The organism is Solirhodobacter sp. (assembly GCF_964715405.1).
Window position 1 is genome coordinate 56,965 of record NZ_CBAICG010000007.1, and the last position, 55,384, is coordinate 112,348.

Here is a 55,384-nt window from a genome sequence, read left to right on the forward strand (position 1 = left end):
TGGACTTCACTGTTGTTCACCTTCGCGCTTGGGGCGGGTAACGTGATCATGACGCATTTCGGACCCTGGCGTTGGCCTGTCGGCATCGCGATGGCAGTCGCGTTCCTCGGCGCAAGCCAATACATCGCGCGCCGTCAGGCACGCCGCATCAGTGGCAAGGACAGCCCCAAATGACCCTGGCCGACCTTGATCCGCGCCTCCGCCTGCGCCGCTGGCTTGACAAAGACCGGCCGGGTGACGCGGCGTTTTCGGCCTTCGAACTGTGGCCCGCGCGGTTCTTCTACATCCCGATGGTGATCCAGTGGGCGGCGCTGGCGCTGCGCTACCGCAGTCTGACGCTGCCGACGCTGGCCAATCCGGGGATGCAGGCGGGCGGTCTGGTGGGCGAATCCAAGTTCGAAATCCTCTCGCAGCTTGGGCGCGAGGGCAACAAATGGGTCGCGCCCTATACGAGCTTCACGGTCGGGAACGCGTCGGGCGCGCCCTCGGCCGATCTGCCGCAGGCGCTGGCCGCACTGGAGACGGCGGGGATCGAGTTTCCCTTCGTCGCCAAGCCCGACATCGGCTGCCGTGGTGCCGGGGTGCGGATCATCCGCACTGTCGCCGATCTTGACCACTACCTGACCAACTTCCCGCGCCGCGAGCGGATCATCTTCCAGCGCCTGATCACCGCCAAAAGCGAGGCGGGCGTGTTCTACATCCGCGCCCCCGGCGAGGCGAAGGGCCGCATCGTCTCGGTCACGCTGAAGCTGTTCCCCGAGGTCGTGGGCGATGGCAGGATGACGCTGGAACAACTGATCCTTGCCGACCCGCGCGCCGGCAAGATCAAGGATATCTACCTCGCCCGCCACGGCGCCCAGAAGGACCGGGTGCTGGACAAGGGCGAGATCTTCCCGCTGGTCTTCACCGGCAACCATTGCCGCGGCGCGATCTTTCAGGACGGCCGGTCCCAGATCACGCCCGAGATGGAGGCGCGCTTCGACGCCATTTCGCAGGGGATGCCGGAATTCTACTTCGGCCGCTTCGACGTGCGCTATGACAGCCTCGACGACCTGCGGGCGGGCCGTAATTTCTGGCTGATCGAGGTCAATGGCGCGGGCAGCGAGGCGACCCATATCTGGGACAAGACCACCAAACTGCGCGACGCCTACGATTTCCTGTTCTTCCAGCAGCGCACGCTGTTTGAATTCGGCGCCGCGAACCGGGCGCGGGGCTTTTCGTCGGTCAATGCCTTCCGGCTGCTGGGGCTGGCGATGAAGCAGGCCCGGCTGGGCCGGGCCTACCTCGAGTCGAGTTGACTCTCAGACGCGCGGCCGCACCGGCGGCATCACATCGTTCGGCATCGGGCAGACGTAGGGCGTTGCCGCCATCCGTTTGGCATGTTCCGCCTGTGCCGCCGCCAGCAGGTCGGCGCGCTCGAACAGGGTCCGTGCCGTCGTCGCCATGATCTTGGCCGCGTGCTCCATGCCCTTCAGCGCCGCAGGGGCCTTGCCCTGCGCCGTCAACTGCCAGGTGTGAAATGGCGTGCCCACCGCGCAGGTCGCCACCCGCGCCTGCACCGTCGGCACCGCCCAACTGACATCGCCGACGTCGGTCGAGCCCTCGGCCCCCATATGCGGGCGGTCGAGCGGCGCCACGCTTTCGGCCAACGCCAGCCCCATATCGGTCGCCATCCCCATGCGGCGGAAGCTGGCCTCGATGTGCTGCGGGGTCAGCGTTGCCTGAATCGCGCGGGCAAAGTCGCGGTCGTCGTCATCGAAGGCCGGGCCGCCCAGCCGGTCGAACGCGGCCTGCATGGTTTCCTCCATTACCCGGTTGCCGGTGATGTTGGACACGCCCGACACCACGCGACGGTCGACCCGGGTTTCGGTCATCAGGCAGGCGCCCTCGGCGATCTTGTCGACCCGCGCCACCAGTTCGCGCAGGCCGGGCAGGTCGCGGGCACGGACCAGTTGCCGCACGGTCGCCCTGGCCTGCACCACGTTCGGCGCCACCCCGCCCGCGTCAAGGTAGGCGTAGTGGATGCGGGCATCGTCGGGCATGTGTTCGCGCATGTAGTTGACGCCGACGTTCATCAGCTCCACCGCATCGAGCGCCGAGCGCCCCAGTTCGGGTGCTGCGGCGGCGTGCGAGGCGCGGCCGTGGAAGGTGTAGTCGATCCGCGTATTGGCCAGCGAGAAGGGCGCATCGACCCCGTTCAGGCTCGCCGGATGCCAGGTGATCGCGGCGGCGACGTCATCGAACAACCCCGCGCGCACCATGAAGGTCTTTGCCGCGCCGCCCTCTTCCGCCGGGCAGCCGTAGTAGCGCACGCGGCCGGGCAGCCCGGTTTCCTTCAGCCAGTCCGCCAAAGCCGCCGCCGCCATCATCGCGGCCGATCCCAGCAGGTTGTGCCCGCAGCCGTGGCCGGGTCCGCCGGTGGGCCGCTCTTCTGCCACGCCGGGCTCCTGCCCCAGTTCCGGCAGCGCGTCGTATTCGCCCAGGATGGCGATCACCGGCCCGCCCTCGCCCCATTCGCCCATCACGGCGGTGGGGATGCCTGCGAGCGTCCGGGTGACCCGCGCACCTTCCGCGCGCAACTGGTCCTCATGCGCGTCGGCCGAGGCGTATTCGGTATAGGCAATCTCGGGCGTGTCGAAGACGCGGTTGGCAAGGTCGCGGTATGCGGCGCGCCGGTCTTCGACCAGATCCCAGATCCTGTCGCTGTTCTTCATGGCAGACTCCCCGGTTGATGGCGGAGAGTGGCGCGGAATGGCGGCAGGTTCCAGACCCCTCAGCCCGCGCCCAGCAGCACCGCGATCTGATAGGTGGCGAAGGCGGTCACATAGGCCAGCGCCAGCATGTAGAAGAAGGTGACCCACATCCACTTCGCGCCGCCCGTCTCGCGCTTGATGACGGCAAGGGTGGAGGCGCATTGCGGCGCGAAAATGTACCAGGCGAGCAGCGACAGCGCGGTGGCCAGGCTCCATTGCTGCGCCAGAACGTGGCCGATCGCCTCGTCGTTGCCGCCCTGGATGGCGTAGACGGTGCCAAGCGCCGCCACCGCCACCTCGCGCGCGGCCATGCCGGGCACCAGCGCGATGCTGATCTGCCAGTTGAAGCCGATCGGGGCCAGCAGCGGCTCGATCACTTTCCCGATCATCGCGGCGAAGCTGTAGAAGATGCCGGGCTCGGTCGCGTTTGCGGGCGGTCTCGGGAAGGTCGCCAGCACCCAGATCACCACCATCATCGAAAAGATCGTGGTGCCGGCCCGCTTCAGGAACACCCGCACCCGCGTCATCAACCCGATGGCGATGCTGTTGAAGCGCGGCATCTTGTAGTCGGGCAGATCGAGCATGAACGGCGGCGTGGGATCCTTGCGCCAGAACAGGAACTTGGCCACGAACGACACGCCCAGCGCCGCCGCGATGCCAGCCACATAAAGGCCGAACATCACGAGGCCCTGAAGGCTGAACACCCCGCCCACCGTCTTTTCCGGAATGAAGGCGCCGATGATCAGGGTGTAAACCGGGATGCGCGCCGAACAGGTCATCAGCGGGGCAACAAGGATCGTCGTCAACCGGTCGCGCCGGTTGTCGATCACGCGCGCCGCCATGATGCCGGGAATCGCGCAGGCAAAGCTGGACAGCAGCGGGATGAAGGCGCGGCCATGCAGCCCTGCGCCGCCCATGATGCGATCCATCAGGAAGGCCGCGCGGGCCATGTAGCCAAGGTCTTCCAACAGGAGGATGAACAGGAACAGGATCAGGATCTGTGGCAGGAACACGATTACGCTGCCCACGCCCGAGATCACGCCATCGACCAGGAAGCTTTGCAACAGCCCGGCTGGCACAATCTCGCGGGTCATCACGCCGACCCAGTCGAAGCCGGCCGAGATCAGGTCCATCACCGGTTGCGCCCAAGTGAAGACGGCCTGGAACATGATGAACAACAGCGCCAGCAGAACCACCAGCCCCGCCACCGGATGCAGCAGCACCGCGTCGATCCGCGTCGTCACGGTGTCGGGCTTGGCCGGATGGTGCACGGCCAGCGCCACCAGCCGGTCCGCCTCGCGCTGCGCCACACGCAGGTCGCCCGCGCTCGGCTCTTGCCAGACGCTTGGGGTGGAAAGCGCGATACCCGCGTCCAGCATCGTGTCGATGCGGGCCCAAAGCGCCTCCATCCCCGCCTTGCGCACTGCGGTCGCGACGACGACGGGCACGCCCAGACCCTGTTCCAGCACATCCGTGTCGATCTCGATCCCGCGCCAGCGGGCGATGTCGATCATGTTCAGCACCAGCAGGATCGGGCGGCCGACCGACTTCAGCTCAATCACCAGTCGCAGGGCGGACCGCATGTTGGTGGCATCGGCGACAGCGATCAGCAGGTCTGGCTTGGGCTCGCCCGCGCGGCGCCCCATCACCACATCGCGGGTGACTTCCTCATCCGGGCTGCGGGCGCGCAGCGAATAGGTGCCCGGCAGGTCGACCACATCGACCCGACGCCCGCCCGGCGTGCGGGCGGTGCCGGTCTTGCGCTCGACGGTGACGCCGGAATAGTTGCCGACCTTCTGGCGGCTGCCGGTCAGCGCGTTGAACAGCGCCGTCTTGCCACAGTTGGGCACCCCCACCAGCGCAAAGCGCGCGGTGGCCACGTCGACGAAATCTTCCATGTCCGTTCCCTAGAAAGCGTGAATTGCCATCGCTTCGCGTCGCCGCAGCGCGACGGTGGAGCCGTTCACCCGGACCGCGATCGGGTCGCGGCCAAAGAAGCCCTCATGCAGGATATGCACCGTGGCCCCTTCCACGAACCCCAGCTCGATCAAGCGGCGCTCGATTTCATGCGGCGACAGGCTCGATGGGGCATCACCCACCACGATGCGCTCGATGCAGCCGCGAAAGCCCTTCGCGCAGAGGCCAAGGGGGGTGGTCTGCCGCGTCACCGGCTCGTCCGTCAAATCCCGCATGATCTGCCCCTATTGGTTCGTCACCGCGTGAGGGCGGCCGACTCTTGGCCATTTCCCTGCGCTCCTGCCTCTTGATAGGAAAAGTCGACTATATTAGTCAAGCATTATCCGAGCCCGAGGATTTCGCGTCTTTTCCACCTCGCAACGGCAGCGGCATGGCAACGCTTGCCCGATCGCGGTCCGCCAGCAAGGCGCCCCGACAAGCCCCGGACCCCGGATCACGCGATCCCGAATCTCCGCCGGGCCGCCAACACACGTTGCACGGCTGTGACGAAGCAAAGCGCCCCGAACACCCAAGCGAGCGGCGCGAAGGCGCTTGGCCAGAGGCAGAGGAGGGCCAGGAACAGGATCGTCTCGGTCCCTTCCAGCAACCCGCCCGAAAAGTAGAGCGATTTCGCGCCGCGCGCCGCGGTGGTCAGGCCTCGCCGCTCGGCCAGGATCGCGTAGCCAAGGAAGGTCGCGCCGTTGACGTAAAAGCTGCACAGCAGGAAGGCGCCGGCCGCGCCATTTCTCGCAGGGTCGGCAAGCACGAAGGCCAGCGGAACCGCGCCGTAGAACAGGAAGTCGGCGCTGATGTCGAGGTAGCCGCCGAAATCCGACGGCCTGCCCGCCCGCGCCACCGCCCCGTCAAGCCCGTCGGCCAGGCGCGAGAGCAGAAGCGGCACCAGCGCCAGCCCCGGATGGCCCAGCGCGATCAGCGCCGCCGCCTGAAGGCCGACGCCCAGACCAGCCAGCGTGACCACATTGGCCTTGAACCCGCGCGCCGCCAGCCCGCGCCCCAGCACCGCCAGGGTCGGGTCGATCACGCGGCGCAGGCTGGCATCCAGCATCGCTCAGCGCAGATGCTTGAGCACGTCGAGCGAGGCGTAACCGTCCGGCACCATTCCGATGGAGCGTTGGTAGGCCCGCACCGCCGCGATGGTGTTCGGCCCGATCATCCCGTCGCTGCCATGTGTGTCGAACCCGGCCGCGGTCAGCTTGCCCTGCATCTCGATGCGCTCGGCGAAGTTGAGCGCCCGGTCATCGCGCGGCCAGTCGGCCACAAGGGCGGGGCCGCCCGCGATCCGATCGGCAAGGATGCCGACGCCAAGCACATAGGCATCGGCGGTGTTGTAGCGCCCGATCACATCAAAGTTGCGAAAGATCAGGAAGGCCGCCCCGCGCGCCCCCGCAGGCAGCAGCACCTCGGCGTTGCCTTGATCCGGCAGGCGGCCGCCCTGCGCGGGTTGCACCCCGAGCGCCGCCCATTGCGCGACCGTCCTCACCACCCGGTGCCCGGTCGCGGCATAGTCGAAACCGCGCGGCAGCGTCACCTCCAGGCCCCAGGGCGCACCCTTCTGCCAGCCCGCGTGCGCCAGATAGGCCGCGGTGGATGCCAGCGCATCGGTCGGGTCGTCCGACCAGATGTCGCGCTTGCCGTCGCCGCGGAAATCGACCGCGAAGGCCAGGTAGGACGACGGGATGAACTGCGTGTGCCCCATCGCCCCGGCCCAGGACCCGGTCATGTCGGCCGGGGCCACATCGCCGTGCTGGATGATCTTCAGCGCGTCGATCAGCTGCCCCTCGAAGAACCGGCCACGCCGCCCCTCGAACGCCAGCGTCGCCAGCGCCGAGATCAGCGGGGTATCGCCGCGATGGCTGCCGTAAGAACTCTCCATGCCCCAGATCGCCACCACGATCTTGCGGTCAACGCCATAGCGCGCCTCGATCTGCGACAAGAGCCCCGCATACTTCCGCAGCGCTTCCTTGCCGTTGGCGATGCGGGTGTCAGAGGTCGCACTGTCGAGGTAGTCCCAGATCGGCTTGGTGAATTCGCTCTGGTTGCGGTCCTTGTCCAGCACGTCCGGCAGCAGGTGGGCGTTCTGGAAGGCCGCGTCGAAGACCTGCGGCCGGATGCCCGCCGCCAGCGCGCGGTGGCGGAAGCCGTCGATCCAGATCTGGAAACTGCGGTTGGCGGGCATCGGCGCGGACTCGGTTGTGGCGGCTTGGGCGGCGCTTGGCACCAGCGCAGGCGATGTGACCAGAACGGCCCCGGCCATGCCGAGTGTCTTGAGGATATGTCGCATGGCCCGCTGCCTCATCTGTCTGCCCGGCCACTGCGGGCCGGTTTGCGTCTGGCCCGAGTGTAGCGCGAATGCCCCCGCGCCGAAAGCGCCGCAGCGGCGATCGGCAGACCCCCGCTAGCGGCGCGTGCGCTGGACCTTGCGCTGCACCTTGGCGGCACGCGCCTTGGCCGGGCCCGGCTTGCGGGCGAACCGCCGCCCCTTGGCCGAGGCCCCGCCCGGCATGGCGCGGTCTTCCACCGCTAGCAGTTCCAGCATCAGCCCGCCGGTGGTCGGCACCGCCTCGGCCAACCGCACGGTGACGCGCTGGCCAAGGCTGAGCGTCAGCCCGGTTTCCGACCCCATCAGGGTCTGTGTCACCGGATCGTAGTGAAAGAACTCGCGCCCCAGCGACCGGATCGGAATCAGCCCGTCCGCCCCGGTCTCTGCCAGCTTCACGAACAGCCCGAACCGGGTCACACCCGAGATGCGGCCGGCGAATTCCGCGCCGATCCGGTCCGACAGGTAGGCGGCAAGGTAACGGTCAGTGGTATCGCGTTCGGCCGCCATGCTGCGGCGTTCGGTGTCGCTGATCTGCTGGGCGGTTTCTTCCAGCATCTCGATGTCTTGCGGCGACAGGCCGTCCTTGCCCCAGCCATGCCCCAGGATCAAGGCGCGGTGCACGATCAGGTCGGCATAGCGGCGGATGGGCGAGGTGAAATGGGCGTAGCTTTTCAGCGCGAGGCCAAAATGGCCGAAGTTCTCGGGGTGGTAATAGGCCTGCGGCATCGAGCGCAGCGTGGTCACGTTCATCAACTCGTCGAAATCGCCACCCGCCGCCTGTGCCAGCAACCGGTTCAGATGCGCGGTCTTCAGCACCTGCCCCTTGGCGAGGGTGAACCCCGAGGCTTCCGCTACCTCGCGCAGCGCGTCGAGCTTTTCGGGGCTCGGCTCCTCATGCACGCGGAACAACAGCGGGCGGCGCAGGCGGGTCAGGTCCTCGGCGGCGGCGACGTTGGCCAGCACCATGAACTCCTCGATCAGCCGGTGCGCATCAAGCCGCTCGCGGAAGGCGACCGAAGCGACCTTGCCATCGTCCGACAGCACGATCCGCCGCTCGGGCAGGTCAAGCTCCAGTGGCTGACGTTCCACGCGCGCCAGTTTCAGCGCCTCGTAGGCGGCGTAAAGCGGCGCGATCACTTCGGGCAGCAGGTCGGCCGTGCGGTCGTTCGGGGTGCCATCCTGTGCCGCCTGTGCTTCCTCGTAGGTCAGCGAGGCGGCCGATTGCATCAGCCCGCGCGTGAAGCGGTGCGACAGCTTGTGGCCGGTCGCGTCGATCTTCATGCGCACCGCAAGGCAGGCCCGCGCCACGCCCTCATGCAGGCTGCACAGGTCGCCCGACAGCCGATCCGGCAGCATCGGCACCACGCGGTCGGGGAAATAGCTGGAGTTTCCACGCTTGCGGGCCTCACGGTCCAGTGCGGAGCCGGGGGTGACGTAATGCGCCACATCGGCGATCGCGACCCAAAGGATATGGCCGCCGGGGTTGCCCGCGTCGTCATCGGCATGGGCGAAAACCGCATCGTCATGGTCGCGTGCGTCCGAGGGGTCGATGGTGACCAGCGGCAGGTGGCGCAGGTCTTCGCGGTCGTCCAGGCCCGCGGGCGCCATCGCGTCGGCCTCGGCAATCACCGCGTCGGGGAAATCGTCGGGGATACCGTGCTGATGGATCGCGATCAGGCTGACCGCTTTCGGCGCCGAGGGGTCGCCCAGCACCTCGGTCACCCGCGCTTGCGGCAGGCCCATCCGCGCGCGGTTGCCGACCTGTTCGGCCTCCACCAGTTCGCCATCCTTGGCGCCATGCGTCGCGTCGGCGGCAACGCTCCAATCCTTGTCGGCGCCCTTGTCGATCGGTGCGATGCGGCCGCCCTCGGTTTCCTTGCGGAAGATGCCGATGATCTTGTGCGGCGCGATGCCGATCTTGCGGATCAGGCGCGCCTCATAGGCGTGATCCTGGCCGGTCACCGGGTTGAGGCGGGCAAGGATACGCTCACCCTCTGCCACCGGGGCGTCAGCCTTGCGCCCCAGGAACAGGATGCGCGGGGCGGGGCCGCGCCCCTCCCACTCCAGCGGTTTGGCGAACTGGTCGCCCTGCGCATCGGCGGGCAGGATCAGCAGCACCGAGACCGGCGGCAGGCTGTCAGGGTCGCGGTAGGTGCGGTGACGGCGTTCCACGGTGCCGTCCTGCTCCAGGTCCTTCAGCAGCCGCTTCAGTTCGATCCGCGCGGGGCTGCCCTTGATGCCGAACGCCCGCGCGATGTCGCGCTTGGCGGCGGCGCCGGGGTTGTCGGCGATCCAGGCAAGAAGGGCGGCTTTTGACGGGAGATGATCCATGTGTCGTCCCTAGCATGGGCCGGGGCAGGCGTCATCGGGAAAAGCCCCCTGTCAGAGCCGCATCACCATGTCGAGATGGGGAATTCCGGCGTCGTCATAGACCGCGCCGACCGGCGTGAAGCCGAGCTTTTCGTAGAAGCCCTGCGCATGGACCTGCGCGCCCAACTTCACCGTTTCGATGCCGCCGCGGGCCCGAAACGTCACTATCCCGGCCCGAATGAGCGCCGCACCAAGGCCGGTGCCCCGGCATTCGGCCAGCACGCAGACGCGGCCGACCTTGCCAATGGTGCCATAGGTCAGCAGCCGGGCGGTGCCGACCGGGCGGCCCGCGTCACTGGCCAGCAGGTGGAGCGCCAGATCGTCCAGATCGTCCACCTCGTCGGCCTCGCTGACGCCCTGTTCCTCGATGAATACGATCCGGCGCAGGGCGCGGCAGGCGGCGACGTCGCGCGTCTCGGCAATGGTCACGGTCATGCGAAATAATCCCGCAGGATCCGGCTGTAGATCGCCTTCAGTTGCACGATCTGTTCCACCGGCACCCGTTCATCGACCTGGTGCATGGTCTTGCCGACCAGCCCGAATTCCACCACCGGGCAATGATCCTTGATGAAGCGCGCATCCGAGGTGCCGCCCGAGGTCGAAAGCGCGGGCTTTACCCCGGTTTCAGCCTGCACAGAGCCTGCAACCAGCCGTGACAATTCGCCCGGCGGGGTCAGGAAGCTTTCACCCGAGATCTGGGCCGTCACCCCGATCGCCGCGCCGGTTTCGGCCTGCACCTTGTCCGCCTCGGCCTTCAGCCAGGCGGTCAGGCTGGCACCGGAATGGGTGTCGTTGAAGCGGATGTTGACGGTTCCCCGGCATTCGGCCGGGATCACGTTCGTGGCGGTATTGCCGGTGTCGATGGTGGTGATCGCCAGCGTCGATGCGTCGAAATGGTCGGTGCCGCTGTCCAGCTCGTGGCTCGCCAGGCGGTCCATCAGCCGCACCATCGCGGTGACCGGGTTCTTCGCCCGGTGCGGATAGGCCGAATGCCCCTGCACCCCTCGCACCGTGAAATGGGCTGTCATGGAGCCTCTTCGGCCGATCTTCATCATCTCGCCCATCAGGGTCGGGCAGGTCGGCTCCCCGACCAGGCAGGCCGTCATCCGCTCGCCCTGCGTGGCCATCCAGTCCAGCAGCGCCACGGTGCCGTCGCGCGCGTCACCCTCTTCGTCGCCGGTGATCGCCAGGATCACGGCGCCGTCAGGCGGCGTCTCGCGCACGAAGTCGATGGCGGCGGCGGCGAAGGCGGCCACACCGGTTTTCATGTCGGTCGCGCCGCGCCCCCAGAGCACGCCGCCCTCGATTTCGCCGCCAAAGGGGTCATGGGTCCAGGCCGCCGCGTCACCGACCGGCACCACGTCGGTGTGGCCGTTGAACCCAAAGCTGCGGTTGGCCCCGCGCTGGCCCCAGCGCGCGTAAAGGTTGGCGATGCCGCCGCGATCGACGCGCCAGGTCTGGAACCCCGCTGCGGTCAGCACACGGTCCAGCAGGGCGATCGCGCCGCCTTCCGCAGGGGTGACGGAGGGGCAGCGGATCAGGTCGGCGCTCAGCGCGACGGGGTCGACGGGGGGCATTCGAGGGCTCCTGCAAGGCTCCGCAAAGGGTTAGCGCCGCCGACCGGGCTTTGCAATTCGGCGCGGACCTGTGGCGGAAGCGTCACCCGGGCGAGGGCCTTGCGGCACCCGTCAGCAAATCCTGTCGCCTTTTGAAAACCTTATGGCTACACATTGGTGTTACCAATCGCCCCGACAGAGGGCAGAACCGGGACGAGGCCCCGGGTGAGCAGATGAAACCGAACGAACGCAATGGCATCGTTGGCCGATGCCTTTTCTTGGGCTGTCGCGAAGGGCGTGTCCCGGCGCTGTCGCACGCGCTTGCGCGGTGGCGGCCATGACCGACTGGATTGCCCTGACCGGCCCGGCCACGGGCGGGCGCGGCGTTGCGCCGGTCCTGCCGGGGCAGGGCCTGATCGACCGTGGCACGCTCTACTTCGACCTTGCGCTCGACCGAAAACAAACGGGCGAGCAGACGTTGATCGACTATGCCGAGCAGCGCGGATGGGCGCGCGGACTATCGCTGCACCTCGATGCCGAGCGGGGTGTGCGCCTGCGACAACGTCAGGGTGGCAGCCACTACGCGCTCGACCTTGCCTGCCGGGTTCCGGCGGACCGGCGGCGGCTGCGCCTGGCCTATGCCTGGGCCGCGCCCGACCGACGCTGCCGCCTGACGCTGGAAACCGCGGCGGGCGAGGCTCTGGCGATGGTGGACGGATTCGGCCCTTTGCCGCTGCCCTCCGAGGATGTTCCCGCGTTGTTTGGCGCTTCGGCTGCGGCCGGGCTGCATCCGTCGGTGCAATGGATGGGCCTTGCCTGCGGGCCGGTGCCGGGGGGCATGGGCGCGGCGCTTGGTGCGGGCAGTTTCGTGCTGACGCCCGCGGGCCCGGTGCGGGCCGACCGGCTCAAGGTGGGCGACAGGATCGTGACGGCCGATCATGGCGCGCTGCCTGTGCGCTGGCTGCGCGCGCAGACGATGCCGGGGTTCGGCAGTCTGACGCCGGTGCGCCTGCGAGCGCCCTACTTCGGGGCGCGCGCCGATCTGGTGGTGGCGCCGAACGCCCATGTGCTGATGCGTGGCGCCGAGGTGGAGTATCTTTTCGGCGAGGACGAGGTGCTGGTGCAGGCCCGCCTGCTGACCGGCGGCAGCCTTGCCATGCCCGAGACCCGGCGCCCGCTGGTCGGCTTTGTCGCGCTCGGGTTCGAGCGGCACGAGGTCATCTTCGTTGATGGCTGCGGGGTGGCCACCGTGCCGCTGGGACCGAAGATGCGGTTGGCGCGGCGGGTGTTGCAGGGCTACGAGGTGGTGCCGCTGCTGGCGATGCGCGACCGGGCCCGCAATCCCGCAGTGGCTTGATTTGCGGCGCGAACCGCCTCACCCTTCGCAGGAACTGCCCGGAGGGAACGATGCGCGTCGCCGAGATGAACTGGTCCATGGTCGAGTCGCGCGCAGCGGTTGATGACCGTCGCGTGCTGCCGATCGGCAGCGTCGAACAACATGCCCGTCTGAGCCTGTGCGCCGACATGATCCTGGCCGAGCGGGTGGCGCTGGAGGCCGCCGAACCGCTGGGGGTGCCGGTGTTTCCGGTGTTGCCCTATGGCCTCGTGGCGGGGTTCGCAGCCTATCCGGGCACCGTCACCTTGCGGCTGTCGACCTATGTCGGGCTGATCGAGGATATGCTCGACAGTCTCTATCGCAGCGGTTTCCGGCGGATTCTGGTGGTCAACAGGCATGGCGGCAACAGCCCGGCGCTGACCGTGATCGGCGAGTGGCTGAATGACCATGCCGGGGAATCGGCCAAGATGCACGACTGGTGGCGGGCGCCGAAGACCTGGGCAAGGGTGCAGGCGATTGATCCGGCCGCCAGTCATGCCTCTTGGATGGAGAATTCTCCCTAGACCCGGCTCGCCGGGGTGGCGCAGCCTGCAGACCCGGCGCCGCGCGTCGACTATGCGGCGCTCGCGCGGGTGGGGGCCAGTGCCAAGCGGGCGCTACAGGGCGAGGGGAACTATGACGGGCTTTACCAGCGCCCGGACTCCGACATGCATGCGATCTGGGCGGTCGCGGTCGAGGAGACGCGGGCCGAGATCGAGGGCGGCTGGTTCTAACCGTTACCGCGCGCCATAGTAGAGGCCGACGACATGTTCGGCCTCTGCGAAGAACAGCCAGCGCGCGGCGAAGGCACCGATCAGGTGCAGCATCACGGCGAAGGCGATGGTGGCGACACTGGCGGGCAGGATCAGCAGCGCCAGCGCGGGAAGGACCGCGGCAAACAGGACCGAGATCACCCGCAGGCGCCCGGCATGCTTGCGCCCGACAAGATGGATCATCTCGCGCATCAGGTAGTTGGTGCCGGTATGCGGCGGCTCGAACAGGCGGACCCTGCCGATCCGGCCAAGGCCGGTTGCGGTTTCCATCGTCGAGCCGCGGGCGGCAAAGCTGCCGTCGCCCAGCGCGTAGCCCGCGACCAGCAGCACGGCAAGGATCGCGCAGAGCGCCACGGCCAGATCGGTCATCCCCGACAGGATCGCCCCGCCAGTGAGCGCGAAGGCGAGGAACAGGGCGGGCGTGGTCCAGTGGTTCCAGCGCGGCACGGTCTTGAGCTGTGCATAGATCATCGAGGTGCAATAGACCGTAATCAGGGCCAGCAACGCGCCCGGAAAGCCGAGCGTGGCCGAGGGGAAGCCCGCGAAGATCGCGCCCAGCGCGACCGGCGCCATGATCAGCAGGGTGATGACCGAGGTCCAGGCCTCGCGCGAAAGCCAACTGGTGCGCCACTGGGTGAAGGCACGCAACGCCCGCTGCGGGTTGCCAAGGTGCAGGGTGGAGGCCATCAGGCCGATCACCGCGAACCCGTAGGCGACGCCGTAGATCAGGAAGGCGTTCAGGCCGGTCGGCGCGATGAAGCCGAAGCCGAGATAGGCGAGGAAGCCCAGCCCGAGGCCGGAAAACACCGAAAAGACAATGACGGAGGGGGCGGGATGCATCAGAACTTCTCCAGCAGGCGGTCAAGCCATCCGGCGATGCCGGTCGCTTCCACATCGGCGATGGCGGTCAATGGCTTCGCGGCGGGACGATCCTTGAGGCGCGGCGGCAGGTATTTGTTGACGGGCTTGGTGCCCAGTTCCGGCATCAGGTCCATCCCCCCGCGCGCGGCCACCATCTGGCTGACATCGCTGTCGGGGTCGCCCAGATCGCCGAAATGGCGGGCGTTGGAGGGGCAGGTGCGCACACAGGCGGGCACCCGGTCAACCTCGGGCAGGTTCTGGTTGTAGATGCGGTCGACACAGAGGGTGCATTTCTTCATCACCCCCGCCGCCTGATCCAGTTCGCGCGCGCCATAGGGGCAGGCCCAGGCGCAAAGACCGCAGCCGATGCAGGCGCTTTCGTTCACCAGCACGATGCCGTCTTCGGCGCGCTTGTAGCTGGCGCCGGTGGGGCAGACGGTGACGCAGGGCGCATCCTCGCAGTGCAGACAGGATTTCGGGAAGTGGATCGTCTGCGCCGGGCCCGCGGGGGGCTGCACCTCGAAGCTGTGGACCCGGTTCAGGAAGGTGCCCGAGGGGTCGGCCCCATAGGCATCCATGTCGGAAAGCGGCACGCCGTAGTTTTCGGTGTTCCAGCCTTTGCAGGACGTCACGCAGGCATGGCAGCCCACGCAGATATCAAGGTCGATGACGAGACCAAGCTTCTTCTTGCCCTTGGGTGGAAGTTCGGTCATTTCTCGCCTCCCCACAGGCGGTTCTTCGGCGCTTTGGGCACCGGCGACTTGATCGGCGGGAAATCCGGCAGGGTCTGTTCCAGCGCATCCACCCGCTCGATCTTCACCCGCAGGTCGAACCAGGCCGCCTGTCCGGTGACGGGGTCGGAGTTTGCCCAGCGCAGACCGTCGCCCTTCGGCGGCAGCAGTTCATGGATCAGGTGGTTCAGCAGGAACCCCTTGGTCGCCTCCGGCGCGTCGGTATCCAGCGCCCAGGCGCCCTTGCGTTTGCCGATCGCGTTCCAGGTCCAGATCGTGTGCTCGTTCAGCCCGGCCATCAGCGCAACTGGCACCGTGATGGCGCCATGCGGCGAGGTGACCCGCGCCCAGTCGCCGTCCTTGAAGCCGTGCTGTGTCCAGATCGCGGTCGGCAGGTAAAGCGGGTTGCGGCCGTGGATCTGGCGCAGCCAGGCGTTCTGCGTGCCCCACGAATGGTACATCGCCATCGGCCGCTGGGTCAGCGCGTGGATCGGGTACTCCGTCGCATCATGGTCACCGAAGGGCGCATACCAGATCGGCAACGGGTCCATCGCCTTCTTCAGTTGCGCGCGCAGGTGGTTCGGCGGCTGGCGGCTGCCGTGGCCCTCGGCAGCCAGCTGGAAGCGGCGCATGGGCTCGGAATAGACACTGAAAAGGTAGGGCAGCGGCTTGTCGTACAGGCCGATGCTGACGGCCCAATCCTGATACCCGGCGTTCCAGGGTTTGAAATATTGCGCCCCGTGCGGGACGTGCTCGACCGCAAAGCCGCCATTCTCGATGTAGCGCTTCATCTGGTCGGGGTTCACCGCGCCACGGCCGAAGGAATCGCCGGTGCCACGGAAACCGGCCAGGGGGCCGACGCCGGGGCGGCGTTCGTGGTTGACGATGTAGTCGCCGTAGTCCTTGTACTTCGGCGTGCCGTCGTCCTTCACCATCCCCGGCAGGTCCAGCCGCGCGCCAAGGTCGAGCATCACCGACTGGAAGCCCCGCACATCCCGATCCGGCTCGATCACCGGCCAGCGGATCGCGTCAGCGGCGGCGTCGGCCTCGCAGATCGGGCGATCCAGCAGGCTGATACAGTCGTGCCGTTCAAGGTAGGTCGTGTCGGGCAGGATCAGGTCGGCGTAGGCGACCATTTCCGAGCTATAGGCATCGGAATAGATGATGCGCGGGATCACATACTCGCCGTCCGGCCCCTTGTCGGTCAGCATCTCGATAACCTGTCGGGTGTTCATCGACGAGTTCCAGGCCATGTTGGCCATGTACAAGAGCAGCGTGTCGATCTTGTAGGGATCGCCCGCGTGGGCGTTCGAGATCACCATGTGCATCAGACCATGCGCGGACAGCGGGTTTTCCCACGAGAATGCCTTGTCGATCCGGGCCGGGCTGCCGTCGTCCTTCAATGCCAGATTCTCGGGCCCGCGCGGATAGCCCAGGTGCGGGCCGTCGAGCGGCGCGCCGGGGGTGACCTTGCAATGCGGCACCGGGTGGGCATCAAAGGGCTTGGGGTAGGGCGGCTTGAAGCGGAAGCCGCCGGGGGTTTCGACCGAACCGATCAGGATCTGCAGCACATGCAGGGCGCGGGCGGTCTGGAAGCCGTTGGAGTGCGCCGAAATGCCGCGCATCGCGTGGAAGCTGACCGGGCGGCCGACCATCGTTTCGTGCCGTTCGCCGCGGAAGTCGGTCCACGGCTGTTTCAGCTCGATCGCCTCGTCGAAGGCGACCCGGGCGATCTCGGCGGCCAGCCCCTTGATGCGCGCGGCAGTAATGCCGACGCGGGCCGCGACCGTTTCGGGTGCATATTCGGGCGACAGATAGCGTTCCGCCATGTGCTGGAACACGGTGCGGTGGCCCTGCCACGTTGCCCCCAGATCGGGGCGCACGCCCTTCTGGTCGAACGGCGCGGGTTGGCCGGTGGTGCGGTCGATGAGCAGCATCTTGCCGTCGGAATCCCGCAGGAGCAGACCCTTTTCCGGCCCCTCGGTGCTGTTCACCAGCCCCGCCGAATTGGTCCACATCGCGAGGTAGTCAAGGTCGACCTTGCCCGCCTTCAGCAGCTCGTGGATGATCGACAGGATCATCAGGCCATCGGCCCCGGGCGTGACGCCGTACCAGTCGTCGGCCACCGCGTTGTAGCCCGACCGGATCGGGTTGACCCCGATCACCTTGGCGCCGCGCGTCTTGATCCTGCCGATCCCCATCTTGATCGGGTTGCTGTCATGGTCCTCGGCGACGCCGAACAGGATGAAAAGCTTGGTGTGATCCCAGTCTGGCTGGCCGAATTCCCAGAAGGCGCCGCCCATCGTGTAGATGCCGCCCGCCGCCATGTTGACCGAGCAGAAGCCGCCATGGGCGGCATAGTTCGGCGTACCGTAGCTTTGCGCCCACCACGAGGTGAAGCTTTGCGACTGGTCGCGGCCGGTGAAGAAGGCGAGCTTTTCCGGCGCGGTTTCGCGCAGCGGTTTCAGCCAGCCGACGGCGGTCTGGAACGCCTCTTCCCACGAGATTTCCTCGAATTCACCTGACCCGCGCGGGCCGACGCGCTTCAGCGGTGACCGCAGGCGCGAGGGCGCGGTGACCTGCATGATGCCGGAAGACCCCTTGGCGCAGAGCACGCCCTTGTTCACCGGGTGGTCGCGGTTGCCCTCGATATAGGCGACCTTGCCGCCTTTCATGTGCACGTTGATTCCGCAACGGCAGGCACACATGTAACAGGTTGTCTTGCGGACCTCGTCGGAGACGTGCGGCGAGGTATCAAGGACGGGCTGGCGGTAGGTCATCGACGGCTCGCTTCTGGTCGCGGTTCAGGATGCTCAGAGGAATATCCTACTGAGCGAGGACATTCTGCGCTATGGTTTGTTCTTCATATGCCAAAACTTTCCAGATTGCGACGGGGCTTTTTTGGGCATGGAGTCGCGTCGCGTGCGCAGCATTCGCGACAGGATCGAGTTCGACCCCAAGCCAGCCCAGCCCCTGCACGATGGCGCCCCGGACCCGGGACGAATGTTCACCGATACCGCCCGTGAAGGCAATTGCATCCAGCCCCCCCATCGCGGCAATGGCCGATCCGGCGTGGCGGACAGCCCAGTAGCAGAAATGACGGATCGCCAAATCGGCCTCTGCCGTTCCCGCCGCCTCCAGCACGTGCATGTCGGAGGCGCCGCCCAGCGCCTTCAGCCCGCTGTCGCGGTTCAACAGGCTCTCCGCCGCCTCAATGCCGTAATCCCGCGCCAGTCGCAGGACGGCCATTCCGTCAATCTCGCCGGTCCGGGTGCCCATCGTCAGCCCGTCGAGCGGCGAATAGCCCATCGAGTTCGCGACCGATTGCCCGTTTCGGATCGCACAGAGCGAGGCACCGTTGCCAAGGTGCAGCGCCAACAGTCTCTGTGGCAGCGGATTTCCGGTCAGATCCGGCAGCCGCGCCACCAACCCGGCGTAGGAAATGCCGTGAAAGCCGTAGCGCCGGATGCCCTTCGCGTCTTCGGCGGCGGGAAGCGCGTAGCGCAACGCCTCTTCGGGGTTGGTGGCGTGAAAAGCGGTGTCGAAGCTGGCATATTGCGGCAGGCCAGGGGCCAGATCGTCGATCGCGCGGATGGCGGAAAGGTTGTGCGGGTTGTGCAGGGGGGCCAACGGGATGCAGGCCGCGATTTCCGCCTCGACCGCGGGCGTCACGCGGCAGGGCGCCAGCAGGTGGCGCCCGCCGTGCACCACCCGGTGCGCGGCGGCGTGCAGGTCTGTGACCGGGTGACCCGCTGCCGCCAGCGCGCCGAGCAGCGCCGCCAGCGCGGCGAGGTGGTCGGGGGCCGAGACCGGAACGGTCTTCGCGCCCACGCGCAGGGCGGAAACACCGCCGATTTCGGTGACGGCGGCGGAGAGGATCGCGACGAGATCCTCGCCGAACAGCACGACCTTGATCGAGGAGGAGCCGGCATTGACGACTAGGATCTTCTTCATCGCGCCCCTACCCCAGTGACCGCAGCAGCCCCAGCACCGATAGCACGGCCAGAAGCCCGATGGCCATCTTGCGAAACCCCTGCGGCGAGGCGGCGAGGAAGTGCCGCCCCCCGGCCCAGAGGCCAAGCGCGATCACCGGCAGTGCCAACACCGCGCTGAGCAGCGTGGCATGGGTGACCAGCCCGGCGCGGGCAAAGAGCGGCAGCGCCAGCAGGTCAATCAGCGTCAGGTAGGCCACCATCGTGGCGCGGAACACCGGCGCGGCGATCGGCTGTGCGGCAAGGAAGGCCGCCACCGGCAACCCGCCGACGGCCGCGCCGTTGCAGATACCCGACAAGAGCCCGACGCCGACCTGCCCGGCCGGGCCGACACGACTGCGGATCGTCCAGCCGGTCAGCAGGATCAGGCAGAACGACAGGATCACCACCGAAATCGCCAAACGGGCCCGATCGAGCCCGATTTCGGCAAGGATAGAGACTGAAAACGGCATGGTGACCGCTGCGCCGACCAGCATCGTGACCACCCGCCGCCAGTCGATCAGCCGCCAGACCCCGCGCGCCTGCACGATGGTCATCGACAGTTCGCACAGGAACATCACCGGGATGAAGGGACGCGGGTCGGTGATCAGACTGGCGCAAGCGATGCTGAGCGCGGAAAAGCCGAAGCCGGAATAGCCGCGCACGAAGGACGCGACCAGAACGGTCGCGGCCAGCGCTGCAAACTGCCACGGCTCCAGGCCCATGCCGTCAGGCGCCTGCCTGCGGCCGCATATCCTCGCGCCGGATGCCCGCAACGGCGACCGGCTTCTTCATCGCGTCACGGCGGAAAGGCTCGCCGAGTTCCTGATTGAGCAGCACTTCGATGAAGGTCGTCTTGCCCGCCATCTGCGCCTTGATCGCGGTGTCGAGCGCCTCTGTCAGTTCATCCATGCTGTGAACCTGCACACCCGCCAGCCCGCAAGACAGCGCGATGCCGGCATAACTGACGTTCGGGTTCAACTCTGTGCCAACGAAGTTGTCGTCGAACCACAGGGTGGTGTTCCGCTTTTCGGCGCCCCACTGGTAGTTGCGGAAGATCACCATCGTGATGGCGGGCCAGTCGCCGCGCCCCACGGTGACCATTTCGTTCATCGAGATGCCGAAGGCGCCATCGCCCGCGAAGCCCACCACCGGCACGTCCGGTTTGCCGATCTTGGCGCCGGTGATCGCCGGAAAGCCGTAGCCGCAGGGGCCAAAGAGACCCGGCGCCAGGTATTTCCGCCCGGCCTCGAAGGTCGGGTAGGCGTTGCCGATGGCGCAATTGTTGCCGATGTCGGACGAGATGATCGCGTCTTTCGGCAAGCTGCGCTGGATCGCCCGCCAAGCCATCCGCGGGCTCATCTTCTCCGGCTCACGGCCGCGCGCCCGCTCGTTCCAGCTGGTGCCGGGGTCGTCGTCCTCATGGTCCATCGAGGACAATTGCTGCGCCCAGGCGGATTTGGTCTGCGCGATCCTCGCCTTCCGCTCGGCCCGCCCGGCATCGCCCGCCGTGGCCGAAAGCTGCGCCAGAAGGCTCTGTGCCACCTTGTTTGCATCGCCGACGATGCCGACGCTGACCGGCTTGGTCAACCCGATCCGATCGGGGTTCAGGTCGACCTGAATGATCGCGGCGCCGTTCGGCCAGTAGTCGATGCCATAGCCCGGCAGGGTCGAGAACGGATTGAGCCGCGTGCCCAACGCCAGCACCACATCGGCCTGCGCGATCAATTCCATCGCCGCCTTGGACCCGTTGTATCCCAGCGGCCCGGCGAACAGCGGATGCGAGCCGGGGAAAGCGTCGTTGTGCTGATAGCCGCAGCAGACCGGCGCATCGAGCCGTTCCGCCAGCCGCATCGAGGCCGGAATCGCCCCCGCCAGCACGACGCCCGCGCCGTTCAGAATCACCGGGAACTTCGCCGCCGACAGCAGCGCCGCCGCCCGCGCGATGGCCTCGGCGCCCCCCTCGGGGCGCTCGAACTCCACCGCCCGGGGCAACTCGATGTCGATCTCCTGCGTCCAGTAATCGCGCGGCACGTTGATCTGCGCCGGGGCGCTCGCCCGCTTTGCCTTCAGGATCACGCGGTTCAGCACCTCGGCGATGCGGGAAGGATCGCGCACCTCTTCCTGATAGGCCACCATGTCCTTGAACAGCGCCATCTGTTCGACTTCCTGAAAGCCGCCCTGCCCGATGGTCTTGTTGGCGGCCTGCGGCGTGACCAGCAGCAGCGGCGTATGGTTCCAGTAGGCGGTCTTCACCGGGGTCACGAAATTGGTGATGCCGGGGCCGTTCTGCGCCACCATCATGCTCATCTTGCCGGTGGCGCGGGTGTAGCCATCGGCCATCATGCCGGCGTTGCACTCATGCGCGCAGTCCCAGAACGTGATGCCGGCGGCCGGAAAAAGGTCGGAGATCGGCATCATGGCCGAGCCGATGATACCGAAGGCATGTTCGATGCCGTGCATCTGAAGGACTTTGACAAAGGCCTCTTCGGTCGTCATGCGCATCGTGATCTCTCCCTGTCGAACGTCGGCCCCTACCCGGTCTAACCCCCGCGGGGCCGGGCCGGTTAGGGCCAGCCGCGATGCCTATCTAGGTCCAGTTGTCGCCAGCGCCTGCGCGATCAGCGCGATCCCCTCGCCGATCCGCCCGTGCGGGATCGAGGAATAGGCCAGCCGGTAGGTGTTGGCGGGCGCCGAAGCGGGGTCGAAAAACAGCCGCCCCGGCTCGATCAGCACGCCATCGCGGCGCAAATCCTGCGACAACAGGGTCGTATCCACCCCCTCCGGCGCGGCCATCCAGAAGCTGGAGCCACCAAAGCCGCCGGGGCCCGCCAACGTCAGCCCCTCGGCGCGGATCGCCTCGTCCATCGCCATCCGCCGCCGCTTGTAGGCCTGCGCCATCCGGTTCAGCAGCGCGTCGTAATGGCCAAGCGACAGGAAATAGGCGACGGTGCGCTGGATATGGCCCGGCGGATGCCGCAGCACGGCGGCGCGCAGCGCGCGGGCCTCGCGGATGAAGTCTTCCGAACCCACGAGGTAGCCAAGCCGCAACCCGGGAAACAGCGATTTGGAGAACGAACCGACGTAGATCACCCGCCCCTCCTCATCGAGCGACTTCAGCGCGGGGGAGGAGGCTTTCAGGAACGACATCTCGAATTCGTAATCGTCTTCGACGATCAGGAAATCCTCGCGCGCCGCCCGTTGCAACAGTTCGATCCGGCGGTTCATCGGCATGGTGGCGTTGGTCGGGCAGTGATGGCTGGCGGTGGTGAAGACCACGTCCACCCCCTCGGGCAGCGCCTCGGGCGGCAACCCGCCCGCGTCGACATCGACGGAAACCGTGTGGCAACTGGTTTGGCCCAGGATGGTGCGCAAGCCGGGGTAACAGGGATTCTCCATCGCCGCGGTGCGCTGAGGCGTCAGCAGCACCTGCGCCGCCAGCCAGAGCGCGTTCTGCGCGCCCAGCGTCAGCAGAATCTCCTGCGGCCGGGCACTGATGCCGCGCCGGGGCAGGATCGCGCGGGCGATGTATTCGATCAGCATCGGATCGTCCTGCTCGTAATAATCCGCTGTCAGCGCCTCGAAATCCCGCTTGCCCAGCGCCCGCAGCGCGCATTGGCGCCAGTTCTGGTGGTCGAACAGTGTCGCATCCGCCTGACCGTAGATGAACGGGAAGGGATAGCTGCGCCAGTCTGTGGGCCGGGTCAGGAACACCTGGGTGGAATGGCGGTTGCCCGTCACCCGTGCCCAGTCCACCGTTTCGCGCCGGGGGATAAGGACCGGCGGAAACGCCGGCTGCCGTGGCGCGCTGTCCGAGACGAAGTAGCCCGACCGCCCGCGCGAGGTCAGATAGTCGCCCGCCACCAGTTCGGTATAGGCCAGCGTCACGGTGATCCGGCTGACGCCCAGATGCGCGGCCAGTTTGCGGCTGGAGGGCAGCCTGTCGCCGGGCCGGAACCGGCCGGTCACGATGCCCTCGGCCACCATCTGCTGGATCTGCTGCTGCAGCGTGCCAAGCGCACCGGGCACCAGGAAGAAGGTCTCGGCCGAGATCGCCATGCTGGACCTATCGGGCTGGAAAACTGGACCGATCGCAGCCTGACCGATCGGCGCCGCGCGGTCAATCCTCGCCAGCGTCTCGCGTCCCCGACCCGCGCCCTGTCGGGGTTTCGGAACATCGGCATACCGAAACTGCACCGATTTCGCACCGATTTCGCACCGACGTGGACACCGAAAACTGCGCCGCTTCTTCTGTTCCCAAGTATCCCGGGGGGACCCGCAGGCGGGGGGCAGCGCCCCCTCTTCCTTACCCGAACACCCGGCCCAGCGCGCCGTCGATGGCATCGGTGATCTGGTCGATATCGTCCGGCGTCGCGATCAGTGCCGGGCTGAGGCAGAGGGTATTGTTGAATCCGGCGATCGACCGGTTGGTGACGCCGATGATCACGCCCTGCCCCATGCAGTCGGCTACCACGGCCTGCGCCAGCTTTTCGGCCACAGGCTCCTTCGTGGTCCGATCCGCCACCAGTTCGGCGCCGCAGAACAGGCCTTTGCCGCGCACGTCGCCGACCACGGCGTGCTTGTCCATCAGCGCGTGCAGGTTGCCCATCAGCCGCGCGCCCATCGCCAGCGTGTTGGCCAGCAGCCCCTCATCCTCGATGATGCGCATGTTTTCCAGCGCGGCGGCAGGGCCCGAGGTGCAGCCGCCGAAGGTGGAAATATCGCGGAAGTAGGATAGCGGGTCGGCGGCATCGTCCTTGAACATCTCGAACACCGCCTCGGTGGTGACGGTGCAGGAGATCGCGGCGTAGCCGGAGGCAACGCCCTTGGCCATCGTCACGAAGTCAGGCTGGATGCCATAGTGCTGATAGCCGAACCACTCGCCGGTGCGCCCGACGCCACAGACGACCTCGTCGATATGGATCAGGATGTTGTGCTTGCGACAGATGTCCTGCACGCGGTCCCAGTATCCTTCCGGCGGGGTGATGACGCCGCCGCCCGCCGTCACCGGCTCAAGGCAGATCGCGCCGATGGTGTCGGCGCCCTCGCGCAGGATGACCTCTTCGATGGCATCGGCGGCGCGTTGGCCGTAGTTCGACCCGTCCCATTGCGCGCGGTATTCGAGGCAGTGCGGCACTTGGATGAAGCCAGGCGTGAACGGGCCATAGAGCGCGTTGCGCTCTGGCTGACCGCCCGCCGAGAGGCAGGTGATGGTGGTGCCGTGGTAGTCACGCTCGCGATACAGGATTTTCGATTTGCGTCCGCCGTGATGGCGCGCCGAAATCTGGCGGACCATCTTGAACACCTTCTCGTTCGCCTCGGAGCCGGAGTTCGAGTAGTAGACCCGGCTCATCCCCGGCATCTTCTCGATCAGGCGCCGGGCAAAGCGGGCGCCGGGAATCGACCCTGCGCTGCCGGCAAAGTAGTTCAGCTTGATCAACTGGTCGCGCACCGCGTTGGCGATGCTTTCGCGACCATAGCCGACGTTGACCGTCCAGACCCCGCCCGACACGGCATCGAGGTGTTCCTTGCCGCGTGCATCCCAGACCCGCATCCCCTTGCCTTCCACCATGATGCGCGGGTCCACCGTTTCGAACGGTTTGTGCTGGATCAGGTGGTGCCAGACATGAGCGCGGTCGGCCGCGATGACGTCGGAAATGTCGTTCTGGTGGAGCGTGCTGTCCATGATGGTCTTCCGTCTGCGGGCGGGTTGCGGGATCGTTGCACATCATCACGCGCGCGCGCCGCCCTGTAGGGCCAGAGCGGTGCCCCCTGTAAGGCCAGAGCGGTGCCTCCCGTCCCGCCGGTCCGCCCGTTTTCGGGCCGGACCGCAACCGGACTGGACCGGTTCCATCATTTGCAACTGGACCTAAACCCATGCGGAACCAGGCTCCACAGTATCGGGACAAGAAATCGAAAAACCGATCCATCAGGGAGGCCGCGCATGAAACGATCCAAACCGACGGGCCTGCTTCCGGGAACCGCGCTGATCGCCGGGGCGCAGAGCGCGCTGGCCGAGGACCGGATCACCATCGCCTGTTTCCTCGAATGGGCGATGCCGTTCGAATATGCCAAGGCGACCGGAGACATGGAAAAGGCGATGGGGGTCAAGATCAACTGGCGCGCCTTCGACACCGGCACCGCGATAAGTGCCGCGATGGCCTCGGCGGGCCAGGATTTGCAGGTCGTCGATGTGGCGGTCAGCTATTCCGGCAACGACAACTGCGTGGTGTCGGACAAGCTGGAGATCACCAAGGACAAAGTGAAGGAACCGGCGGGCAAGAAGATCGCGGTGCCGATCGGGACGGCAGCGAAGGATGACTTCCTCAAGCAGATGGCGCGTTTCGGGGTCGATACCTCGGGGATGCAGATCGTCGACATGGCGTGCGGCTTTGGCGGCGGCTTGCAGCCGATGGAAGAGCACGGCCACGTGCTGATGACCGGGGCCGAGAAGGACGCGATCGGGCTCCGTGTCTACGACGTGATCTCGGCGCCTGCGAAATTCGTCGATGCCAAGCCGGAACTGGTGACGAAGTTCCTGAAGGTGATGCACGCGATGAACGACAAGTGGAACTCGGGTGACGCCGCGCAGGCCGAGATGCTGCCGGTGATCGCCAAGGACGCGGGGATGGACCTGGCCGCGGCGAAGTCGATGCTGGCAGGTTTCAGCTTTCCCAGCCTCGCCGACGATCTGGGCCCGGTCTGGATGGGCGGCGGCGTGGCGACCAATCTGAAGGACGTGGCCGACTTCTTCGTGAAAACCGGCAACGTGCCGAAAGCGCGCGACAGCTATACCGACGCCGTGAACCTCGGGCCGCTAAAGGCTGTTCAGGGCATGTGATCCTCCCGGCCGGGCGGCGCTTCGGTGCCGCCCGGTCCGTCGCGACCAAGGGGGAACCATGTCCGGCTTGTCCATCCAGAACATCTCGATGCGCTTCGACCTGCCCAACCGGGTGTCGGTGCAGGCGCTCAAGAACGTCTCGCTTGAGCTGAAACAGGGCGACTTGCTGTCGGTGCCGGGGCCTTCGGGCTGCGGCAAGACCACGCTCTTGAACATCCTCGCCGGGTTTCTGGCGCCGACCGAGGGCAAGGTGGTGCTCGACGGCAAGTCCGTGCACGGGCCGGGGCGCGACATCGGCCCGGCCTCGTTCAGCGACACGATGAAGGATGCCAGTGGCGCCAGCGCGGACGGCCGCGTCGATGTGACGGTCTACCCCGTGGGGCAGGAGCCGAAGCAGCCCGATGCCGCCCCCGCCACCGGCTTTGCGCCCAACATCGTGGCCGATGTGGCGGCCTGGCGGACGGTGCTGATCCGCAACAAGGGGCCCGAAGGCGCGCAGGTAGTGGCGATCGACGACCAGCCCGTGACGGTGGACACGCCGCTGCGGATGGCGCACGGCAACGTGACGCTGACCTCGCATGGCTCGTTCAACTTCTACCCCGATGCGGGCATGCAGATGGAGCCGATCCGGCTGCCCGCGCCCGAGGCCGTGGTGGCGCGGTTCTTTCAGGTCGCGGCGAACGGCTACCAGAACGTCTCGCTCTGGGATCACGTCTCGGCCTCGCTGATGCGGGTGCTGGCGGGGTTTGTGCCGGGGTCGCTGATCGGCATCCCGCTGGGTTATGCGATGGGGCTGTCGGGCTGGGTCCGGGGCTGGTTCGACCCGATCATGGAGTTCATGTGGCCGGTGCCTCCGCTGGCCCTGATCCCGCTGGTCATCATCCGGTTCGGCATCTGGGAGACCGGCAAGATCGTGCTGCTGTTCCTTGCCGCGCTCTGGATCATGGTGATCGCGGCGCGGGTGGCGATGGGGGTCTGCTGGGGCACCGTGGTGGCGGTGGAACTGGTCGCCGCGCAAAAGGGTGCGGGGATGATGATCATCGTCGCGTCGAAGTTCCAGCTGACCGACCTTGTGGTGATGGGGATCATCCTGATCGGGGTGATCGGCTACGGCATCGACATCCTGATGCGGGTGGCCGAGAAGTATCTGGTGCCGTGGAAAGGCCGCGGCTGAGGGGCTTGGCGGGCGCGGCGCGGGCGGCTAAGGTCAGCCTCCCCTGACCCGAGGCCGCCATGACCCAAGACCCCGCCCGCCGCATTGCGCAACAGATCGCCGCCGAGATCAACGCCCGGCCCGATCAGGTGACGGCGACGGTAGCGCTGCTGGACGGCGGCGCCACGGTGCCCTTCGTCGCGCGCTACCGCAAGGAGGCGACCGGCGGGCTGGACGATACCCAACTGCGCACCCTGGCCGAGCGGCTGGCCTATCTGCGCGAGCTTGAGGCGCGGCGGGGAACGATTCTGGGCTCGATCCGCGATCAGGGCAAGCTGACCCCGGCGCTGGAGGCGCAGGTGGCGGGTGCGGTGACCAAGGCCGAGCTTGAGGATATCTACCTGCCCTACAAGCCCAAGCGGCGGACGCGGGCGATGATCGCGCGGGAAAACGGCCTCGGGCCGCTGGCGGCGGCCATTCTGGCGGATCGGTCGGTGGAGCCTGCCGCTGTTGCGGCAGGGTATCTGAGCGAGGCGGTGCCGGACGTGAAAGCCGCGCTGGACGGCGCGCGCGACATCGTGGCCGAGGGGCTGGCGGAGGACGCCGCGCTGCTGGGACGGTTGCGCGGCCACATGCGCAAGGTGGCGCGGCTGGCGGCGCGCGGGATCGAGGGGAAAGAGGCCGAAGGGGCCAAGTTTCGAGACTATTTCATCCATTCCGAGCCTTGGGCAAGCGTGCCGAGCCACCGCGCGCTGGCCATGCTGCGTGGCCGCAACGATGGCATCCTGAGTGTCGATCTGGAGATCGAGCCCGAGGCCGCGCCGGGCCAGAGCGAGGCCGAACGACTGGTGCGTGGTGCGCTGATGGTGGCGGGCAAGGCGCCGGGCGACCGCTGGCTGGCCGAGGTGGCGGGCTGGACGTGGCGGGTGAAGCTGCGGCTTTCCCTGACGCTCGACCTGATGGGCGAGATGCGCGAAGCCGCCGAGGCCGAGGCGATCCGGGTGTTCGCGCGCAACCTGAAGGATCTGCTGCTGGCGGCCCCGGCAGGCGGCAAGGCGACGATGGGGCTGGACCCCGGCATCCGCACCGGGGTCAAGGTGGCGGTGGTCGATGGCACCGGCAAGCTGGTGGCGACGGCAACCGTTTATCCGTTCCAGCCCAAGAACGATCTGCGTGGCGCGATGGCCGGGATTGCCAGCCTGATCCGCCAGCACAGGGTCGAATTGATCGCCATCGGCAACGGCACGGCGAGCCGCGAAACCGAGAAGATGGTGGCCGACGTGCTGGTCCTGCTGCCCGAGCCGAAGCCTGCCAAGGTGGTGGTGTCGGAGGCGGGCGCCTCGGTCTATTCCGCCTCGGAACTTGGGGCGCAGGAGTTTCCCGACCTGGATGTGTCCTTGCGCGGTGCCGTGTCGATTGCGCGCCGGTTGCAGGATCCGCTGGCGGAACTGGTGAAGATCGAGCCGAAGTCGATCGGCGTCGGCCAGTATCAGCACGACGTCGACCAGCACCATCTGGGCCGCAGCCTGGAAGCAGTGGTGGAGGATGCGGTGAACGCGGTGGGGGTGGACCTGAACACCGCCTCGGCGCCGCTGCTGGCGCGGGTGTCGGGCGTGGGCCCGTCGCTGGCGGGCGCGATCGTGGCGCACCGCGATGCCAACGGGGCGTTCGCGACGCGCAAGGAGCTGCTGAAGGTCGCCCGCCTTGGACCGCGCGCGTTCGAGCAATGCGCGGGGTTTTTGCGGATTCGGGCGGGAACAGAGCCACTTGATGCCTCGGCGGTGCACCCCGAGGCCTACGACCTCGCCCGTCGCATCGTGAAGGCCTGCGGGCGCGATCTGCGTGAGGTGCAGGCGGAACCGGCGAAGCTGCGCGCGCTCGACCCCGCCGCGTTCGCGGATGCCCGCTTCGGCCTGCCCACGGTGAAGGACATCCTGACCGAGCTTGAGAAACCGGGCCGCGACCCGCGCCCGGGGTTTCGCACCGCGAGCTTTGCCGACGGGGTCGAACAGATCGGCGACCTGAAGCCGGGAATGTTGCTGGAAGGCACGGTGACCAACGTCGCAGCCTTCGGCGCCTTCGTGGATATCGGCGTGCATCAGGATGGGCTGGTGCATGTCAGCCAGCTGGCCGACCGCTTTGTGAAAGACCCGCATGAGGTGGTGAAGGCGGGCGACGTGGTGAAGGTGCGCGTGGTCGAGGTGGACGTGGCGCGCAAGCGGATCGGCCTGACGATGCGCAAGCAGGGCGGCGTGCCCGAACCGCGCGACCCGAAGGGGCCGCCGGGCCGGGCGGCGCCGCGTCAACCGGAACCGAAGGCCCCCGAGGCGGGTGGCTTCGGCACCGCGCTGCGCGATGCGATGAACCGGCGCTGAGCCCGGAAAACCCGGACAATTCGAGCAGTTAAACGCCCGTTCACCGCGCTCGGCTATGTCGGGAGGTGGGTAAGGGAATGGGTGGTGTGATGGCCGGGCAGAGCAATGCCGCGCCAGTCATCATCAAACGGAAGAAGATTGTCATCGAAGGCGGCCACCACGGTGGGGCGTGGAAGGTCGCTTATGCCGACTTCGTCACGGCGATGATGACGTTCTTCCTGCTGATGTGGCTGCTGAACGCGACGACAGAAAAGCAACGCAAAGGGATCGCGGACTATTTCAGCCCGAACATCCCGGTGAACCGCGTCTCGGGCGGGGGCGATGGTGCCTTTGGTGGCGACAGCGTGTTTTCCGAACACATGCTGGCGCAGAACGGCACCGGGGCCTCCAGCGTGCGCGCCACGGCGGACCGGCAGGCCGCCGGGCTGACCGGGGTCGACCCCGGTCCGGCGCAACGCAGCGTCGCTGACAGCGCCCAGACTGCGGACGCGCAGGCCAAGGATCCGATGAAGAAGATCGAGGCCACGCTGCTGGGTCGGGGCGGCGAGACCAACGAGATGCGCGACGCGATGCACCACATCGTGACGCGCATCACCGACGAAGGGCTGATCGTGGAAATCTTCGACCTCGACGGCTCGCCGCTTTTCGTGGGCGACACCTCCACGCCCACCGCGATCACGCAGGAGCTTGCCGGGGTGATGTCGGACGTGTTCCGTGTGGTCACCAACCCGGTCGCGGTGAACGGCCATGTGCGCAGCTATCCATTGGTGCTGCGCAACAATCCGGCGTGGGATCTGTCCACGGCGCGCGCGCAGGCGATGCGCGATCTGCTGCAATCGGTCGGGCTGGACCGGCTGCGGATGCAGCGCGTCAGCGGCTTCGCCGACCGTGTGCCCGCGGTCACCAACCCGACCGCGATCCGCAACAACCGTATCGAGGTGATCCTGCTGCGCGACGGGAAATAGGGTCGATTGTCGTTAGGCTGTTCTTAAAGGCGCACTGCCAAGGTGGCATCGACCGCGAGTCGTTGCATCAGAAGGGCGCAGCCAATGACCATTTCCTCCTCTCTCAATGCCGGTGTGGCCGGGCTGAACGTGAATGCGTCGCGACTGTCCTCGATCTCGGACAACATCGCGAATTCGGGCACCTATGGCTACAAGCGGTCGGTGACGGATTTCGAGTCGCTGGTGACCAATGGCACCTCCGGCAGCGGAATCTATTCCGCGGGCGGGGTGCGCGCGGTCACCAGCCGCCTGGTCGGGCAGACCGGATCGCTTGTCACGACCTCGAACGCGCTCGATATCGCGGTGAACGGCCGCGGAATGCTGCCGGTCACTACCGCCGCCGCCGTGGCGAGCGGGGCCGCCACGCTGCCGATGATGATGACCACCACGGGCTCGTTCCACCCCAACAGCTCCGGGGTGCTGGAAACCAGTTCCGGCCTGGCGTTGCTCGGCTGGCCGGCCAATTCCGACGGCAGCATTCCGGCGCTGCCGCGCGACACGATGATGGGGTTGCAGCCGGTCGTCATCAACGTCAACCAGACCGCGGGCGACCCGACCACGAAGGTCACGCTGGGCGCCAACCTGCCCGCGACCGAAACCGCGGCGGGGGCGGATGGCTCCGCGCAGCCGCTGTCGGTCGAATACTTCGGCAACCTCGGCGAATCCGAGACCCTCGGGGTGACCTTCACGCCGACGGTGCCCGCCAGTGGATCGTCGAATGCATGGACGATGACGGTCACCGACTCGGCGCAGGGTGGTGCCACGATCGGGCAATATGCCCTGACATTCGACGGCAGTCGCGGCAGCGGCGGCACGCTCGCCTCGGTCACCACACTGTCGGGTGGCCCCTATGACGCCACCACCGGGGTGATCGGGCTGACGGTCGCGGGCGGCCCGATTGCCATGACGGTCGGCAAGCCGGGCGACACCTCGGGGTTGACGCAACTGTCCAGCAGCTTCGCGCCGACCGCGATCACCAGGGACGGCGCGCCGGTCGGCAACCTGACCTCGACGACGATCGACAAGAACGGGCTCATCACCGCGACCTATGACACCGGCATCACGCGGGTGATCTATCAGGTGCCGCTGGTCGACGTGCCGAACCCCGACGGGCTGACTGCGCTGGACAATCAGGCCTACAAGGTGTCGCCCGACAGCGGGTCGTTCTTCCTCTGGGACGCCGGGAAGGGGCCCACGGGAACCGTGGCGGGTTATGCCCTCGAAGGTTCGACGACCGACATCGCGGGTGAGCTGACCAATCTGATCCAGACCCAGCGCGCCTATTCCTCGAACGCGAAGGTCATCCAGACGGTTGACCAGATGCTGCAGGAAACCACGAACATGAAGCAGTGACCTGAAAGGGACAAAGACCATGAGCCTTTCCGCGGCCATGTCGAACGCGCTTTCGGGCCTGACGGCCAACGCGCGCGCCGTCGACGTGATCTCCTCCAATATCGCCAACGTCCAGACCCCCGGCTACGGACCGCGCCAGATCGAGTTGGGGGCCAACGCGACCAGCGGCGGCGTATCGGTGCTTGGCGTCAGCCGGGCGTCCGATCTGGCGCTGCTCAACGACCAGCGCGCCGCGACGGCCGAGACCGCGGGCACCGCGCGGGTGTCGGATTTCTACAGCCAGCTTGAAACGACAATCGGGTTGCCCGGCGACTCGGGCTCGCTTGGCGACTCGGTGGCCGGGCTCGAGTCCGCGCTGATCCAGGCCGCGGCGGCGCCCGACCAGCAGGCCGGGCTTTCGGCGGCAGTGGACGCGGCAAAATCTCTGGCGGAGCAGATCAACACCATCTCCGACCAGATCGCCACGGCCCGGACGGGTGCCGATGCCGCCATTGCGACCGGCGTTTCGCAGGTCAACACGGCCCTCGCGCAGACCGCGGACCTGAACGCACGCATCCGCGCGCAGACCGTGGCGGGGCAGGATGCTTCGGCCCTGATCGACCAGCGTCAGGCCGTGCTCGACCAGGTGGCGGATGTCCTGCCCTTGCGCCAGGTGGCCCGTGCCGATGGCACCATTGCCGTCTTCACGACCGGCGGGGCCGCCCTGCTTGATGGCGGAACCCCGGCGAAACTCGGGTTCACGGCGGCGCGCCTGGTCACGGCGGGCATGACCACCGGGTCGGGCGCGCTGTCCGGGCTGACGCTGAACGGTCTTGCGGTGCCGCCCGGTGGCGGGCTGCTCGGCAACGGGTCGCTGGCCGCCAACATCCAGATCCGCGACAGTCTTGCCCCGGCGGCGCAAAGCCAGATCGACGCCGTCGCCCGCGACCTGGCCGCCCGTTTCGGCTCTTCCGCCGTGGACCCGACGCTGGCCAGCACCGCCGCAGGCCTTTTCACCGACGCGGGCGCCCCTGTCTCCGAGGCGAACGAGGTGGGCCTTGCCGGGCGGCTTGCCGTCAACCCCGCCGTTGACCCGGCGCAGGGCGGCGCACTATGGCACCTGCGCGACGGCCTCGGCGCCTCGGCGCCGGGCGAGGCCGGAAACGGCACCATCCTGACCGCGATGCAGGGCGCCCTCGGCGCGCTACGGGCACCGCCCGCGGGCGGGTTCGCGACAGGATCGGTCGATGCGGCCGGGCTTGCCACGCAGGTTCTCAGCTCCGTCAGTGCCGCGCGTCTTTCGGCGCAGAACGCGGCCACCTATGCCACGGCCCGATCCTCGGCGCTGACGGCCACAGGCTTGCAGGGGGGCGTCGATACCGACCAGCAGTTGCAACAACTGCTGGTGGTCGAAAAAGCCTATGCCGCAAATGCGAAGGTGATCCAGACCGCCGACACCATGCTGCAATCCCTTCTGGAGGTCTGAAGATGAGCAGCGTTTCCTTTGGCGATCTCGCACAGAGTTTTTTGCTTCAGCGCAGCAACATGGCGATCAAGACCACGCTTCAGACCCTGTCGACCGAAGTCACGACCGGTCTTGCCGCCGATCCGGGCAAGGCGCTCGGCGGCGACTTCACCCAGGTGGGCGGCATCGCTCATGCGCTGACCACGCTTCAGGCCTATGGCCGCGCGGCGATGCAGGCGGCGCTTGCCACCTCAGTCCTGCAGAGCGGACTTGCCACGATCGACGGGCAGGCAACCACGCTTGCCACGTCGCTGCTGACTGTGGGCAGTTCCGGTCAGCCGACAGGTCTGCGGACGGTTGCGACAGCGGCGCGCGGGGCGCTTGACACCGCGTTGTCGGCGCTGAACGTCCGCGTTGGCAGCCGCAGCCTGTTTTCCGGCGCGGCGACCGATCGCCCGGCCGTGGTCTCCACCGATGCCCTGCTCACAAGCCTCGCGCCCGTTGTCGCTGGTCAGACGACGGCCGCGGGCGTTGCCCAGGCGGTGCAGGACTGGTTCGCCTCGCCCTCCGGTTTCGCTGCCGCGGGCTATCTCGGGTCGGTCGACCCAGCGTCGACCACCCCGATCGCGCCCGGCGAAAGCGCCGCGATCTCGGTGACGGCGCTCGACCCGGCGATCACAGCCACGCTCGCGGGGCTAGCCACCGCAGCTCTGATCGGGACCGGTCCGCTTGTCGGCAATGCGCCCGAGCAGGCGGCGCTTGCCGCCCATGCCGGCCAGGCGTTGCTGTCGTCGGCCGATGCTCGGACCGGTCTCGCGGCGCAGGTCGGGGTGGTGCAGGCGCGCATTTCGCAGGCGCAGACCCGCAACGGCAGCGAGACGACCGCACTCCAACTGGCGCAGTCGAAGCTGTTGTCGGTCGATCCCTACGCGACGGCGACCGCCCTGCAATCGACGCAGACCCAGCTTGACACGCTCTACGCGCTCACGGCGCGAATCTCCGGGCTGTCGCTGACGAATTTCCTGAAATGATCCGCGCCCTCCTTCTCGGGGCCGCGCTGGCCCTGGCGGCGCCGGCGGTTCTGGCCGATGCGATCCGGCTCAAGGACCTGGTCGAGTTCGATGGCGTCCGCGGCAACGATCTGGTGGGCTATGGCCTCGTCGTCGGGCTCAACGGCACCGGCGACGGCATGCGGAATTCGCCCTTCACCGCCGAGATCATGACGACCCTCCTCGAACGGCTGGGGATCAACGTCTCGGGCGAGTCGTTTCAGCCCAAGAACGTCGCCGCCGTGTTCGTGACGGCCGCCCTGCCGCCCTTTGCCCGCGTCGGCGGCCAGATCGATATCACCGTTTCGGCGATCGGCGACGCCAAGAGCCTGCTGGGTGGCACGCTGGTGATGACGCCGCTGAATGGGGCCGACGGCAAGATCTACGCCGTCGCGCAGGGCACGATCATCGCCGGCGGCGTCACGGCACAGGGCGCCGCGGCCAGCGTGACGCAAGGCGTGCCCACCGCGGGCACGATTCCCGCCGGCGCGCGGGTCGAACGCGAGGTCGCCTTCGACTTCGCGGGGCTCACCACCGTGCGGCTTGCGCTGCGCACGCCCGATTTCACCACCGCAGGGCGCATCGAGAAGGCGATCAACGCCGACTTCGGTCGCCCGGTCGCCACGATGCTGGATGCCGGAACGGTCGCCGTCGACATTGGCGCGACGCGGATGTCATCGACCGCGCACGTTCTGGGCCGCATCGAGGATCTGACCGTCGATCCGGAACAGCGCGCGCGCGTCGTGGTGGATCAACGTTCGGGCACCATCGTGATCGGGGCCGATGTGCGCATCTCGCGAGTCGCGGTGGCGCAGGGCAACCTGACGCTGCGCATCGAGGAGTCGCCGCAGGTCGTGCAGCCCGACCCGTTCTCTTCCGGCTCGACGATCGTGGTGCCCCATACCAAGGCGACCATCGACCAGGCGCCGGGCAAGGGGCTGGCCGAGGTCGCCGGGGGGGCGACCTTGTCGCAGGTGGTGGCGGGGCTGAATGCGCTTGGCGTCGCCCCGCACGACATGATCGACATCCTGAAAAGCATCAATGCCGCCGGGGCCCTGCACGCGGAGTTCCTGGTGCGCTGACGCGGCGGGGAACGTGGTGTGGCCAGGATCGTCTAGAACCGGGTCGCCTCATCGGCGCCAACGGCGGCAGGACACGCCCCGCCGATCGCCGCGTGATTGTCGACCGGTAGCCGCCACGTCCTGCACGGATGCCTTGCCCAGGCCCCCCAACCCATTGCTCGCGCTTTACATGTAGCTTCTGACCAGCGCCCCCGAGACCAGTGTCCAGCCGTTCGTGACCACGAAGAATGCGAGCTTGAACGGCAGCGAGACCATCGAGGGCGGCACCATCATCATGCCCATGGACATCAGCACCGCGGCAACGACAAGGTCGATGATGAGGAACGGAAGGTAGATCAGGAAACCGATCTCGAAGGCGCGCTGCACCTCACTCAACAGGAAAGAGGGGATCAAGAGCGAGAGCGGCGCATCACGCGCGGCGCCGACCCCGGCGAAATCGGGCCGCAGAGCCCGCAGCATGTCGAAGGTGGCAGCGTCGACCCGGTGGGCCATGAAGTCGCGGAACGGCGCCATGCCCTCGGTGAAGGCGGTCTGCGCGTCCATGTGTCCATCGATCAGGGGCTGGATGGCATGGCTCCAGGAGGCGGTGAAGACCGGTTCCATCACGAAATAGGTCAGGAACAGGGCGAGGCTGATGATCAGCATGTTCGGCGGCGACTGCTGCAGGCCGAGCCCCTGGCGCAGGATCGCCAGCACCGTCACGATGAACGGAAAGCAGGTGATCATGATCGCGAGACCCGGCACCAGGCTGAGCACGGTCACGAGGGCGAAAAGCTCGACCGTGCGGGCGGTCAGCGTGCCGCCGTCGCCGACCGAGAGGGAAAGTTGCTGCGCCGCGGCCGGGTGCGCCAACACGACGAGCAGAACCGCGAGGGCGAAGCGCCGCACCGCTTAAAGCCCGTTGGTCAGATTGGCGACTTCGGTCAGCCGGACCGCGAGTTGGCCCGACTGATCGCCGTCAAGCTCCTGCAACTCGCCACGGGCGATGAGACGGTCGCCGACGTAAAGCTCGACCGGGTCGTCGACGCGCCGGTCGAGCGTGAGCACCGAGTCGCACTGCAGACGCAGCAGGTCGCGCACCAGCGGCCGTGCCTTTCCGACCGAGATCACGATCTCGATCGGAACCTGAGTGAAGGGGTTCATCGCGCCACCCTCCGGGTTGCCGGGTGCGCCGGGTCTGCGATCATCCATGCGTTTGCAACTCCTCTGCGGGATGGAAGAAGCCGAAGACCGCGGCGCGGATCGACTCGGTGATGTGGTCGAGATCGACATGATCCTCGCGATCGCCGAGCCGGAGGTAGACCTGCCCCTCACCCAGCGTCGGCTCTTCGACCAGCCGCACGGGCGGATCGGTATGCCGTCCCAGCAGCGCCTCGATGGCGGGCCGAGCGGCGGGGTTCAGTTCGATCGTCACCGGCGCACCCGCGGCGAGTTCGGCCAGGGGGCGGAGCGCCTCTGCCACCATCGGCGCCAGGTTGGCGCGCGCCGTCTCGGGCAGCACACGCGAAACGAGGGCGACCAGAAACGGCTGGAGCGCGGCCAAAACATGGGCGCGCGCCTCGTGATAGGTGAAGGACAGCGCCTGAAGGTTGCGCGCAAGGTCGGCGCCCACGGCCGAATGTTCATCCTTCTGGGCGGCCGTCGCGTCCTCCCAGCCGGCGGAATAGCCCGCCTCGAAGGAGGCGAGGCGGGCCTCCTCCATCGCGGCGGCCTCGATCACCACGGTTTCAGGGGCTCCGGTGTCCGGTCCGAAGACTTCGAGCCTGAGGCGCCCGCTCATGGTGCCGTCTCCTCGCGGTCTTCGACCCAGCTTCGCAGGATCTCCAGGGTCTCGCCCTGGCGCTCGGCGATCAGCCGACGCAGTCGCGCGACGGGATCGGAGGTTGCCTTTGCCTCGGCCTCGGCCTGCCGCCTCTCGGGCGAGACGATGCTCAGGTTCTCGGGAATGTAGCTGCCGTCGTCGATCTCGCCGGTCAGCACACGGGCGGCATTGTTGGCGCCGGTGGCCCCCGGCTGCGGCAGGGCGGGCAGTGACCGAGTTCCCGACGAGGCAAGGATCGGGCGCACCACGAAGAGTCCGAGGGCCAGCGCGACGAGGGCCAGCACGGCAAGCTGGATCGCCGACATGGGGTCGAGCCCGAGTTGGTTCAAAAGCGAGGGGGCCGCGGCCGTGCCGAGTGGTGCGACCGGCTCGAAGGCGAGCGAACGGATGGTGATCACGTCACCCCGCTTTTCGTCATAGCCGACGGCAGAGGAGACGAGATCATGCAGCGCCGTCAACTCGGCATCGGGGCGCGGCGCCCAGGTTTCCTTGCCCGCGGCATCGACAGTGCGGATCCCGTCGACCAGCACGGCGACCGTCAGCCGCCGGATGCTGCCCGGCCCGCGCTGAATCTCGCGCTGGGTCGAGGACACCTCGTAGTTCGTGCGCTCATGTGTGCTGCTGTCCTGGCTTTGCGCGGTCGATCCGGCCGCGTTTGCCTGCCCGGTGGGAAGGTTGCTGGCCACCGTGACCGCCCCGGCGCCCTTGTCGGTGGAATTGCTGGTGTGGTCTTCGGTGTCGGTGCTGATCGGCACACGACCGGCGGGGTCAAAGGTCTTCTCGACAATCGATTCGCGGTCCGTCACCGGCTCGATCGTGATGGCGACGACGGATTTGCCCGGCCCCACGCGGGCTTCCAGCATCGTCTCGACGTTCCGTTTCAGTATGCCTGCCCGGTCACCCGCCGCCTGGGTGCCGCCCGGATCATCGGTCGGCAGCACTAGACCGCTGACCGAGTCGATGATCGCCACATCGTCCGGCTGCAGCCCTGCAACCGCCGAGGAAACAAGGTATTTCAATGCCTTGGCCTGCTCTGGCGGAAGCCGCCCGCGGGTCGTGGTGACCATCACGCTGGCGGTGGGTTTCAGATCATGCTGAAACGGCTGCGACTGACCCGGCGAGATATAGACGCGGGCGGTGCGGATCAGGGGGCTGGTCACGATGGTGCGCGCCAGTTCGCCTTCCTTCGCGCGCCAGTAGGCGGCGTCGAACATCTGCGCCGTGGTGCCGAAGCCCGAGAGGCTGTCGAGCAGTTCGTACCCTGCGCCGCCGTTCGCGGGCAGACCCTCGGCCGCGAGCGTCATGCGCAGCTGATCGCGCTGCCCGTCGGCCACCCAGATCGAGTCGCCGCGGACCTGATAGGTGACCCCGTGGTGGTCCAGCGACTTGACCACATCGCCCGCCGCCGCGCTTTCCAGCCCGGCGTAGAGCAGCGACATCGACGGTGTGGCGGCCAATCGGGACAGACCGAGGATGGCCCCGAACATCGCCAGCGTCGCCAGCGCCACGATGACGCGGCGCCGGGGATCAAGGGCCGACCAGAGCGATCTCAACTGCTGCAATGTGATTCTCCAAGGCCGCGGACTTCTGCCCTCTGCCGGATCGAGACTTCACCGATTGCGCTTAACAATCGGTTAGTTCCCGCCGGTCTATATCTGGGTGCAGGAATTGGCGGAGGACGGCATGGCAGAGGATGAGGCCCCCGCAGGGGAGGCGCCGAAGAAACGGTCGAAACTGCCGATCCTGCTCGGGCTGGCGCTGATGGCGGTGCTGGGCGGCGTCGGTTTCTATGCGACCTTCAGCGGCCTTCTGGTCGGCCCGCACCATGAGGCGGCAGCCGGGGCCGATCCGGTGCCGGAGTCGACCGCCGGTGTTGCCTTCGTTCCGATCGACCCGCTGGTGATCTCGCTCGATCCGTCCGCGCGGTCGAGCCACCTGCGGTTCTCGGCGCAGCTCGAGGTGGACGAGGCGCACCGTGGCGAGGTCACGACCCTGATGCCGCGCGTACTCGACGTGTTGAACAGCTATCTGCGCGCCGTGGAAGTGTCTGATCTTGAAGATCCTTCGGCGCTGGTGCGGTTGCGGGCGCAGATGCTGCGCCGGGTGCAGATCGTCACCGGCGAAGGGCGCGTGCGCGACCTGCTCGTGACCGAATTCGTGTTGAACTAGGGGGCCGCGATGGCGTTGATTTCGGATTTCCTGATGGCTGCCGGGGCTTTTGGCGCGGCGATTTACTGTATCGTGCTGTCGCGCCGCCTGAGCCGGTTCAATACGCTGGAAAGTGGCATGGGCGGGGCGATCGCGGTGCTGTCGGCGCAGGTCGACGACATGACGCGGGCGCTCGACAAGGCGGGTGGCGCCGCGTCGGCCTCGACCGATTCGCTTGAAAGCCTGACGGCGCGGGCCGAAGAGGTGGCGGGGCGGCTGGAGTTGCTGCTTGCCTCGATGCACGACCTGCCGGACGCCCCCCCCGATGTTCCGCACGAGGATTCCGGGCGACGGCTCCGTTTCGTGCGCCGCCGCGCCAGTCGCCCGGAAGAGGCGGCGGCGGAATGACCCGTCCGCGCAAAGCCGCGTCGCCGTCGCGGCCGCGGACCGCCCGGCGCGGCGTGCTCATGCTCATCGCCATCCTGCTCGCCAGTTCGGGCTTGATCCGACTCGGGCTTGGCGTGCAGGAGGCGCGCGCGCTCGATGTGCCATCAGCCGCGTCGGCCGCGAAACCGGCGGCCTGCCCGACGTCCGGTGCCCCGGTGATGCCGCTCGTCGCCGCCCTCCGGGCGCGCGAGGACCGCGTCGCCGCGCGCGAGGTCGCGATCGAGGACCGCGCGCAGGCCCTGGCCCTGACCGGGCGCGCGGTGGACGACAAGCTGGCGGCGTTGAAAGCGGCGGAGGACAGCCTGTCCGCCAAGCTGACGCTGGCCGACGGCGCGGCAGAGGCCGACGTGGCCCGGCTGACGACCGTCTACGAGACCATGAAGCCGAAGGATGCCGCCGCGGTGTTCCAGCAGATGGCCCCGGACTTCGCCGCCGGGTTTCTGGGCCGCATGAAGCCGGAGGCCGCGGCCCTCATCCTGGCCGGTCTGACGCCCGAGCAGGCCTATACGGTCAGTGTGATCCTGGCCGGGCGAAATGCCGCGGCGCCGAAGAACTGATGCGGGGCGAGGGTTTCTTAACCCCGTTCTGCGAGCGTGACGCCCGGCGCAAGGAAAGGAAGACGGGATGATCGGAATCGTCGGAATCGTCGTCATCTTCGTGATGGTGTTCGGCGGCTTTGCGATGTCGGGCGGAAAGCTCGATGTCATCCTTGAGGCGCTGCCGCACGAACTCATCGTGATCGGCGGGGCGGCCGTCGGGGCGTTCCTGCTGTCGAACGACCTCGGTGCGGCGAAACACTCGCTCAAGGATATGGGCAAGGTGTTCCGGGGCGTGATCTGGAAGCCGGCCGACTACCGCGATCTGCTCTGCCTGCTGTTCGAGTTGATCCGGTTGGCGCGGCAGAATCCGGTCGGACTCGAGGAACATATCGAAAACCCGGCCAACTCGGCGATCTTTGCCCGCTATCCGCGCATCCAGAACGACCGCGAGTCGGTCGAGTTGATCTGCGATACGCTGCGCTCGGCTTCGATGAACTATGACGACCCGCATCAGGTCGAGGAGGTGCTCGACAAGCGGATGGAAACGCGGCTGCACACCGCGCTGCACTCCAGCCATGCCCTGCAGTCGATGGCCGATGCCCTGCCCGCGCTCGGCATCGTGGCGGCCGTGCTGGGCGTGATCAAGACGATGGGCTCGATCGACCAGCCGCCGGAGATTCTCGGCAAGATGATCGGCAGCGCCCTGGTCGGGACGTTCCTGGGGGTCTTTCTCTCCTATGGCATCGTCGGGCCCTGCGGCGCCCGGCTGAAGACGGTGACCGAGGAGGACGCGCATTTCTATCAGCTCATCCGGGAAGTGCTGATCGCCAACCTCTACAATCACCCGACGAACATCTGCATCGAGGTCGGCCGCCAGAACGCGCCAAATCACGTCCGTCCGAGCTTTTCCGATCTCGAGGAGGCGCTCCGGGCCGTGAAGCAGGAAGCAGCATGAAGGGGCTCTTCGCCGCCCTTCTGATCTGCGTCCCGCTCGCCGCCCATGGCGAGACGGTCACCGTGCGCTCCGGCGAGCATGACGGGTTCAGCCGTCTTGTCCTGCCGCTGGAAAAGCCCGCGCCCTGGCAGTTCGGCCGAACGCTCGATGGGTATGAACTGCGGCTCGGGCGGCCCGGCGTCACATTCGATCTGTCCGGGGTCTTCGACCGCATTCCGCGGCTCCGTCTGGCCGATCTCGGCACATCGGCGGAGGGCACGCGGCTGACCCTGCAACTTTCCTGCGCCTGTCACGCCGAGGTTTTCGAGTTCCGCCCCAATATCCTCGTCATCGACATCCGGCCCGGTCCACCTCCGGCGAATTCGCCGTTCGAGCGGCCGCTGGACAGTGCCGACCGGCCGCAGGCCGCGGCCGATACGCCGCCGCCGCCACCACCGCGCCCGCGTGCGCGCCCCTCGCAGGACATGCCGGTCTATGACTGGCGAGCCAATGCGCCCGCTTTGGCGCCCCGGATCGAGGCCGCGGTCGTCGCGGCGCCCGAGGCAGGCCCGTCGTCGGCTCCCGTGCCGCTGCCATCCGCCACTGTCACCCAACCGGCCGACAATGGCTCCGGCCTCGCGCCCGTCGAGGCTCCGGATCCACGTCTGACGGCGGCGCGCACGGAACTCGTCGAGCAACTCGGGCGCGCGGCATCGCAGGGGCTGCTGAGCGCTGATCCGCAAGCCTTTGCACCCGATCTGCCAGCCGAGCCTGCCTCCCCGCCGCCCCCTGCGGCGCCGCCGCCGCAGGCGAATTCCCCCCCGGGGGTCGAGGCCCCCCCCGCGCGTCTTCGCGCCCAGACCGCACTTGATCGCGAGGTGCTGATCGGACGGGCCGCCCCGGTGACGCCTTCCGGCGGGGGTTGCCTGCCCGACTCGCTCTTCGACCTTCGACAATGGGGCGACGACCGGCCGATTCCCTTGCAGATCGAGGCCGGGCGGGCGGCCCTCGTTGGTGAATTCGATCGACCCTCGGTCGCGGGCGTCGGCGCCCTGATGCGGCTCTATCTCTACCTCGGTTTCGGTGCCGAGGCGCGTGCCCTTCCCGGCGGGATGCGGGTCGAGGTGCCCGACGGCGATGTGCTCGCCACATTGGGCGACATCATGGACGAGGGGCAGGCACGCCACCCGGGCCGCCTTGCGGGGCAAACCGGATGCAGCGGCGCGGTCGCGCTCTGGTCGGTGCTCGCGGACCCCGTGATCGCACCGGGCGAGTTGGTGGATGTCGGTGCCGTCGTGCGCAGCTTTTCCGCCCTTCCGCTATCGCTGCGGCGGTTGCTCGGCCCCGGCCTTTCGGGTCGGTTCCTGGATCATGGCGACCTTTCCACCGCACGGGCGATCCGCGACGCGATCACCCGAGCCCCCGGCGTGGCCGGGCAGGCCGTCGATCTTCTGGGCGCACGGATCGACCTCGCCGACGGCAAGACAGCCCCGGCGGTGGCGACGATCCGCCGGGTCGCCGCCACCGATGGCCCGATGTCGCCCGATGCGCTCGTGATGCTGGTCGAGGCGCAGATTGCAAACGGAGGCAGCGTCGATTCCGCCACGATCGACTCGATTGCGGCGCTTGCCCATCAGTTTCGCGGGACCGTCACCGGGCGGAGCCTCGCGCGTGCCCATCTTCTGGCGCTGGGCCTCTCGGGTGACTTCGACGGCGCCTTCCGCGACCTCGCCACGCTACGCGCAACGCCCGATGCCGGTGCGACCGGGGCCGATACACTCTGGGCGCTTCTTGCCGAGCGCGGCAGTGACGAGGCCGTTCTGCGCCAGGGTCTGACTCTGCGCGATGCCCCCGAAGCGGTGCGCAAGACCGATGTGACGCTGGCGAGGCGACTCATCGACCTGGGTTTTCCGGGGGAAGGTCTGGCCTGGCTGGCACCGCTCGCGCCCCCGACCGACCCCGAACGCGTCCTGGCGGCGCGGGCCCGGCTTGCGCTGGGCGACGCGACGGCGGCGACGCAGGTGCTGGACGGCGTTGCCGGAGCCGACGCGGCCGCCCTGCGGGCGGCGGCAGCGGCAGCGGGCGGCGATCATTCCGCAGCCGAGGCCACATATCTTGCCGCCGGTGCCACCTCGGACGCCGGGAACGAAGCCTGGCGGGCGGGTGACTGGCCGACCGTGCGGGCGATCGGCCGCGCCGAACAACAAGCCGCGGTGGACGTCGTGGTGGCCGCGCCGGGCCCGCCCACCCCGTCAGGGTCACCCGGCACCACCTCAGACGGCCCGGTGAATAGTGCGGGCCCGCCGCCGGTCGTCGGCCCGCTGGCGCAGGCCCGCGCCCTCGTCGAGGGCAGCGTGAAGGCCCGCCGCGTTCTGGAGGCGCTGCTCGCTTCGACCGAAGTGCCGTCGGCCTCCGCGCCCTGAGCGGCGCTTACCGAATCGCAAGGAAGTCCCGCTAGCGTCGGGGCCTTGCCGCCGGAAGCGCGGCCCAGACAGGTGAAACCGTCGATGCCCATGTTCCACGCCCCTGCGCCGCTCCGCCCCGTTCCGTCGCGCCGGGGACGCCGCGGCGGGCGCAACACGCGGCGCGCAGCAATCGGTTTCGTGGTCTTGCTGGCCACCGGGGCAGAGGCTGTGGCCGGGGCAGACACCGCCGCGCTGTGCGAACAGGCGGCCCGGGATGCGGCCACCACCACCGGGGTTCCGGTCTCGGTGCTGCGCGCAGTCACGCTGACCGAAACCGGGCGTCGGCGGGACGGGCAGACCCGCCCCTGGCCTTGGAGCGTGAACATGGAGGGCGAGGGCCACTGGTTCGACTCCGCCGCCGCCGCCGAAGCCTATGCCCAGTCGCAAGCCGATGCCGGTGCACGCAGCTTCGACATCGGCTGCTTTCAGATCAACTACCGCTGGCACGGCACCGCGTTTCCCTCGATCGCCGCGATGTTCGAGCCTGAGGCCAACGCCCTCTACGCCGCCCGCTTCCTGAAGGAACTCTATGCCGAAACCGGCGACTGGAGCCTCGCCGCCGGGGCCTACCATTCCCGCACGCCCGATCTGGCGGTGGCCTACCGGGCGCGCTTTGATGCCTTCCGCACCGCTTTCCTCGCGGGGGACAGTGCCCCCGGACCGCAGCGACCGCCTGACCCGACGGCCACGGCGGCTACGGCGGCCATTTCGCCGGTCCAACGAGTCGATTACCCGCTGCTGCGGACCGGGGGGGAAACGGTGATGGGCTCGCTTGTGCCGCTCGCGCAGGGCGCGATCGGCCTTCCGATCATCCCGCAGGGATGAGCCATGACCTCCTTTTCCCTCACCCTTCGCGACGTGTTCCGCCCGACGATCCTGCTCGCGTTCGCGCTGATGGCGGTGATCGTGATGATGGTCCTGCCGGTGCCCGCCTGGATTCTCGACATCGGCCTTGCGGCTTCCTTCGCGATCGCCATCCTGATGTTCACCATCACGCTGTTCATCGAGCGCCCGCTCGACTTTTCGGCCTTTCCGACCATCCTGCTCGCCTCGCTGATGCTGCGGCTTTCGCTCAACGTGTCATCGACCAAGCTCATCATCGGACAGGGGCACACCGGGACCGCGGCGGCCGGACACGTGATCGAGGGTTTCGCGAACTTCATCATGGGCGGCAGCGTGCTGCAGGGCGTGGTGGTGTTCTGCGTCCTGCTGATCGTCAACTTCATCGTCATTACCAAGGGCGCGGGCCGGATGGCCGAGGTCGGCGCCCGCTTCGCGCTCGACGCGATGCCGGGCAAGCAGCTTGCGATCGACGCCGACATGGCGGCCGGCGCCATTGACCATGCCGAGGCCCGGCGGCGGCGCGAGCGGGAACAGGCCGAGACCACCTTCTTCGGTTCGCTCGACGGGGTATCGAAATTCGTCAAGGGCGATGCTGTCGCCGGGCTGATGATCACGATGCTGAACATCGTGGTCGGGCTGATCATCGGCGTCGTCGTGCACGGGATGCCGGTCGGCCGCGCGTTCGAGACCTACGCGATCCTGACCGTCGGTGACGGGCTGGTGAGCCAGATTCCGGCGGTGATCATCTCGATCGCCTCGGCGCTGCTTCTCGCGCGCGGTGGGGCCATCGGGGCGACCGACCTTGCGTTGTTCGGCCAGTTGGGGCGCCATCCAGCCGCGCTGGCCACGGTGGCGGTGCTGATGCTTCTGTTCGCGCTGGTGCCGGGGCTGCCGTTTCTTCCGTTCATCGCCGGCGCGGGCGGGCTTGGCTTTGCCGCCTGGGTCGGCCAGCGGCGCGCGCTTGCGGCCGCGGCCGCACCCGAGCCCGCCCCGGCGACCCCCGCGCGCAAGCCACTTGGCGACGTGCTGGACCTCGACGATATCCATGTCGAATTCGCCCCCGATCTCGTGCCGATGGTGCTGGACCCCGCAACCGGCCTTGACGCCCGGATCGCCAACTTGCGCACCCATATCGCCGCCTCCTTCGGCGTGGTTCTGCCGGAGATCCGTCTGACCGATGACGCGACGCTGCCGCCCGGCGGCTATCGCATCCGCCTGCATGGGGTGGAGCGGGCGCATGACCGGTTGCGACCCGACAAGGTCCTGGCGCTGCTGTCCGAAACCGCCGAAGACGTGCCGCAGGGCGAGGACGTGCGCGAGCCTGTCTATGGCGCCCCGGCGCGCTGGGTGGCGCCCGACCTGCAGGAAGATGCGGCGCTGTCCGGCATCACCGTGGTGACCCCGACCGAGGTGCTGGCCACCCATCTGCTTGAGGTGATCAAGGCCAACCTGGCCCAGATTCTGACCCTGAAGGGGCTCCGGCGCCTGCTGGACGAGTTCACCAACCTGACGAACCGGACCCGCGCCGAGGCCAACCGCAAGCTGCTCGACGATCTGGTGCCCGACAAGGTGCCGGTCGATCTGCTGTTGTCGGTGCTCAAGCTGCTGGTGGACGAGCGGGTTTCGATCCGCAACTTGCCGCTGATCCTCGAAGCCATCGCCGAGGTGCGTGGCACGCTGCCCTCGCCCGAAGCCGTGTGCGAGCATGTCCGCCAGCGGCTCGGTTTCCAGCTTGTCGCCGAGATGCGGCGCGCGGACGGCACCATCCCGCTGCTGCAACTCGCGCCCGAGTGGGAGCAGGCCTTCGCCACCCACCAGATCGACGGCGATCGCGGCGGGGGCGACGTGGCTCTGCCGCCGGACCTCTTCAACCGGCTGGCGGGTGCCCTGGCCGAGCGGCTCGCCCGGATCGGTGAGGGCGGAACCTTCCCTGCCGTGGTCACCTCGACGCGTCGCCGCCGCTTCCTGCGCACGGTGCTGCGGGCCAAGGGCCTGACCGCCCCCGTCCTGTCGTTCGAAGAGATCGGGCTGGAGGCGCGGCCCGCCCTCGTCGGCACGGTACCGGCATGACCCTGGCACTGGATGCGCTGAGTGCCGCGATGCAGGGCTGGTTCCTTTCTGCGGTCCTGGTCTTCATGCGGGTCGGTGCGGCGGCGGCCCTGCTGCCGGGGTTCGGCGAGCAAGTGCTGCCCGCTCGAGTCAAGCTTGCCGCCACTCTGGCCCTGACTGCCGTCGTCGCGCCCGCCGTGCAACTGCACATCGAGGTCAGTGGCCCAGTCGGGCTCCTGTTGCCGATGGTGGCCGAAACGGTCGCGGGCCTCGCCATCGGCTTTGGCGCGCGGCTCTTCATCCTTGCGTTGCAGATCGGCGGCACCATCGCCGCGCAGGCCACCTCGCTGTCGCAGATGGCGGGCGGCACCGGGCCGGAGCCGCAACCCGCCATCGGCGAAATCCTGACCATCGCCGGGCTTGCCCTGGCGGTGGCGGCGCGTCTGCACGTGCGGGTCGCGGCGCTCCTGATCCTGTCCTATGATGTGTTGCCGCCCGGCCAGTTTCCCGCCGCCGCGGACCTGTCGCGCTGGGGCCTTGCGCAGATTGCCTCGGGTTTCGCCCTCGCGTTCACGCTTGCGGCGCCCTTCGTCGCGGCGGCCCTCGTCTACAACCTCGCGCTGGGCTTTCTCAGTCGCGCCATGCCGCAGCTCATGGTGACGCTGGTCGGCGCACCCGCGATGACTTTCGGGGCGCTGGCGCTTCTCGCCATCGTGGCACCGCCGGGAGTCGCGCTCTGGCTTCATGCCTTCCAGGGCTTTGTCGCGGCTCCCTTCGGGACGGTGCCATGAGCGACAGCGCGGAGGAAAAACCGCACGACCCGACCCAAAAGCGGCTCGACGACGCGCGCGGGCGAGGCGAGGTGCCGCGGTCGTCAGATCTCTCGGTCGCCGCCGCGTATGGCGGGCTGCTCCTTGTCTTCACCGGTTTCGGCGCCGGGCTGATCGGCCGGATCGCGGAAACCTGCGCCACCATCCTTGGCGAGGCCGACCGCATCGAACCGGGGGCGGTCATCGGACTGCTCGGGCGCGCCCTGCTTCCGGCGGTGGCGCCGCTCCTGCTTGCCCCCGCGGCGCTGGTTCTCGTCGGCTTGCTGGCGCAGCGTGGCATTGTCTTCACGCCCTCCAAGCTGATGCCGAAGCTGTCGCGCGTCTCGCCGCTGGCCACCGCGGCGCACAAGTTCGGGCGGGGCGGGCTGTTCGAGTTCGCCAAGAGCGTGGCCAAGCTTGTCGCCGTTTCGGCGGCACTTTATGCGGTTCTTGCCGAATCGATGCCCAAGATACTGGGGCTGATCGCCCTCTCGCCGGCGATTGCCCTGCAGATTCAGTTGCAGATCACGCTGCGGTTTCTCGCCGTCGTGGTCGCGGTTTCGGCCGTAATCGGGGCGCTCGACTACCTCTGGCAGCGCGCCGAGCACCTGCGCAAGCTGCGCATGTCGCGCCAGGACATGATCGACGAAATGAAGGACTCCGAAGGGGATCCGCATGTCAAGCAGCAGCGGCGGCGGCGTGGCGCCGCGATCGCGATGAACCAGATGATCGCCGATGTCGCGCGCGCCGACGTGGTGATCGTCAACCCGACGCATTACGCCGTCGCCCTGAAGTGGAGCCGCGCCGCGCACCGCGCGCCGGTCTGCGTCGCGAAGGGAACCGACGAGGTTGCGGCCCGCATCCGGGCCGCGGCGGCCGGGGCGGGCGTGCCGGTGCACAGCGACCCGCCCACTGCCCGCGCGCTGCATGCGGATGTGGAGATCGGCGCCGAGGTGCGTCCGGCGCACTATCAGGCCGTTGCCGCGGCGATCCGGTTCTCCGAAAAGATGCGCGCCAAGGCGCGGCGGGGGTGGCGCTGATGGCCGACGCCAAGGGTTTGCCCGGCCTCTCGACCCTCGCGGGCCTGATCCTCGATGCGCGGCTGGCCAACCTGCGGCAGGCCGCCGCGGCGCGCGATGCCTCGCTCGCGGCGCTCGCCGCCCTGTCGCGCGCCCCGGCCGCGGCCGCGGAGACCGACCTTTCGCCCCTGGTGCTGGCCCGAGCTGCCATCGCGTACGAGTCCTGGGCGGATGCGCGGCGGGCCGAGATCAACCCGCGTCTTGCCCGGCAGACAGCCGCCTGGCTGGAGTTGCAGGCCGCGGCCCGCATCGCCTTCGGACGGGCCGAGGCGCTCCGCGCGCTCGTCCGTGCCGCTCCGCGGCGCTGATCCGGTCAGGCGTCCTGCCGAACGATATCGACGATCAGCACGTCGGTCACCAGTGACCCCATCACTTTCACGGCGACTTCCAGCAGCGCGTCGCGCAGAAGCTGCATCTTGTCGCCCTCGGTGAAATTGCCGCTGAACCCGCCCGAATTGGCGTGATCGAAGAGCACCTGCAGGAAGGCGTCGCGCAGCTTCGGTTCGGCCGCATAGACCTTTGCGCCGGTGCCCGTGGCGACCTGCAGGCTGAGCGACAGGATGACCAGCGAGACCACCCGCCCGGATTTCACGATCGGCACGATGAACTGGTTGTTCAGCTTCACATAGTCCTGCGCGCCGTCCGGTTTGCCCGGCTCGCCCTGCGCCGCATCCGCAGCAGGCTTCTCCTGCGCGGGGTCATGTGCAGCCTGGGCAGGTGCCTCGGGTCGCAGGAACAGGCCGACCCCGGCGCCAAGCGCAAGCCCGGCCAGCGCCAGCAGAACGGGCAAAAGCTTGCGCACGGCGGGTTCTCCTCAGAACGGCAGCAGGACGTCGGCGATCTGCTGACCGTACCGCGGCTGCTGCACATCGGTGATCTGGCCGCGCCCGCCGTAGGAGATGCGTGCCCCGGCGATCTTGTCGTAGGTCACCTCGTTCTGGCGGGTAATGTCCTCCGGCCGCACGTAGCCGGTGACGGTCAGTTCGCGAAGTTCGTTGTTCACCCGCACCTCCTGGGTTCCCGCAAGGCGCAGGATGCCGTTCGCCAGTTCCTCGATCACCGTCGCTGCGACCCGCAACGTCAGCTTTTCGTTGCGCTGGATCGTTCCGCTGCCCTGATAGGAACTGGCCGAGTTCGTCGAGACGGCTTCGGCCATCGTGGCGCCGGTCGGCAAGTGACGGTCGATCCGTTGCGGGATGCCGAAGAGCGAGGGGATGCCCATCTTGTCACTGCCAGCGCGCGTTCGCCCCGAGGTGTTCGACATCTGCGCGCTGTCGTCGATCTGGATCACGACGGTCAGGATGTCGCCGCGGTGGCCGGCCCGGCGATCGCCGAACAGCGATTTGCGCTCACCTGACCAGAGGGATGCCGTCTCGGCACTGCCGGCCGATGGGGGGGTGTCGGGCATCGGGTAGTCGGCGGTGGCAAAACGCCCGTCATTCCCGACGGGTGGCGAGAAATCGGGGGCCTTGCCGACCTCGCCGAGCCGCGCGCAGCCTGCGACGGCGACAGCACACAGCAGAAGGGCGACCCGCCGGAACCGCGCGCCCGTCATGGTGCCCCCCCGACGACAACCGTGCCGTCCGGCGCCACGACCCCGGTCACCGTGCTGTGCGAGGCGGTGTTCATCACCCGGATCGTATCCCCCGCCCCGCCGCGGGCGAGCGCGCGTCCTTCGGCCAGGATGTTCAACCCGCCGCTGCGAAAGATCAGCGAGACCAGTTGGTTGCGGTCGACAAGGGCGGGCGGGCCGATGTCGCCGGGCTGGATCGGGCGCCCGGCGTAAAGCGCCACGCGGGCCTCGCGGCCGATGGCTTGGGCAGGGTCGGTCAGCGCCCCCGGCACGGCCGCCGTGATCGAGGACAGGTCGTCCGCCCCGATCACCGACTGCGCCCGCAGCGTATGGGCGGCAATCACCGTGTCGGCCGCGGCCGGGGCGGCCAGAAGCGCAAGGAGGGCGGGTCGCCACATTACCGCACCTGCGTCGTGGCCTGCAGCATCTGGTCGGCTGCGGTGATCACCTTCGCGTTCATCTCGTAGCCGCGCTGCGCGGTGATCAGTTCGGTCACTTCCCGCACCGAATCCACCGAACTGTCCTCCAGATAGCCCTGACGCAGGGTGCCAAGCCCGTTCTCGCCCGGCGCGGCAACCTGCGCGGGCCCCGAGGCGGGGGTCTCGACGAAAAGGTTCGAGCCGGTCGCCTGCAACCCCTCTTCGTTGGTGAAGCCTGCCAGCGTGAGCTGGCCGATCTGCTGCGGCTGCACCTGGCCGGCGAAATAGGCGTAGACCTCGCCGGAGGCATTGATCGACAGGCTCGTGGCGGTGGCGGGAATGGTGATGCCGGGCACCACCGTGTTGCCGTCGGCAGACACGATCTCGCCGGTCGGCGAGCGTTTCAGCCCGCCGTCGCGCGTATAGGCCGAGGTGCCGTCGGGCAGCGTCACCTCCAGATAGCCGCGCCCGTCGATGGCCAGATCGAGATCGCCCCCGGTCTGGCTGAGCGAGCCCTGCGACAGCGTGACGGCGACCGAGGAGGGCCGCACGCCAAGGCCAAGCTGCACGCCGGTGGGCAGCACGGTGCCGTTCGCGGCCGTCACCGTGCCGGGCTGGGCGACGTCCTGATAGTCGAGATCGGCGAATTCGGCGCGGCGCGCGTTGTAGCCGGTGGTCGACATGTTGGCGAGGTTGTTGGAAACCACCTCGACCCGCATCTGCTGGGCACTCATGCCGCTGGCGGCGATCTGTAGGGCGCGCATCGGTTACTCCTGCTTGCCGAGGGTCTGGATCGCGCCGCGGATGCGCTGATCCTCGTTGTCGAGAAAGCTCTGGCCCATCTCGTAGGCGCGCTGCACCTCGACCATCCGGGCGACCTCGGTGATCGGGTTCACGTTCGACTCTTCAAGGTAGCCCTGCCGGATGCTGCCGGGAACGGTGGCGGGCCTGACGCCGTTCTGTGTGCTGAAGGCGGTCCCGGACCGGTGCGCCAGGTCGGTGGGGTCGACCGGCTCGTAAAGACCCACCTGCGCCACCGGCGCGCCATCCGCCGATAGCGTTCCGTCGGCGCCGACCGACACCGACTGCACGCCCGGCGGAACGGTGATCGGCGTGCCGCCGTTGTCGAGCAGCGGGTTGCCGGCGGCATCGACGATCACGCCGTCGGCGTTGGCCGTGAAGCTGCCCGCGCGGGTCAGCCGCTGGCCGTTCGGCGTGTCGAGCAGGAAGAATCCGTCTCCTTCGACGGCAAGATCATAGCGCCCGCCCGTCCGGCTGAGTGTGCCGGGGCTGAGGTCGATCGCGCGGGTATTGGCGGTCGCCATCGACAGCGAGGGCTCGGCCCCGTCAAGGCGCTGCACGTATTCCGAGAAGATCACGCCCTCGCGCCGGAAGCCGGTGGTGGAAAGGTTGGCGATGTTGTTCGCGATCGCCTCCATCTGATCCATCAGGCCGGATTGGCGGGTCAGCGTGGTGTAGACGGTATTGTCCATCGTCAGCCTCCGGCGATCAGGGGGATGATGGTTCCGGTGAAGAAGCCGGTCAGGGTCGCGGTCATGAAGCTCATCGAGGCCCAGAACACGGCCAGCATCAGGCCGACCTTGGGCACGAAGGTCAGCGTGGGCTCCTGCACCGAGGTCAAGGCCTGGAACAGGCCGACCACGACGCCTGCGATCAGCGCCACGGCGAGGATGGGCGCCGAGATCTTCACCGCGATCCAGAGCGCCTCGCGCAGCGTGTCGTCGATCATCGGTTCGGTCATGGTCATACCGGCATCCGCAGGATTTCCTGATAGGCCTCCACCACGCGGTCGCGCACGGTGACGGCGGTTTCCACCGCAAGCTCGGACTGGGCGAGCGCCTGAACCAGGGCGTGCGGATCGGCCTTGCCGACCATCGCCGCCTTGGCGGTATCCTCGCCGGTGCGCAGCGTATCGACGACGCTGTTGGCAAGGTCGGCGAAACTCTGGCCCGCCGAAGGCCCTTGCGGGCCGGGCGCCGTCGCGGGTTTCGCGTCGGTATAGCTACGGGTAGCAAGCAGGGAGCGGATGTCCATTCTGGGTCTTCCTCAATGGCGCAGCAGATCGAGCAGGTTCGACGCCATTTGGCGCGCCTGATCGAACATTCGGAGGTTCGCCTCGTAGCTGCGCTGGGCTTCGCGGGCGTCCGCGATCTCGACCACCAGATCGACGTTCGATCCATCGTAGTGGCCGGTGGAATCCGACAATGGGTTGCCGGGGTCGTAGACTTGCTTCAGCGTGGCCTGATCCAGCGTCACCGGGCCGGGCGTGACGCCATCGGTCTTCTGGCCATCGACCACCTGCGGCAGGAAGGCGATGACCTTGCGGTGATAGCCGGGGGTGTCGGCGTTCGCGATGTTCTCGGAAATGTGGCGCAGCCGCATGGATTGCGCATCCATGCCACTGGCCGAGACCGAAAGAGAGCTGAGCAGATCCGCCATCGCCCGCCCCTACCTCGCCACGCCGAGGGAGAGCCGCAGCAAGTTGGTGCTGCTGCGATAGATCGCGATCGCCATGTCGTGCTGCTGCTTCGCCTCTGCCCCGGCGACCAGTTCGGATTCAAGCGCGACGGTATTGCCGTCGGGTGACTCGGTTCCGGGTTTCGTGCGCGGTCTGGGGGTCGCGTCGGCGCCAGTCCCCGCGGTGGTGAAATGCCCCGGCTGGGTCGCGCGGGGGGAAAACCCGTCGCTCTGGCGGTAGGTTGCGGCGAAGGTCGGCACGTCGAGCGCCTTGTAGCCCGGCGTATTGGCATTGGCGACGTTGCGCGCGGTTGCGGACTGGCGCGCGGCCGCATTGCTGGCCAGCCCGCCCGCCATCCGGAGCACATCAAGGTTTTCAAACATCGGGGCTTCTCCCACGAACCATTTCACCAAGGCTTAATGCTGATTCCTTTAGAAACGGTAAGAAGCGATCGGGAGGTTCGGAAAATGCGCGATATCGGTTTTGACGCTCTGCAGGCCGTGGTCGAGGCGCTGCGGCCGGTGGCCCGCGTTGGTCGCATCGTCGAGGTCGGGCGCGGCACCTTGCGCGTTTCCGGGCTGACGGATGCGGCATCGCTGGGCGACCGGGTCACGATCCGGCGCGCGGCCGGGCCGGATATCGGGGGCGAGGTGTTGCGGCTCGCCGCCGACGGGGTGACCGTTCTGCCCGATGATTCGGTCGAGGGCCTCGCCATCGGTACTCGGGTCGAGCTGGCCGGGCGCAGCGAAATCGCGCCGGACCTCAGTTGGATCGGGCGGATCGTCGACCCGTTCGGTCGCGCGCTGGACGGTCGTCCCCTGCTGCCCGGCCCGGTGCCGCGGGCCCTGCGCGCCGCGGCCCCCCCGGCCGCCCGTCGCCGTCGGCTGGGAGGGCGGCTCGAAACCGGCGTGGCCGTGTTCAACACGCTCCTTCCACTGGTTCGCGGGCAGCGCATCGGGCTTTTCGCGGGCTCCGGGGTCGGCAAATCGTCGCTGCTGGCGAAATTCGCACGCGGCGTTACCGCCGATGTCGTGGTGATCGCGCTGATCGGTGAACGGGGGCGCGAACTCAGGGAGTTCACCGAGCGCGTGCTGGGTCCGGAGGGGATGGCGCGGTCGGTGATCGTCACCGCGACCTCGGACCAGTCGCCGCTGGTGCGTCGCCGCTGCGCCTGGGCGGCGATGGCGGTGGCGGAGCACTTTCGCGATCTCGGCGCGCATGTGCTCCTGCTCGCCGATTCGGTGACCCGCTTCGCCGAGGCGCATCGCGAGGTTGCGCTGGCCGCGGGAGAAGAGGCGAGCCTGCGCGGCTATCCGCCATCTACGGCCCACATGATCATGGCGCTGGCCGAACGCGCCGGGCCGGGGCCCGAGGGGGCGGGCGATATCACGGCGGTTTTCTCGGTTCTCGTCGCGGGCTCTGACATGGAGGAACCGGTTGCCGATATCCTGCGCGGCGCGCTCGATGGCCATGTCGTGATGGACCGGCGCATCGCCGAGCGCGGCCGTTATCCGGCGATCGACGTGCTGCGCTCGGTGTCGCGCAGCCTGCCGGAGGCTGCGAACGCTGAGGAGAACGCGCTGATCGCCGAGGCGCGCCGCCTGCTGGGTGCCTACGACCGGGCGGAACTGATGATCCAGGCCGGGCTCTATGCCGCAGGGTCAGACCCGCTGATCGACGCGGCAATCCGGGTCTGGCCGGGGCTGGATGCCTTCCTTGCCGAGGATGAGTCCGCCGATACCGCCAAGAGCTTCCGGCGCCTGGCGGCCTGTCTCGCCAATTCACGGCGGCCGGGCTGAACGGTTTCGGCCTTGCGGCCCGCGATCCGCAGGGCGCGCCGCCCGATATCGGCGCGTGCGCGAAGAGCGGCCCGGAGTCCGCCAGATTCAGGGGCAGGGTGGCCGGCGTCGACGCCCTGCGGGTTGCCCCTTCGCCCTGTCGGCGCATCGGATGATCGCCGTCGCCGTCGGCGCGGGCGTCAGGCGAAGAGCGACAGCAAGGAACTCGCAGAGCCCGTGGTTGACAGGCCGACAGAAGTGGTGCCGTCGCCCCCGCCGAGAAGCTGCAACGCAATCGAAGCGGCCGTGCCTTGCGTGGCACCCTGCACATCGCTGCGGACGAGGAAACGCTTCACCAGATCGTCGATCTTCGCAGGGTCGGAGAACTGCGAGACCGATTTGTCGCCAAAGGCCTGCTGCGCCTTTTCCTCGAACACCTGAAGCTGGTGGTCGATGTCGAGCGAGACGAAGCTGGACGGCAGCCCGAGCGCGGTCTGGAAGACGGTGCGCATCGCGGGCGTTCCCATCACGGTATACCATTTCGCCGCCTCGGACGCGCTGCCGGAGGCGAGGTTGGCAAGGCCGGTCTGCATCTGGAGGGCAAGTTGCAGGTTGACGTCCTGTTGGCCGATGGCGGTCTGGAACTGCTGGGCCTGGTAGGCTTTGACGATCTTCGCCGCGAAGCCGGGGCCTTGCGTGTTCGGCGTGCCGCCGTCACCGAAGTTGAAGGCCTGCGCAAGCGCGAGGTAGCGCTTGTCGCTGAGCTTGTTGGCCAACGCGGTGGCGCTTGTGATGCCATCCGACAGCACCTTTCGGATCAGGGCGCTGCTGCCGGTCTGGGCGCCCAGGCCGAAGGCTCCGAGGGCGACCTTGAGCAGTTTCGGGTCCGCCATGAGCTGATCGACGGTCGTGATCTTGCCGATGGTCGCGGCGAAATGGTCGGTGTCGCGCTGCTGCACGGGTGCGGCGTCGAAGGCGGTCTGCTGGCTGGCGAGCGTCCGGGTCAGGAACT

54 protein-coding genes (2 of these 54 running past the window's edge) are annotated in these 55,384 nt (G+C 68.0%); 24 read left to right on the forward strand and 30 right to left on the reverse strand.

Annotation, left to right across the window (positions count from 1 at the left end; all coding sequences use genetic code 11):
• Together AC11WY_RS04590 and AC11WY_RS04595 are read left to right on the forward strand one after the other, a co-directional pair.
• Nucleotides 1–174 carry the end of a DedA family protein gene (locus tag AC11WY_RS04590; protein ID WP_482923012.1) on the forward strand. It extends 429 nt beyond the left edge of the window, so 174 of the gene's 603 nt are visible here — the last part of the coding sequence; the start codon falls outside the window, past its left edge; its stop codon occupies nt 172–174.
• Complete coding sequence (locus AC11WY_RS04595; protein WP_482923014.1) at nt 171–1,298, forward strand: hypothetical protein; 1,128 nt, start codon at nt 171–173, stop codon at nt 1,296–1,298. The genes AC11WY_RS04590 and AC11WY_RS04595 overlap by 4 nt, the downstream gene beginning before the upstream one ends.
• Before the next feature lie 3 nt (nt 1,299–1,301).
• On the opposite strand, the gene AC11WY_RS04600 is transcribed toward AC11WY_RS04595, so the two are convergent.
• The 8 genes from AC11WY_RS04600 to dapE form a co-directional block, all read right to left on the reverse strand.
• Complete coding sequence (locus tag AC11WY_RS04600) at nt 1,302–2,714, reverse strand: amidohydrolase (RefSeq protein WP_482923016.1); 1,413 nt, start codon at nt 2,712–2,714, stop codon at nt 1,302–1,304.
• Between the two features lie 59 nt (nt 2,715–2,773).
• Nucleotides 2,774–4,651, reverse strand: a complete 1,878-nt coding sequence (feoB, locus tag AC11WY_RS04605; protein WP_482923018.1) for a ferrous iron transporter B — start codon at nt 4,649–4,651, stop codon at nt 2,774–2,776.
• 9 nt (nt 4,652–4,660) lie between these two features.
• The gene (locus AC11WY_RS04610; RefSeq protein WP_482923020.1) at nt 4,661–4,945 is read right to left on the reverse strand and encodes a FeoA family protein; all 285 of its coding nucleotides are present in this window, start codon (nt 4,943–4,945) and stop codon (nt 4,661–4,663) included.
• Nucleotides 4,946–5,163: 218 nt separating this feature from the next.
• The gene (locus tag AC11WY_RS04615) at nt 5,164–5,775 is read right to left on the reverse strand and encodes a CDP-alcohol phosphatidyltransferase family protein (RefSeq protein WP_482923022.1); all 612 of its coding nucleotides are present in this window, start codon (nt 5,773–5,775) and stop codon (nt 5,164–5,166) included.
• Nucleotides 5,776–5,778: 3 nt separating this feature from the next.
• Nucleotides 5,779–7,011: a lytic murein transglycosylase gene (locus AC11WY_RS04620; RefSeq protein WP_482923024.1), complete on the reverse strand. Its 1,233-nt coding sequence runs from the start codon at nt 7,009–7,011 to the stop codon at nt 5,779–5,781.
• A 114-nt stretch (nt 7,012–7,125) separates the two neighbouring features.
• Nucleotides 7,126–9,381 carry a ribonuclease R gene (gene rnr, locus AC11WY_RS04625; protein ID WP_482923026.1) on the reverse strand — a complete coding sequence of 752 codons (2,256 nt, stop codon included), beginning with the start codon at nt 9,379–9,381 and terminating at the stop codon, nt 7,126–7,128.
• A 51-nt stretch (nt 9,382–9,432) separates the two neighbouring features.
• Nucleotides 9,433–9,849 carry a GNAT family N-acetyltransferase gene (locus AC11WY_RS04630; RefSeq protein WP_482923150.1) on the reverse strand — a complete coding sequence of 139 codons (417 nt, stop codon included), beginning with the start codon at nt 9,847–9,849 and terminating at the stop codon, nt 9,433–9,435.
• Nucleotides 9,850–9,851: 2 nt separating this feature from the next.
• Entirely contained in the window at nt 9,852–10,997 is a 1,146-nt protein-coding gene (dapE, locus tag AC11WY_RS04635) for a succinyl-diaminopimelate desuccinylase (protein ID WP_482923028.1), read from the reverse strand.
• Nucleotides 10,998–11,313: 316 nt separating this feature from the next.
• On the opposite strand from dapE, the gene AC11WY_RS04640 reads away from it, so the two are divergent.
• Genes AC11WY_RS04640 through AC11WY_RS04650 form a run of 3 tightly spaced genes read left to right on the forward strand, consistent with a single transcriptional unit; the run spans nt 11,314 to nt 13,085 of the window.
• A complete protein-coding gene (locus AC11WY_RS04640; protein ID WP_482923030.1) occupies nt 11,314–12,333 on the forward strand; it encodes a Hint domain-containing protein in 1,020 nt (339 codons plus the stop codon).
• 50 nt (nt 12,334–12,383) lie between these two features.
• The gene (locus AC11WY_RS04645; protein ID WP_482923032.1) at nt 12,384–12,875 is read left to right on the forward strand and encodes a creatininase family protein; all 492 of its coding nucleotides are present in this window, start codon (nt 12,384–12,386) and stop codon (nt 12,873–12,875) included.
• A 15-nt stretch (nt 12,876–12,890) separates the two neighbouring features.
• Entirely contained in the window at nt 12,891–13,085 is a 195-nt protein-coding gene (locus AC11WY_RS04650; RefSeq protein WP_482923034.1) for a hypothetical protein, read from the forward strand.
• A gap of 3 nt (nt 13,086–13,088) precedes the next feature.
• On the opposite strand, the gene AC11WY_RS04655 is transcribed toward AC11WY_RS04650, so the two are convergent.
• From AC11WY_RS04655 to AC11WY_RS04690, 8 genes are all read right to left on the reverse strand, one after another.
• A complete protein-coding gene (locus AC11WY_RS04655) occupies nt 13,089–13,964 on the reverse strand; it encodes a dimethyl sulfoxide reductase anchor subunit family protein (RefSeq protein ID WP_482923036.1) in 876 nt (291 codons plus the stop codon).
• The gene (locus AC11WY_RS04660; protein WP_482923038.1) at nt 13,964–14,698 is read right to left on the reverse strand and encodes a 4Fe-4S dicluster domain-containing protein; all 735 of its coding nucleotides are present in this window, start codon (nt 14,696–14,698) and stop codon (nt 13,964–13,966) included. The genes AC11WY_RS04655 and AC11WY_RS04660 overlap by 1 nt, the downstream gene beginning before the upstream one ends.
• On the reverse strand, nt 14,695–17,496 hold the full coding sequence (locus tag AC11WY_RS04665; RefSeq protein WP_482923040.1) for a molybdopterin oxidoreductase family protein: 2,802 nt from the start codon (nt 17,494–17,496) through the stop codon (nt 14,695–14,697). The genes AC11WY_RS04660 and AC11WY_RS04665 overlap by 4 nt, the downstream gene beginning before the upstream one ends.
• A 46-nt stretch (nt 17,497–17,542) precedes the next feature.
• Nucleotides 17,543–18,670 carry an acetate/propionate family kinase gene (locus AC11WY_RS04670; RefSeq protein ID WP_482923041.1) on the reverse strand — a complete coding sequence of 376 codons (1,128 nt, stop codon included), beginning with the start codon at nt 18,668–18,670 and terminating at the stop codon, nt 17,543–17,545.
• Nucleotides 18,671–18,677: 7 nt separating this feature from the next.
• Nucleotides 18,678–19,412 (reverse strand): sulfite exporter TauE/SafE family protein, encoded by a 735-nt coding sequence (locus AC11WY_RS04675; protein ID WP_482923043.1) that lies wholly within the window; start codon nt 19,410–19,412, stop codon nt 18,678–18,680.
• A 4-nt stretch (nt 19,413–19,416) separates the two neighbouring features.
• The gene (gene xsc, locus AC11WY_RS04680) at nt 19,417–21,192 is read right to left on the reverse strand and encodes a sulfoacetaldehyde acetyltransferase (protein WP_482923045.1); all 1,776 of its coding nucleotides are present in this window, start codon (nt 21,190–21,192) and stop codon (nt 19,417–19,419) included.
• Between the two features lie 81 nt (nt 21,193–21,273).
• Nucleotides 21,274–22,746 carry a MocR-like pyridoxine biosynthesis transcription factor PdxR gene (gene pdxR, locus AC11WY_RS04685; RefSeq protein WP_482923047.1) on the reverse strand — a complete coding sequence of 491 codons (1,473 nt, stop codon included), beginning with the start codon at nt 22,744–22,746 and terminating at the stop codon, nt 21,274–21,276.
• A 247-nt stretch (nt 22,747–22,993) separates the two neighbouring features.
• On the reverse strand, nt 22,994–24,373 hold the full coding sequence (locus tag AC11WY_RS04690) for an aminotransferase family protein (protein WP_482923049.1): 1,380 nt from the start codon (nt 24,371–24,373) through the stop codon (nt 22,994–22,996).
• Nucleotides 24,374–24,631: 258 nt separating this feature from the next.
• Between AC11WY_RS04690 and AC11WY_RS04695 the strand changes: the two genes are divergently transcribed.
• The 8 genes from AC11WY_RS04695 (at nt 24,632) to AC11WY_RS04730 (ending at nt 34,988) form a co-directional block, all read left to right on the forward strand.
• Entirely contained in the window at nt 24,632–25,528 is an 897-nt protein-coding gene (locus AC11WY_RS04695) for a taurine ABC transporter substrate-binding protein (protein WP_482923051.1), read from the forward strand.
• A gap of 58 nt (nt 25,529–25,586) precedes the next feature.
• The gene (locus AC11WY_RS04700; protein ID WP_482923053.1) at nt 25,587–26,702 is read left to right on the forward strand and encodes an ATP-binding cassette domain-containing protein; all 1,116 of its coding nucleotides are present in this window, start codon (nt 25,587–25,589) and stop codon (nt 26,700–26,702) included.
• A 59-nt stretch (nt 26,703–26,761) separates the two neighbouring features.
• Nucleotides 26,762–29,056 (forward strand): Tex family protein, encoded by a 2,295-nt coding sequence (locus tag AC11WY_RS04705; protein ID WP_482923055.1) that lies wholly within the window; start codon nt 26,762–26,764, stop codon nt 29,054–29,056.
• Nucleotides 29,057–29,145: 89 nt separating this feature from the next.
• On the forward strand, nt 29,146–30,021 hold the full coding sequence (locus AC11WY_RS04710) for a flagellar motor protein MotB (protein ID WP_482923057.1): 876 nt from the start codon (nt 29,146–29,148) through the stop codon (nt 30,019–30,021).
• An 84-nt stretch (nt 30,022–30,105) separates the two neighbouring features.
• Complete coding sequence (locus AC11WY_RS04715) at nt 30,106–31,413, forward strand: flagellar hook protein FlgE (RefSeq protein WP_482923059.1); 1,308 nt, start codon at nt 30,106–30,108, stop codon at nt 31,411–31,413.
• 19 nt (nt 31,414–31,432) lie between these two features.
• The gene (gene flgK / locus AC11WY_RS04720) at nt 31,433–32,878 is read left to right on the forward strand and encodes a flagellar hook-associated protein FlgK (protein WP_482923061.1); all 1,446 of its coding nucleotides are present in this window, start codon (nt 31,433–31,435) and stop codon (nt 32,876–32,878) included.
• Nucleotides 32,879–32,880: 2 nt separating this feature from the next.
• Nucleotides 32,881–33,888, forward strand: coding sequence for a flagellin (locus tag AC11WY_RS04725; protein ID WP_482923063.1), 1,008 nt, complete (start codon nt 32,881–32,883; stop codon nt 33,886–33,888).
• On the forward strand, nt 33,885–34,988 hold the full coding sequence (locus tag AC11WY_RS04730) for a flagellar basal body P-ring protein FlgI (RefSeq protein WP_482923065.1): 1,104 nt from the start codon (nt 33,885–33,887) through the stop codon (nt 34,986–34,988). The genes AC11WY_RS04725 and AC11WY_RS04730 overlap by 4 nt, the downstream gene beginning before the upstream one ends.
• 165 nt (nt 34,989–35,153) lie before the next feature.
• Here AC11WY_RS04730 and fliP read toward each other — a convergent pair whose 3' ends face one another.
• Genes fliP through fliF form a run of 4 tightly spaced genes read right to left on the reverse strand, consistent with a single transcriptional unit; the run spans nt 35,154 to nt 38,372 of the window.
• The gene (fliP, locus tag AC11WY_RS04735) at nt 35,154–35,876 is read right to left on the reverse strand and encodes a flagellar type III secretion system pore protein FliP (protein ID WP_482923067.1); all 723 of its coding nucleotides are present in this window, start codon (nt 35,874–35,876) and stop codon (nt 35,154–35,156) included.
• A gap of 3 nt (nt 35,877–35,879) precedes the next feature.
• A complete protein-coding gene (locus AC11WY_RS04740) occupies nt 35,880–36,179 on the reverse strand; it encodes a FliM/FliN family flagellar motor switch protein (RefSeq protein ID WP_482923069.1) in 300 nt (99 codons plus the stop codon).
• A complete protein-coding gene (locus tag AC11WY_RS04745) occupies nt 36,172–36,768 on the reverse strand; it encodes a FliH/SctL family protein (RefSeq protein ID WP_482923071.1) in 597 nt (198 codons plus the stop codon). Before AC11WY_RS04745 ends, AC11WY_RS04740 begins: the two co-directional genes overlap by 8 nt.
• Nucleotides 36,765–38,372: a flagellar basal-body MS-ring/collar protein FliF gene (fliF, locus tag AC11WY_RS04750; protein WP_482923073.1), complete on the reverse strand. Its 1,608-nt coding sequence runs from the start codon at nt 38,370–38,372 to the stop codon at nt 36,765–36,767. The genes AC11WY_RS04745 and fliF overlap by 4 nt, the downstream gene beginning before the upstream one ends.
• A 121-nt stretch (nt 38,373–38,493) precedes the next feature.
• Here fliF and AC11WY_RS04755 point away from each other — a divergent pair, with 121 nt between their 5' ends.
• The 10 genes from AC11WY_RS04755 to AC11WY_RS04800 all read left to right on the forward strand — a co-directional run bounded on the left by AC11WY_RS04755 (nt 38,494) and on the right by AC11WY_RS04800 (nt 48,431).
• On the forward strand, nt 38,494–38,979 hold the full coding sequence (locus AC11WY_RS04755) for a flagellar basal body-associated FliL family protein (RefSeq protein WP_482923075.1): 486 nt from the start codon (nt 38,494–38,496) through the stop codon (nt 38,977–38,979).
• Between the two features lie 9 nt (nt 38,980–38,988).
• Nucleotides 38,989–39,366: a hypothetical protein gene (locus AC11WY_RS04760; protein WP_482923077.1), complete on the forward strand. Its 378-nt coding sequence runs from the start codon at nt 38,989–38,991 to the stop codon at nt 39,364–39,366.
• The gene (locus tag AC11WY_RS04765) at nt 39,363–39,962 is read left to right on the forward strand and encodes a MotE family protein (RefSeq protein WP_482923079.1); all 600 of its coding nucleotides are present in this window, start codon (nt 39,363–39,365) and stop codon (nt 39,960–39,962) included. The genes AC11WY_RS04760 and AC11WY_RS04765 overlap by 4 nt, the downstream gene beginning before the upstream one ends.
• A gap of 67 nt (nt 39,963–40,029) precedes the next feature.
• The gene (gene motA, locus AC11WY_RS04770) at nt 40,030–40,899 is read left to right on the forward strand and encodes a flagellar motor stator protein MotA (protein ID WP_482923081.1); all 870 of its coding nucleotides are present in this window, start codon (nt 40,030–40,032) and stop codon (nt 40,897–40,899) included.
• On the forward strand, nt 40,896–43,301 hold the full coding sequence (locus AC11WY_RS04775) for a hypothetical protein (protein WP_482923083.1): 2,406 nt from the start codon (nt 40,896–40,898) through the stop codon (nt 43,299–43,301). The genes motA and AC11WY_RS04775 overlap by 4 nt, the downstream gene beginning before the upstream one ends.
• A 180-nt stretch (nt 43,302–43,481) precedes the next feature.
• Nucleotides 43,482–44,168, forward strand: coding sequence for a transglycosylase SLT domain-containing protein (locus AC11WY_RS04780; RefSeq protein WP_482923085.1), 687 nt, complete (start codon nt 43,482–43,484; stop codon nt 44,166–44,168).
• A gap of 3 nt (nt 44,169–44,171) precedes the next feature.
• Complete coding sequence (gene flhA, locus AC11WY_RS04785) at nt 44,172–46,256, forward strand: flagellar biosynthesis protein FlhA (RefSeq protein WP_482923087.1); 2,085 nt, start codon at nt 44,172–44,174, stop codon at nt 46,254–46,256.
• Nucleotides 46,253–47,026, forward strand: coding sequence for a flagellar biosynthetic protein FliR (locus AC11WY_RS04790; protein ID WP_482923089.1), 774 nt, complete (start codon nt 46,253–46,255; stop codon nt 47,024–47,026). Before flhA ends, AC11WY_RS04790 begins: the two co-directional genes overlap by 4 nt.
• On the forward strand, nt 47,023–48,084 hold the full coding sequence (flhB, locus tag AC11WY_RS04795; protein ID WP_482923091.1) for a flagellar type III secretion system protein FlhB: 1,062 nt from the start codon (nt 47,023–47,025) through the stop codon (nt 48,082–48,084). The genes AC11WY_RS04790 and flhB overlap by 4 nt, the downstream gene beginning before the upstream one ends.
• Nucleotides 48,084–48,431 (forward strand): hypothetical protein, encoded by a 348-nt coding sequence (locus AC11WY_RS04800; protein ID WP_482923093.1) that lies wholly within the window; start codon nt 48,084–48,086, stop codon nt 48,429–48,431. Before flhB ends, AC11WY_RS04800 begins: the two co-directional genes overlap by 1 nt.
• A 5-nt stretch (nt 48,432–48,436) precedes the next feature.
• On the opposite strand, the gene AC11WY_RS04805 is transcribed toward AC11WY_RS04800, so the two are convergent.
• From AC11WY_RS04805 to AC11WY_RS04845, 9 genes are read right to left on the reverse strand one after another with little or no spacing between them, the layout of a single operon-like run.
• Nucleotides 48,437–48,925, reverse strand: coding sequence for a flagellar basal body-associated FliL family protein (locus AC11WY_RS04805; RefSeq protein ID WP_482923095.1), 489 nt, complete (start codon nt 48,923–48,925; stop codon nt 48,437–48,439).
• Nucleotides 48,926–48,937: 12 nt separating this feature from the next.
• On the reverse strand, nt 48,938–49,678 hold the full coding sequence (gene flgH, locus AC11WY_RS04810; protein WP_482923097.1) for a flagellar basal body L-ring protein FlgH: 741 nt from the start codon (nt 49,676–49,678) through the stop codon (nt 48,938–48,940).
• Complete coding sequence (gene flgA, locus AC11WY_RS04815; protein ID WP_482923099.1) at nt 49,675–50,094, reverse strand: flagellar basal body P-ring formation chaperone FlgA; 420 nt, start codon at nt 50,092–50,094, stop codon at nt 49,675–49,677. Before flgA ends, flgH begins: the two co-directional genes overlap by 4 nt.
• Entirely contained in the window at nt 50,094–50,879 is a 786-nt protein-coding gene (gene flgG, locus AC11WY_RS04820; protein WP_482923101.1) for a flagellar basal-body rod protein FlgG, read from the reverse strand. The genes flgA and flgG overlap by 1 nt, the downstream gene beginning before the upstream one ends.
• Before the next feature lie 3 nt (nt 50,880–50,882).
• On the reverse strand, nt 50,883–51,608 hold the full coding sequence (locus AC11WY_RS04825) for a flagellar hook-basal body complex protein (protein WP_482923102.1): 726 nt from the start codon (nt 51,606–51,608) through the stop codon (nt 50,883–50,885).
• Between the two features lie 2 nt (nt 51,609–51,610).
• A complete protein-coding gene (locus AC11WY_RS04830; protein WP_482923152.1) occupies nt 51,611–51,877 on the reverse strand; it encodes a flagellar biosynthetic protein FliQ in 267 nt (88 codons plus the stop codon).
• 2 nt (nt 51,878–51,879) lie between these two features.
• Nucleotides 51,880–52,170: a flagellar hook-basal body complex protein FliE gene (fliE, locus tag AC11WY_RS04835; protein WP_482923104.1), complete on the reverse strand. Its 291-nt coding sequence runs from the start codon at nt 52,168–52,170 to the stop codon at nt 51,880–51,882.
• Nucleotides 52,171–52,182: 12 nt separating this feature from the next.
• A complete protein-coding gene (flgC, locus tag AC11WY_RS04840) occupies nt 52,183–52,575 on the reverse strand; it encodes a flagellar basal body rod protein FlgC (protein ID WP_482923106.1) in 393 nt (130 codons plus the stop codon).
• A gap of 9 nt (nt 52,576–52,584) precedes the next feature.
• A complete protein-coding gene (locus AC11WY_RS04845; protein ID WP_482923108.1) occupies nt 52,585–52,977 on the reverse strand; it encodes a FlgB family protein in 393 nt (130 codons plus the stop codon).
• A gap of 84 nt (nt 52,978–53,061) precedes the next feature.
• Between AC11WY_RS04845 and AC11WY_RS04850 the strand changes: the two genes are divergently transcribed.
• Nucleotides 53,062–54,393 carry a FliI/YscN family ATPase gene (locus tag AC11WY_RS04850; RefSeq protein WP_482923110.1) on the forward strand — a complete coding sequence of 444 codons (1,332 nt, stop codon included), beginning with the start codon at nt 53,062–53,064 and terminating at the stop codon, nt 54,391–54,393.
• A 179-nt stretch (nt 54,394–54,572) separates the two neighbouring features.
• On the opposite strand, the gene AC11WY_RS04855 is transcribed toward AC11WY_RS04850, so the two are convergent.
• A protein-coding gene (locus tag AC11WY_RS04855; protein WP_482923112.1) for a DUF1217 domain-containing protein crosses the window boundary here: on the reverse strand, nt 54,573–55,384 show its 3' portion. 22 nt of this gene lie beyond the right edge of the window; the window shows 812 of its 834 coding nt (coding positions 23–834); its start codon lies beyond the right edge, outside the window — the gene reads right to left on this strand; the stop codon is at nt 54,573–54,575.

Bases quoted from the DNA above. Each gene is read 5' to 3' on its own strand.
- flhB (WP_482923091.1), top strand. From the start codon at position 47,023: ATGAGCGACAGCGCGGAGGAAAAACCGCACGACCCGACCCAAAAGCGG.
- AC11WY_RS04765 (WP_482923079.1), top strand. From the start codon at position 39,363: ATGACCCGTCCGCGCAAAGCCGCGTCGCCGTCGCGGCCGCGGACCGCC.
- AC11WY_RS04825 (WP_482923102.1), bottom strand. From the start codon at position 51,608: ATGGACAATACCGTCTACACCACGCTGACCCGCCAATCCGGCCTGATG.
- flgA (WP_482923099.1), bottom strand. From the start codon at position 50,094: ATGTGGCGACCCGCCCTCCTTGCGCTTCTGGCCGCCCCGGCCGCGGCC.
- AC11WY_RS04640 (WP_482923030.1), top strand. From the start codon at position 11,314: ATGACCGACTGGATTGCCCTGACCGGCCCGGCCACGGGCGGGCGCGGC.
- AC11WY_RS04700 (WP_482923053.1), top strand. From the start codon at position 25,587: ATGTCCGGCTTGTCCATCCAGAACATCTCGATGCGCTTCGACCTGCCC.
- AC11WY_RS04645 (WP_482923032.1), top strand. From the start codon at position 12,384: ATGCGCGTCGCCGAGATGAACTGGTCCATGGTCGAGTCGCGCGCAGCG.
- pdxR (WP_482923047.1), bottom strand. From the start codon at position 22,746: ATGGCGATCTCGGCCGAGACCTTCTTCCTGGTGCCCGGTGCGCTTGGC.
- AC11WY_RS04730 (WP_482923065.1), top strand. From the start codon at position 33,885: ATGATCCGCGCCCTCCTTCTCGGGGCCGCGCTGGCCCTGGCGGCGCCG.
- AC11WY_RS04790 (WP_482923089.1), top strand. From the start codon at position 46,253: ATGACCCTGGCACTGGATGCGCTGAGTGCCGCGATGCAGGGCTGGTTC.
- feoB (WP_482923018.1), bottom strand. From the start codon at position 4,651: ATGGAAGATTTCGTCGACGTGGCCACCGCGCGCTTTGCGCTGGTGGGG.
- AC11WY_RS04830 (WP_482923152.1), bottom strand. From the start codon at position 51,877: ATGACCGAACCGATGATCGACGACACGCTGCGCGAGGCGCTCTGGATC.
- flgH (WP_482923097.1), bottom strand. From the start codon at position 49,678: ATGACGGGCGCGCGGTTCCGGCGGGTCGCCCTTCTGCTGTGTGCTGTC.
- AC11WY_RS04725 (WP_482923063.1), top strand. From the start codon at position 32,881: ATGAGCAGCGTTTCCTTTGGCGATCTCGCACAGAGTTTTTTGCTTCAG.
- AC11WY_RS04695 (WP_482923051.1), top strand. From the start codon at position 24,632: ATGAAACGATCCAAACCGACGGGCCTGCTTCCGGGAACCGCGCTGATC.
- AC11WY_RS04600 (WP_482923016.1), bottom strand. From the start codon at position 2,714: ATGAAGAACAGCGACAGGATCTGGGATCTGGTCGAAGACCGGCGCGCC.
- AC11WY_RS04690 (WP_482923049.1), bottom strand. From the start codon at position 24,373: ATGGACAGCACGCTCCACCAGAACGACATTTCCGACGTCATCGCGGCC.
- AC11WY_RS04705 (WP_482923055.1), top strand. From the start codon at position 26,762: ATGACCCAAGACCCCGCCCGCCGCATTGCGCAACAGATCGCCGCCGAG.
- AC11WY_RS04845 (WP_482923108.1), bottom strand. From the start codon at position 52,977: ATGTTTGAAAACCTTGATGTGCTCCGGATGGCGGGCGGGCTGGCCAGC.
- flgG (WP_482923101.1), bottom strand. From the start codon at position 50,879: ATGCGCGCCCTACAGATCGCCGCCAGCGGCATGAGTGCCCAGCAGATG.
- AC11WY_RS04715 (WP_482923059.1), top strand. From the start codon at position 30,106: ATGACCATTTCCTCCTCTCTCAATGCCGGTGTGGCCGGGCTGAACGTG.
- AC11WY_RS04850 (WP_482923110.1), top strand. From the start codon at position 53,062: ATGCGCGATATCGGTTTTGACGCTCTGCAGGCCGTGGTCGAGGCGCTG.
- AC11WY_RS04660 (WP_482923038.1), bottom strand. From the start codon at position 14,698: ATGACCGAACTTCCACCCAAGGGCAAGAAGAAGCTTGGTCTCGTCATC.
- AC11WY_RS04800 (WP_482923093.1), top strand. From the start codon at position 48,084: ATGGCCGACGCCAAGGGTTTGCCCGGCCTCTCGACCCTCGCGGGCCTG.
- rnr (WP_482923026.1), bottom strand. From the start codon at position 9,381: ATGGATCATCTCCCGTCAAAAGCCGCCCTTCTTGCCTGGATCGCCGAC.
- flgC (WP_482923106.1), bottom strand. From the start codon at position 52,575: ATGGCGGATCTGCTCAGCTCTCTTTCGGTCTCGGCCAGTGGCATGGAT.
- flgK (WP_482923061.1), top strand. From the start codon at position 31,433: ATGAGCCTTTCCGCGGCCATGTCGAACGCGCTTTCGGGCCTGACGGCC.
- AC11WY_RS04615 (WP_482923022.1), bottom strand. From the start codon at position 5,775: ATGCTGGATGCCAGCCTGCGCCGCGTGATCGACCCGACCCTGGCGGTG.
- xsc (WP_482923045.1), bottom strand. From the start codon at position 21,192: ATGCGCATGACGACCGAAGAGGCCTTTGTCAAAGTCCTTCAGATGCAC.
- AC11WY_RS04620 (WP_482923024.1), bottom strand. From the start codon at position 7,011: ATGCGACATATCCTCAAGACACTCGGCATGGCCGGGGCCGTTCTGGTC.
- AC11WY_RS04655 (WP_482923036.1), bottom strand. From the start codon at position 13,964: ATGCATCCCGCCCCCTCCGTCATTGTCTTTTCGGTGTTTTCCGGCCTC.
- AC11WY_RS04610 (WP_482923020.1), bottom strand. From the start codon at position 4,945: ATGCGGGATTTGACGGACGAGCCGGTGACGCGGCAGACCACCCCCCTT.
- dapE (WP_482923028.1), bottom strand. From the start codon at position 10,997: ATGCCCCCCGTCGACCCCGTCGCGCTGAGCGCCGACCTGATCCGCTGC.
- AC11WY_RS04675 (WP_482923043.1), bottom strand. From the start codon at position 19,412: ATGGGCCTGGAGCCGTGGCAGTTTGCAGCGCTGGCCGCGACCGTTCTG.
- AC11WY_RS04710 (WP_482923057.1), top strand. From the start codon at position 29,146: ATGGCCGGGCAGAGCAATGCCGCGCCAGTCATCATCAAACGGAAGAAG.
- fliE (WP_482923104.1), bottom strand. From the start codon at position 52,170: ATGGACATCCGCTCCCTGCTTGCTACCCGTAGCTATACCGACGCGAAA.
- motA (WP_482923081.1), top strand. From the start codon at position 40,030: ATGATCGGAATCGTCGGAATCGTCGTCATCTTCGTGATGGTGTTCGGC.
- AC11WY_RS04760 (WP_482923077.1), top strand. From the start codon at position 38,989: ATGGCGTTGATTTCGGATTTCCTGATGGCTGCCGGGGCTTTTGGCGCG.
- AC11WY_RS04670 (WP_482923041.1), bottom strand. From the start codon at position 18,670: ATGAAGAAGATCCTAGTCGTCAATGCCGGCTCCTCCTCGATCAAGGTC.
- AC11WY_RS04745 (WP_482923071.1), bottom strand. From the start codon at position 36,768: ATGAGCGGGCGCCTCAGGCTCGAAGTCTTCGGACCGGACACCGGAGCC.
- flhA (WP_482923087.1), top strand. From the start codon at position 44,172: ATGACCTCCTTTTCCCTCACCCTTCGCGACGTGTTCCGCCCGACGATC.
- AC11WY_RS04740 (WP_482923069.1), bottom strand. From the start codon at position 36,179: ATGGATGATCGCAGACCCGGCGCACCCGGCAACCCGGAGGGTGGCGCG.
- AC11WY_RS04755 (WP_482923075.1), top strand. From the start codon at position 38,494: ATGGCAGAGGATGAGGCCCCCGCAGGGGAGGCGCCGAAGAAACGGTCG.
- AC11WY_RS04595 (WP_482923014.1), top strand. From the start codon at position 171: ATGACCCTGGCCGACCTTGATCCGCGCCTCCGCCTGCGCCGCTGGCTT.
- AC11WY_RS04775 (WP_482923083.1), top strand. From the start codon at position 40,896: ATGAAGGGGCTCTTCGCCGCCCTTCTGATCTGCGTCCCGCTCGCCGCC.
- AC11WY_RS04665 (WP_482923040.1), bottom strand. From the start codon at position 17,496: ATGACCTACCGCCAGCCCGTCCTTGATACCTCGCCGCACGTCTCCGAC.